The organism is Paenibacillus ginsengarvi (assembly GCF_003626695.1).
Lineage (GTDB): Bacteria > Bacillota > Bacilli > Paenibacillales > NBRC-103111 > Paenibacillus_AB > Paenibacillus_AB ginsengarvi.
The window spans coordinates 57,672-115,342 of sequence record NZ_RBAH01000024.1; the positions used below are offsets into that span (position 1 = coordinate 57,672).

Genomic DNA, 57,671 nt, shown 5'->3' on the forward strand with positions numbered 1-57,671 from the left:
TCGAATATGCAGTTCGCAGCCGATATCAACATCCGCCCATTTGCTCTCGCCTCTGCCATCCCGCCCGGTCAATATGTCCAAAGCCGCCAAAGCCAGTTTCGGAATCGATGGCCCGACCGTCGTAAGCGGCACTTCCATCCTCTCCATTTCCGGGATGTCGTCGTATACGACAAGCGAATAGTCGCCGGGGATACGGAGCTTTCGTTTACGAAACAGCTCAAGCAGCTCGAACGCATACGTCTGGCTGTCGACGATAAAGGCGGTTGGCCGGTCTTCGCCGTCCAGCAGCGACTGCATTTTCGATTCCGTAACCGATTCTCCCGGCTCAATCTGGATGAAATAATGATCGTGGTAATCAAGTCGCAGCTCCAGCAAGCCTTGCGTAAAACCGGTCAGCTTGTCAGAACGGTTGCCGATGAACGTCAGTTTGCGGTGTCCTTGACCGGCCAAGTAACGGACCGCCTCATAGACAGCCGACTTTCGGTCGATCCCTATGCAGTGCGTTCGCTCCATCCTTCCCCCACCCATGAGCAGCATATTACCATGAAACAGCTCCCGCTGTTTGATGAATTCCACGGATGGAAGCCAGTCCGGCGGGCACCAAAACAAAATTTCGTCGACGAAATGTTCGTTAAAAATGCGAAGCGCTTCAGGCGGCTCTGCGAGCGACATAATAACATCTATCCCCCGCGCTGCCGCTTCCTTCTGAATTTGCATTCCCAGATGGTAAAAAAATAGCCCTTCGATTTTCGGCCAAATAAGCCCGATCGAATTCGTCTTGCGGTCCACTAGTCTTTTGGCCGCCAAATTCGGCACATAGTTCATACGGCTTGCGATAGCTACGATTTTTTTACGGATGTCCTCGCTGACTCCTGGCGCTCCGTTTAACGCTTTCGAGACCGTCGGATGACTGACTCCCGCTTCTCTTGCTATATCTTTGATCGTTACTTTCATCGGGACGGGCTCTTCCTTTCCCAGCTTTTGGATAGCAGCTTCCTCCATCCATTATATTACACGTGTTCGTAAATGTTAAGTTAATTTTCCCGCCCACGTCCCGATCAAGTGTTGCAATCAAAGGAACGAACCTAATCCCCGGCCCGCAAATGCGCATCCGGAATTCGTTCTCATGTCGTCAAGCCTACGGATTAAAGTTTGACCAAATCATCGATCATCACGGCATTGTCGGTTTGCATCGAAATATTGCCCGCTAATCGTTCCGTGTTTTCCGGTGCACTCCCTTCACGTATGGTTGTAACGCCTCCATTGTAAAGCAATATTTTCGCTTTTTCTGCCCAGATGCTTGCTCTTTTATATGTTTTATATGCATTTTTTGCTCTTCTCGGTAGCTCGCTTGGAGCCGATCAATGAAATTGCAATCAAACAGGAAGCCCTTGTGGAGTACATGAAAATTGTAAAGCAGTATATTGGATCGGTACGGTCCGAAGGATGCACAACTGAAACCAGAGAAGATCTCTTCGAACGAAATTAAGTTGTACCTGGCTGTAGCCTCTGTTATAACCGAAGAGCATATGGATTCGCAAATTCGCTCAGATGATGATGTGATGATTGCGTAATCGACGACCTTGCTGGTGATTGAGGGAACGCAATCGTACAAGAAGTAAAGTCACTACAGCTGGGTTTAGGTAAGCTCGTTCTACTCCGCTGACAAAGGCTGTAAAGCTGCCTTCGGGCTTGGCAAAGCCCCTCGTCCCGCTTACGAGGGGCCTTGTTTGAAAAGTTACTTGGACGCGGCTTCCGCCTCCTGAATTTGTTTGTTGACTCTTTCCGCCGCTTCGCGCAGAGCGGTATTCACGTCTTTGCCGCCAAACACGATATCCTTCATAACCGTGTTGAACTCCCCGATGCCGTTGCCATTGTATTTGTTTACCGAGCCTGCCGGGGCGTATTGATCCGGTTGGAACGCTTTCACATTTTTCCCGGTGTACACCGGATTGTTTTGACCGAACGATTGCCGCAGCGCTTTGTTGCTCGAGGTGGTAAGGAATCTGCCCTCCTTCAATCGTGCGGACTGGTATTCCTCGGTCGTCAAGTAAGCGATCGCCTCGAATGCCTGATCCTTAGGCTGGCTCATCGAAGTCACGCAGAAGTAGGTCGGGTACGGCTGCGGTCCCACACCGGGCTTATCTTTGAGTACGGGGAACGATGCCAAATTCCAGTTCATATTGCCGAGCTCCTGAGGGGAATGCAGAGCGGTCAAAGCAATGAACATCGCTACCGTCCTGTCTTTGAAAAACCGGTTTCGCTCGTATGGCTCGGAAATTTGATTCGACTTGATGTCTGCAAAGCCTGGAAGTTTGTAGAACCGGAGCAAATTGTCGGCGAAGCTATTCCATCGCGGGTCGGTGTCAAATGTGGATTTCTTCGTGTCGCTTAGGACGAGCGGAATCGAGTACTGGTTCATCATCGCCAAATGGCCGTGCGACGATCCCAGGCCGGAGTAGGTGACTCCTGATTCCGTGCGGGTAAGCGTCTTGCTCAAATCATACAATTCGTCCCAGGTCATGCCGTCCTTCGGATATGAGACGCCGAATTTATCGAATATATCCTTGTTGTAGTAAATCGTCGATTTGTTGTATGTAATTCAACAAAGACGATCGGTTTCGTATTCATCGTTTACGTTAGTTGAAAATCAAAGGAAAAGTAAACGTAACGAAAGCTGCCCAAAGTCCGTAAACCGGCAAATACTTCGTAACGGCATCTTGGATGGTCGAAGGACCGGTTTTGTTTTGCAGAAAACGCATATAAGCGAGCATGATCCAAATGAGATTAGCCAAAATAAGGATGTTTATGCCTAAGACGGCAATTCTGTTTGGCGTAATCCCATAAGAAGAAAGCCTGAACACGATAGCCGATAAAGCTATGCCGTCAATGATGAGAGCAAGAACGAGGAGGGCAAAATTGATATAATCCGAAATGCTCTTTTTCTCGACTAAGCCGCTTTCGGTAATCGAGAATATGATGACAGCCAATACGCTGAGAAGTATTCCGTTGAAGGATAAGAGGAAATCGCGGTCCAAGAACGGATTTTTCCCGACCCCTAATACCGTAATAAGATACGCCAACAATGTGACCAACACGAGAGGACTGAAAATTTTGGCGATATATGGCGCTATACTCTTAGCAAGTTTAAGGTTCTTCGATACCAGGTAGGTTGCCACGATCGCGAGAGCGGCAGCACCGAATGAAACGACATTTTTAAAATAAAACTCAGATATATCCATGCCGATGAATTTAAATAACTGCATCGTTAAAACCGTTAGCAGCATTCCGCTGATGGCCATGCTGGCATAGAGGATGCAAAATTCCCCGTTCAGTTTAAGATAGGCTAATCTTGCGTTGCCCTTGCCATATTCATTTCCTGTAAATGCAAGTCCCGATAATACCCATAAGAAGATGGGGAGGTGTATATACGTCAAAATAATACTGTCGTTTTGCTCCATCGGCAGCAAATTCATGTAAACTCCGGAGATTAGGAATAAGGAAGCAAGGGTGTAAAAAATCTTTTTAGAAGGAGTATTATTGAAAACAAAATAGGCGGTAATAAAGGGAAGTACGCCATAAACAAGGTTGATCGGAGCTATTTCTTCCTGTTCAGTAAAATACAAAAGGATTCTGGTACATAACCCAGCCAAAATGGCTAAAATGCCCATGAACAAGAAATCCTTTTGAAACAAATTAGCTTTCTCTGTATTCGCTTTCTCCTTAAAATGCAATCTTTCATACCAAACGGCAAGAATCTTCGAATCAGGGTGTTGTTCCCAGGCGTAAGAGAACGACTTTTTAAAGGCTTCGGGTTCCTTTCTAAACATTCTCTCCAGCTCGTGGGGATTGGCGATATTTTCAATAATCGAATTGTTCATGGCTGGTTGTACCTCCTCTAACCGATTGACAAGAATGCAGGGATACCTTTAAAAAAAGCGTTGTTCCTTGTTCATAAAAAGCCCCTCACCTCTCGTTTAATTAATTCGACATTAGCATACGAATTATCGTATTGCAATAAATATTTGCCTTTTTCAAATACATTATTGTTGTTTTGTTTGATACATTGCCTTTTACGATTTTATTTGAATAATGCCTCCGAGAATACCCGTCAGAACCATGAGCAGGATGGGGTTCACCTTCCATTTTCTCAAAACAAACAAAGAGCCTGCAAATACAGCTACGGCAATCCAATCCACATAAGCAACCACGCTTATTGTAGATGTCCCAATAAACGTCAATAGCAATAGCGTTGCGGCAGCTGAAATAATAAGCCCTAGCGAAGCCGACCTCAAACCATTCAATGCCTCTAACACGTAGATCGATTTATTGTGTCTTCGGAAAAAGCGATACAGCAAAATAGAAATGCCGACACCTGATATTATGCAGCCGAATGTTGCGATTATGGCACCGGGAATCCCTGCAATCTGTAAGCCAATAAAAGTAGAGGCGTTTACCGCTAACGGGCCGGGCGTCATTTGCGAAATGGTAATGATATCGGTAAAAATCCGTTGCGATACCCAAGCGTATTTTTCAACTGCCAACTCCTGAATGAGCGGGATGATTGCATATCCTCCGCCGATACTGAACAAACCGATCTGAAAAAAGACAATCAGCAGACGCCATAGTTCTCCCATTATTTCTGCCGCCTTTCGTTCCACCACACTCGCACAATGCATAAAAAACAGCACACTGCGAGAATAATTGCCACATTGATTTTAAATACAAAACATGCCAAAAATGCCATCGGAATCATTAAAGTAAGAAGTAAAGAACGTTCCTTGATCATCATACTGCACATATCAACAACGAAATCAACGATAAGGGCTGCCACGCCTGCCTGCATTCCTTTCAATACCGCGGAGATCAACGAATTCGATGCAAATGCAGTATAGAACATGGAGATAAACACCAGTATGACGAGCGATGGAGTGACAGCGGCCATACAACTGATTACAGCCCCCATCCTCCCCGCTACCCGAAACCCTATGAGCGTTGATAAGTTGATTGCAATTGCTCCTGGTGCAGACTGTGCGATTGCAGCCATATCGACCAACTCATCTTCGCCGAATAGTTTTTTTTGGGATACAAAATACTTCCGAATCATCGGAACGACAATATATCCACCGCCGAATGTAAATGTGCTTATAAACAAGTTTATGCTCAGAAGCCAGAGCCATAGTTTGGTTCTTTGGCTAACCATCTGATCGCCTCCTCGTCACACATTATGAAGGTTGTTGATCAATCAGTAAAATGATATTATTTTGTGATAATGATTAGTAATATTCATGGTACGGAGGCTATTTATGACGACACTTCGGCATTATGAAATATTGAGGGCAGTAGCAGAAACGAGGAATTTTACAAGGGCTGCGGAAAAGCTATTTATCACGCAATCGGCAGTTTCTCATGCAATACGAGAACTGGAGGCAAGGGCTGGAACGGCATTATTCGACCGTCTATCCAAAAGCGTACAGCTTACTGAAAGTGGTCGGCTATTGCTGGAGGAAGTTCTGCCGATCTTATCTTCGTGCGAAGCTTTGGATGCTCGTATCAACTGTTTGGAAAAACGAGCCCCCTTGCACATTGTTTCCAGTATTACAATTGCAGCGTTCTGGTTGCCTAACGTATTGCAAGCCTTTCAAAAAGATTGGCCCCATATACCGATCCATGTTGATGTGGTCAGCGCAGCAAATGCGATTGAAATATTGCGGGAAGGCAAAGCCGACATCGCTTTGATTGAAGGTGCGGCAATACAAGGGCCTTTTATATGTACCCCATTTGATTCCTATCCATTATATATTGTGTGCGCTCCCGACTATCCCATCAAGCAGAGGGAATTGACTCTACAAGAATTTTGCTCAGAAAAACTATTGCTGCGCGAAAGGGGCAGCGCGATCCGCGATACGTTAGACAGCGTTCTTTATTTGTCAGGATATACCGCGCAACCTGCGTGGACTAGCGTAAATTCCCTGGCGCTGATAGAAGCTGCCAAGGCCGGGCTCGGCATAACGATTTTGCCGGATGTTCTTGTAAGTGAGCCGCTAACGCAGGGGAAGTTAATTTCGCTGTCTGTTCAAGACCTTATATTGAAAAATGAATTGATTGCAGTCCGCCATCGAGATAAATATCTGACAGCTCCGTTGAAAACCCTTCTTATGCTCATACAAAAATACTGCGTAAAAACGTAAGTCGGATTGGTAAACTTAATTTTCCCAGATCGCCCATCGATGACGTGCTCGTACAACCAACCGTACTCCGTCCACGAAAGCAGCAAGTCCCTGAAGGTATATTCAAAGTTCGTAATCACCGAAACACAACCCATACGTTTGCACTTGGTGACAGCGACGCTGGTACTACCCCAAGTAACATATTTAAGCGAGATGCCCCAACCAATACCAGGGCCATCTCGCTTTTTTCGATTACCTACATTCACTTTACAGAAAGGACATTAACTCCGACCAAGGATTGGAAACGTATATAAGGGGGGCTGCTATGAATCAGTAAATAAATCAAAATCTTGACTTTAGAACTTTGAACTGGATTCATTTATGGCGATGGAAGCGAATGCATTTTTCGGTACTTCGAAGGATTCATTTTGAAATATTTCGTAAACATTCGGCTGAAATACAGACCGTTCTCATAACCGCACAGCCGTGCGATCCTGTCGATTGAATAATTCGTCTGCACAAGCAGCGATTTGGCCTTCTCCATCCGGATCGAGTACAAATATTTGGAAGGCGGCATCGCGTACACCGCCTGGAACCGGCGCGTAAACTGCACCGGGTGTATCCCTATATATTCCACGATATCTTTCATTTGGACATCGCGAAATGCATGCCGCTCGATCATATTTTTCGCTTCTTTCATCAACGGATCATTAACGACGTTGCCGAATCGGGTAAGCGCTTCCGCCTCCATGCAGAAGAGCAGCCACATATCGTAGACATAATGCGCCGCCCATCTACGGCTTTCTTCACGGCTCATCCGGCTCGCCCGGAGCAAATGCCGGAAGTCGTTGAACAGCCGGTCCCGCTCGGACGTAGTGAATTTAAAGGAAAACAGCAAGCGCAATTGCTCCGACAGCTGTTCTTCGCCGCTCTTGTCCTCTCCGGCGTAATAAAACTTGATATAGAAAAAAGAAAGCGGCGTAATCATTTCGCGGTGAAAATCGATATAAGGTGGGCAAAGGACGATGTCTCCCGCCCCGGCCTCGCCCGACAGTTCGCTGATCCCGTACCGGAAACGGCCCGCTTCGACGGCGATCATGGTCCAGCACCGCTCATGCTCGACCTGCTGCATGAATGCGGGTTTTTCTTTCCAATAGCTGTTGCTAATCAAACGAATCGGATGGATGAGCATCGCCGAATTCTCCGTTTCAAATGCTGAGCTTTCATCCATGGTACACCAGTTTCGTCCTCCTATTCAATAGCCGCAATCGGATCACAGCATCTTCCAGTCGCCGGCACCCGTTCCGACCTGAACGGCGATGTAGGAAGCCGATCCGTCGGCGCTTCCTATGATCTCCCCCAAATACTGGGCGTTAAACGCGGGAGTACCGGAGAAAGACCGCCTCGGAATGACTTTCGTCGCCATTGTATCCATGTTCCTGTCCAAACAGTACACGATCGGCGATTCGCCCGGCGTCACTCCCGAATAGGTGACACCGGACCCGCTCCATGTATTTCCGATCGACGTAAACTCGGACAATATTTTACCGCTCGAGCCGGTATTAATATTGACGCATTGCAATGTAATTCCCGAGCAGCTATTGCCGTCGATCATCAGCTTGCCGGCATCTCCTCCCGCCGAAACATCCGCATACAGCAGCCGCGATCCGTTCCGCACCGTATTGCCCCTTATGACGAGCTTGGCAAAAGATTCGGTACGGACCGCGTTCAGCGTATCGAATAATTGATTGTCTCGAATGACGATTCCCCTGCTTCCCGAGCTTCCGCGAAACCGGACGCCCCCGTAGTTTTTGGAGGCATCTCCTGTGTTCAGGCAATAGAAACGGTTATCCGCAATCGTGACGTCTTGCACGTCGAACGCCCCCCAGGCCGGAGAAAAATTAACCATCTGCCTGGCGTCCGAGCCGGCGGTTGCCGATCGCACATCGTACACATTGTTGCCGCTAATATCGAAGTTTTGGGGATTTCTGGCCGTAGAGCCGTAGTTCCTTAGACTAATGATGCTGCTTCCCGTCGTATTGAATATTTCATTGCCGCATATTCCGATATCCCGCAAAGATTCGCTGCTGAAATTATCGTCATTGATCGCCTCGATCGGATTATTGGCGCAGCCTTCTATGACATTACCGCGTACTAAGCACTGGCTCGTTATAATAATGCCTTTGTTGTTCAGCAACCGCTTGCTGGCGTTGTCATCGAATGCGCCGCTCCCGAACGTCTGGCCGCATGTAATCTGGTTATCGGCAACGATTGAATAAAATCGTCCTTGCATCGAGATCCAAGGGCCCCCGATCTGATCGATGCCGTTAGCCGAGAAGCCGCCGACGCGTATTCCGTCAGGAAGCATGCCACCAGGCTGCACAGCTTGCGTCATAATATCGTTGCCGATTATCGCAAACTTCCCGAAATCGCCCCATATGGCGGTCGGGGAATAGCTGCCGCTTCGGCGCTTATTGCCCGTGTTGCGAATGACATTATCCGTAACGAGGCATTGTTCGCAGGCGCGGACGAAGATGCCGATCACCCCGGCTTGTTCGCACGTATTGCCGCGAACGACGATTTGCTTGTTCCGTTCGGACTCGTTAATAGCGATAACGGGTATCTGTTCCGTTGCAGCTGTGTAGTCCCGCGGCCATTCGCGGATCTGCAGCTGCGCCCTGTCCCCTTCGTACCTGTCGGACGTATAGATGTCGCTCCATCCGTCCCGCCAGCTCGTATTCCCCTCGAACAGAAGCGAGGTGAACCCGGCGCCACCGAAACCGTTAATCGTATTATTAGCGGTATAATTGTTTCGTATGGTCACATTTCCGAACTGGATGAACATAGCACCACTAAGGTAAGCGTTCTCGAAAGAGCAATGTTCGACTATTACGGTCCGGGTCCGGTAGGCGCCTCCAGACGGACATACTTCGAGTATGCCGTTGGTTCTTCTCGGAACTGTACCTCTGCCGAAGTTATTTTTTGTCGCCGGATACGTTTGGCCGTCCCGGTTGCCGTCAAAGGCGACGCCACGAATGCTGAACCGTTTTCCTCCCTGCACTCGGAGGATCGCCTTATGAGTGCCGTAGTTCGAATCGGTATTGACGATCGAGCCTGCGGCGAGCCGGAACCGGCAATCTCCCGATATATCCAGCTCACCCTCCTGCCCGAGATCGGCGACGCTTTCACCGCTGAAAACGTATATTCCGTATGCGGTCAGCACGGATAGAGGGTACGTGAGAGCGGCTTGCATGGCGGCCGTATTACCAGTCGCATATGCATCGTGCTGCTCCCGCAATCCGACCGATGCCAGATCGACTGCGCCTCCGCCGCTCAATACGGCCACATTGCCGTTCGCTAGGAGATGATCGATATAGGAATTCCCGTTGAGCGCCCCTTCCGGACCGAGCGTATTCCCCCGCAGTGCATCGTAGTCGGAACGGGTGACGATCCGATACATCGCCCCGCCCCTGGGAGAATCCGTCACCGCGTTAGCGATCGCGTAATAAGACGTGGTCCGCACGCTGATACCGGCTTGCAGGGAAGCCATTTTCATGCTTTCGACCGATTCGAAAAGCATTCCGCTCGCCGAGCGGTTCCAATCGCCCGTATTCCCGTAGGTAGCTGCGGTGACCGTAGCGTTGCTCGGAACGAATGGGACGGCTACAGCCATTCCAGCCGCGAGCACCGCACCCGAACCGCCTAATGCATAGGACAAAAACGTTCGACGCGACAGCGGATCCCGGCTCTCCTTACCAACCTTCTGATCTTCATCGTTCATCGGTTGCTCGCTCATCCGCTCTCGTTCCTCCTCGATTTTTTGTAGATCGTCTGACGATAACCCAACTTTCCTAAGCCTACTTCTTCATTTCCGCTTCAATATATTTATTAATCTGCTCCTCCGCTTCGCGAAGCGCCGTGTTGATATCTTTCTTGCCCTGATATACCGGCACTACCGCGGCATTGGTAAAAATCGTCTTCGCCTGTCCGTCGTACGCCGTCGCAGGTACCGGTTTGGCAATCGCATCTTGAAAAAAGGCCGCCAAGTTTTTGCCTTCCATCCCTTTCAAATCTTTCGCGTACTCTTTCTTGACGCTCTCCTGATTGATGATCGGAATGCGTCCTAGACGCGCCATAATCGTCTGCACCTCGTCGGACATCAGGTAAGCGATTACCTGGAAAGCGGTATCCTTATGCGGGGTGGACGGCGGAATGACATAGAACGGCGCATTCATCTGAGAGCTAGTCGCGCTCATCCCGCTGAATTTAGGCAGCGATACGAAATCGACGTTCAGCCCGGCCGCCATCGCCTCCTGCAGATCGGTAATATAGTTCGGTCCGGTGCGCATGGCCACGGTCTGGTGTTTCAAGAAATTGGCTTTCTCGTCGCCGGCCTGAGCGTTGCCTTCGATTTTGTAGAATGAAGTCATAACGTCTAGCCAACGTTTCCAGGAGTCGGTGTTGATCGCAGCTTTGTTCGTCTTCGGATCGACGAAGCCTTGCGCCAATTGATCCTTGTACACGACGTTAAGCGCATTATATTGAAAGCCCATGTATTGGACCCCGCCGTCTTTTCTCGTAACCTTCTTGGCGACGTCCAGCATCTCTTCCCAAGTCATACCGTCCTTCGGATACGGTACCCCGAATTTATCGAAAATGTTTTTGTTGTAGAAGATCGCGTTGTTATTCAGCTCAAACGGCATCAGCAAAAATTCGCCTTTGTCGGAATAGGATTTGACCGTATCCACGGCACCGGGAACGAGACGCCCCAGGTCGAAACGATGCTTCTGGATGAGCGGCGTCAAATCTCCAAGCAAGCGCAGCGTTTTCATATCCCCTAAACCTCCGAGCGAATAGGAGATCAGATCGGGCGTTTGTCCGCCGTTCAGCACGTCGAATATCGTTGTCCCTTTGCCGTCCTTTATCGTTTTCAGTGTAACGTGCGGGAATTTCTTATGGACGAGCGACTCGATCGTTTCCGCCAAAACGATCGAATTACCCTGGGTAAAATAGGTAAGCGTAACCGGGGCCGGTGGAGCCCCGGAGTCGGCCTCTTTGCTTTTTTCTACGGACTTGCCGGAATCCCCACATGCCGAAGTCATGACAGCTGCGACCGTAAACACAGCGAACAAACCGTAAACCTTGCGACCCCTTTGTTTCATACTTGATCCATCCTCTCTTTTCTCATGTAAGGAAGCTGAAGATTAACGCAGACGCACTCCTTGTTTCGCTAGCGATTGCTGTACATGACCTAACTGAAGTTGACGGGGATTGACATTGTCCTGCACGCACAGCGCCGCTGCGGTGCCCGCCGCCTGTCCGATCGCTATCGCGATCGGCTGTACCCGAATAGCCGAATGCGCTTCATGCGTAGCCGATATCGGACGGCCGCCGATAAGCAAATTCTCGATTTTCAACGGGATTAACGAACGTAGCGGTATATCGTACCACTCGCCGGGCTTCAAGCTTTGGATGACGGTTCCGCTGCCTGTCGGATTGTGGATGTCGACAGGGTATGCACCCCGAGCAATGACATCGTCGAACTTGCATGCCGATAGAAGCTCTTCAGCGGTCAACACATGCTCTCCGATAACCCGGCGGGATTCGCGTATGCCAATCTGCGGGGCGGTCGTTTGCAGGTAAGCGTTCTCAAACCCTGCGACATCTCGTTTCAAAAAGGCTACCAATTGCTGAACTTGCCGTCTTCCTTCGATTTCAGCCTCGGTTAACTGCCACGGATCGGTAGCGTCCTTCAGAATGACCCGGGTCGTATTGAAATGGATGACGTCGGGTTGATTCGCATAAAACCATAACACGTCTTCGCGCGGGCAGTTCACTTCCCCCCGGTCTTTCGCTTCCAGAAATAGACGCGTAATTTCATTTTTGTCCGGCATGCGCTGAATATCGACGTCGGCCATTCGGAAATTGAGCGTCATCGGCTGGCAGTTGCTGTCCACTTCCCGGCCCTTCTCGACGACCGCACCGGCCAACGCCGCCAAGTCCGCATCGCCTGTAGTGTCGACGTACATCCGCGCCTTCATTTCGACGAGTCCCTGCTTGTTGGCCAATTGAATCGATTGGATCGTCATCCCGTCCTCGTCCATCTTCACGCCCGCCAAAAACGTATGGTACAGCAAAGTAACGCCCGCTTCGAGACATAGTTGCTCGGCGACGACTTTAAGCGCCTCCGGATCGAATGCATTTCTCGCTTTCGGATGCCCGTACATGCCAAGCTCGCTCATACCGTCGATCAGCTCCTGCAGCACGCCGAAAATGATTTGCTCCCCTCCGTTCCCCGCCCGATAGGACATCCAAGGGTTGACCATCATCGCCGTTCCTGCTCCTCCGAGGAAACCGTAACGTTCGATCAGCAGCGTTCTGGCCCCTTCACGGGCGGAAGCGACCGCCGCAGCGATCCCGCTTGGCCCGCCCCCTGCAACGATTACATCGAAAGTGGTAAGAGTACTTCCCATTTGTTCCATCTCCGATCTGATGAATATGCATTTATTTAACAATCCCTTTACAGTATAAAGGCAACATTCCGGATAAAACGATACAGGAATTTAATGATTTATGCATTTTATTTCACAGCTCCAATGGTGTCACGCAAACACGCGATACTTGTTTCCGTATTAATAAATGCCGAATGAAAGCTGGAGCCTCTGGAGTTGCCGCTATCTTGAGAAAATAAGTTTTAATGTTCCGTGCAGGGAGGGCTTCCCAGTTCACTGCATCCTCGTTCCTACCATGCTGCTCCCCTTGCTCCTGAACATAAAAAAGCCGTCGAAATAATCGACGACTTGCTGACGATTCAACTATCGTGCTCCGAGAGAGTTCAATGGTTCATCTAAATATCATGTTGCCTGTACCAACAATGTTGAATTAATAATCCCAGTGTGTACGCGCTTTCACCACAATTTTCGTAAAACTCTCCCTTCTTTTACAATACATTCTCAGGAAAATAATTGATAGGAAGGGTCATTAGACCGAGAGGGTCCAGCCAATCTTTGCGCGCGTACATCAAATAATCCGCCGGGTGCTTCGTTCAGGCTTGGTATCGCGTAGATGCGCCCGTCCACCGTTACTTTGAAAACTTCCAATTACACCTCCCTGGAACTTTTAGAATCCGAGTACCCAGAGGCAAATACTTGACTCAATAAACTAATAAATTCTTATGCAACCGGTGCAACCTATCAGTGTGTTGAAATCTGAACATATCTACCGAATCATTCATGAATATCCCGCGTGCCTATCCTGCAAGTTTTTGAAGGGATATTTGATTCTCCAGTGAGGATATGAGGTTAAAGGGAGTTTCGCCGACAGCTTATGAGGCGGAGACTTCTCCAATATTTGGCTCAACATTAAAACAGGCCGCTCCGGACATTTCCGAAGCGGCCTGTTTGAACGCTTATCTCACTTTACAATTCCTCTGTCGGGTGTTTCCTAACGCTGGTTCATGCAAACATTGTACCCCAGTTCAGCAAAGTCCAGATCGCCAGTCACCTTATAATAGTAATCAAACCAATGGTAGCAATCCATCGCGTGCGTTTTTTGCGGAACCGATACGACAGAAATGCCCGTTACGATAACGACAGCCAGAGCCACCTTCATCGCCTTTGTGGTCAAAAACCGTTTCATTATATCCATTCCTTTCATTTTTCGCGTCTAGATTGTCCACAGCCGACAATCGCTTCTATTATAATCAACGCGAAATAGGCCATCAATACAATTACCTCTATTTAATCCCATATAACCATTAAAATGGTACTTTAGAAATAAATTTTAATCTTGGGATGTATCGAACCTCCATTCATTTCCTTGCTACGATGGCGGTAGCAAAATGATAAAGAAATGATAAAGCTAACGTCAAAAAACTACGACCGACCAATTTACCGGCAGCCTCGCTACTATCCTATTACGTTTGAGCCGGATATCAGGTTATCCGGCGGTGACGCGGACCTTTCGGGTCGCCTGCACACCGCCGTATTCGGCGGTAATAACGGTTTCGCCGGTCGTAAGCGGCACGATCGTTCCGTCCTCCAGCACGTTCAGAACGGAACGGTCTTCGACCGTATATAACGGCCGCAGCACCGACTGGGTCAGCCCGTCGGTACGCACCGCAACCGGGTTCAGGCGGCAAGCCGGACCGGCCATGCTTACTTCCTCGCAGCCGCACAGCTTCAACATATCGACAGGGGCCGGCTCGCTGCCGAACAAATGAAGCAAGGGTGAAGCCAGCCGTGCGGCCCAATCATGCTCCACATGCTCCGCCTCGGCATCCAAATAATACGCCAGCTCACTGTCCGGCGCATAACCGATCGCTAGGAGGTGCTCGGCAACGCCGCGGACGTGCTTTTCCATCACCAACGTGCCTTCGCGGCCGCCGAGATCGATCCAGATCCGGGACAGCGACTGCTGCTCCCGGAACAGGTGCACAAGCGGCACCTCGGCCGAGCTGCCGGGGTCCACGCAATAAAAATAAGGAGACACGATGGCGAGCTTGCCGAAAACGTCCGGCCGGCGGAAGCCGATATGGTACGTCACCTGCCCGCCCCGCGACGATCCCATCAGCGCCGTATGCTCCGGGCCCGGCTTGGTGCGAAACACCGCATCGATGTACGGCTTCACTTCATCAATCAGAAACGACTCGTACAACAAGCCCTTCGGCTGCACGGTTACTTTATCCTCGCGATACTCCACGCCCGCCAGATCGTGGGTAAATTCATCCGATCGCTCGGTCCCCCGGTTGGCGACGCCGACCACGATGATCTCTTCCATCAGGCTGAGCGAGACGAGACGGTCGACCGTTTCGTGCACATTCCATGAATAACCGTTGAAGGCCGGATGAAAAACATTTTGACCATCATGCATATACAGCACCGGGTAATGCATGGCCATATGGTGCCGGTAGCTTGGGGGCAAATAAACGAACAGTTCTCTTGAGTTGTCCAAGCTGGCGGAATAAAAGTTTTCGATTCGTAAAAGACTCGATCCGTTTGTCATCTTGTTCACCCCAATAAGCGTTCCGACGCCGTATCTATCCAATCTTCCACTTCATAATGCAGCACCTGGCGGCCGTCCGCCGTGAACGTCCGGTACGGAACTTCCCGGCCCCGGGCATCGACCTCGTGCCGGCCCAATCCGCGGGAAATGCGGAACACGAAGGAAACGTCTCTGGGTACCTCGAACGTGCCACCGTACCAGCCCTCGCGAAGAAGGGGCAGCTCGATGCCCGCGTACAGTTTGTCCGCAGGCGGCGTGCCCTCCGGTACCTTCACGTACATCTCGACCGGAACCGTAGCGGGCACATGCGGGACAACGGCAAGCTCGTGACAAGCTGTCACCGCAGAGCCGTTATACGTAATCTTCGTGCTACCGGTCCGCTTGGGCAGCAGTTTGCCGTCCCCGCTTGCCTCGACGATCCCGGGATCGGCCGCTTCATAATGCGCATTCAGGTCCGTGACCATAAACCCGCTGTCGTAATGGACGACCGGGTTCAGCGCACACCTCGGCCCTTCCAGCCCGATCACGGCGGGGCCGTGCAGCTTCGCGCGGACCGGCGTGCCGATCTTGCCGAAAAAGTACAGCAGCGGAGCATGGACGCGGGCGGCCCAGTCCGTCTGGGAATGCCCCGAGCCGATGGCCACATGGAACATAAGATCGACTCCCGGCTTGAAGCCCGCCCGGATGAGAACATCGGCAACATGCCGCACATGTTTTTCCATTACGGTATAGCCTTCGGAATCGCCCACATCCATCCAGATTTTCAAATCCTGCTTCTCCGTATAGACCCGGCTTATCCAACGTTCCTCCATCGTCGCCGGATCGACGCTTACGAAGAACGGACATAATGCGCCGATCATGCCGAACGTATCCGGATGACGGAACCCGATATTGTACGAGACCAGCCCGCCGGCGGACGATCCCATCAGAGCGGTATGCTCCTTGTCCGGCAAAGTACGGTATTCCCTGTCAATAAAAGGCTTCACTTCGCGCAGAAGAAACATCTCGTACAGCTCGCCCTGGTTCGTCATCCCGAACACGTCGCGCCCGTCCGGGCTTGCGTGCATATATTCGGCGATGCGCGCATCCTCGACATGGGCGACCGCAACCACGATAATTTCGCGCATGCGTCCTTCCGCAACGAGCCGGTCCACCGTAAGATGAACGTCCCACGACTCGCCTTTCCGGTCTTTGTGGAAGACGTGCTGGCCGTCGTGCATATACAAAACCGGATAACGCGCATCCGGATCGCTTTTATAACTCGGGGGCAAATAGACGAACAATTCGCGATTGTTGTTTAAAATGGCGGAATGAAACGATTCGAATGCGATCAACCGCGATGATGAGTTCACTTGATGCCTTCCTCCTATCCTTATCTTACGAAATAACGGGCAAATAAAGGAACTTCTCCGGACTGCTGTGATCCGCATCGTGAATGTTGCGGTCCATCATATCCACAATCCGCTTGTAATCGCTCAGATCGAACGTTACCTTGGCGATCCGCTCCGCCAGCATTTCCGGACAATCGCTTGTACATATAGCGACGATCCGGTCGTGAGTCCGCGCTACCTCGCCTGCCAAAAATTCGTTGACTACGATTCCCGGACTGTCGGGGTACTTGGCCAAAAAAGCGTTCAGCCCTTCGGCCCCCTCATACACATGAATCCGCTCGCCGTCCATTCCCGACAGCCGTTTGATTTGCCCGACAAGCAGCGAATCGTTATACGCATCCAGCACGAGGAAATGCGGCTCTTCGCCAAGCCTCTCCCGCGCGGACCGGAAGCCGGCCGCGAAGTCGGGAAGCACTTTATGGAAGATCGTATCTTCGATATGGCTGTCGATCGCAAAGACGGGAATGCCGAATCCGAAGTAACGGGAGATGGTCGCAAATCGCTCCTGGTCGACGTTCATCAGAAACACCCCGTCCAGATTCCGCTCCCGGATCATGTCATAGGACGAAGTGTCCCCTTCGATCTGCATGAAGATCGTATGGTAGCCGAGCTGGCCGCACAGCCGTTCGATACGGTACAACGTTTTGACGTACTTCAGCTCGGACCAGCAGTGGGGCTGCAAATCTTTGAACAATAATATTCCGATCAGCCCGGTTTTCTGCAGCTTCAGCGAACGGGCGCTCCGGTTCGTCACATACTGAAGCTGCTGGGCGATTTTCAATACTTTAACCCGTGTCTCGTCGGAGATCGATTGGGTTTTGACGTCGTTCAGAATATAGGAGACGGTGGCAATCGACACGTTGGCCGCCTTTGCAATATCTTTGATTGTCGCTTTTTTCATCTCAAATCTGCCGCCTTTGCTTAAACGTTTCAGTCGATTTAATCACACGCCATCCGATTTGTCAATCGCTCCCGGCCACTGCGATCAGTACGTGCCAGCCGAATGGAGGCAAGGTGACGTTCGCTTCCTTCTCCACCATCTGAACTACGCCGTTCCCCCATACCGGAACGGGCGAAACGTGCGGATCGACGTCGAATACGAGATGAGCCGGAGCAGCGTCATGATTGAAGCAAACGTACACGTGCCCGCTGGCATGAGTTCTCCGCACGACCAATTGGCGGGCCCGGGCATACAGCCATTCGAACGAGCCTTCCTGCAGGGCGGAGTGCGACTTGCGCAGCGAGACGAGGCGGCGGTAAAAGTCGAGAAGCTGCGCATGTTGCCGCTGCGGGTCCCACACCATCGGCCTCCGGCAGTCCGGGTCGGCTCCTCCCTGCATTCCCGTCTCGTCGCCGTAATAGATGCACGGCGTTCCCGGCAACACAAACTGAAACAGCGCGGCCTGCATCCCTTTCCGCTCGTCCCCGGCGACCGTAAGCAGCCTCGGCGTATCGTGGCTTCCGACGATATTAAATGCCGCCTCGTTCACTTGCTGCGGGTAACTGGCGAGCAGCCGGTTGATTTGATAGGAAAACGTCTCGGCATCGATCTCGCCTTTGGCAAAAAACTGCAGTACCGCCTCCGTCGCCGGATAATTCATCACCGCATCGAACTGGTCGCCTCTCAGCCACGGCATCGCATCGTGCCAAATTTCCCCCAGGATATACAAATCCGGCTTCAGCGATTTCAACGTCCTGCGGAACTGCCGCCAAAACCCGTGGTCGACCTCGTTCGCCACGTCCAGTCTCCATCCGTCGATATCGCATTCCTTGACCCAATACTGCGCCACGTCCAGCAAATAATCGCGCACTTGCGGATGGGCCGTATTCAGCTTCGGCATATGCGATTCGAAGGCGAAGCAGCGATACGACGGCCGCGGCTCCCTCGTCAGCGGATAGTCGTCGATATGGAACCAGTCCCGGTAAGCCGATGCCTCCCCCTTCTCCAGCACGTCTTGAAAAGGCGCAAACCAAAAGCCGCTATGGTTGAACACCGCATCAAGAATGACGCGAATACCGCGATCGTGAAACGCCTGTACCAGCCGTTTCAGCAGCTTGGCGTCCCCGAAATGAGGGTCTATCCGGAGATAGTCCGACGTATCGTACTTGTGGTTCGTACGCGCCTCGAACAGCGGAGTAAAATAGACCGCATTGACGCCGAGCGACTGGATATAGTCGATCCGGTCTAGCACCCCCTGCAAATCTCCGCCGTAATAATCGTGCGGTCCCGGATCGTCCTGTTCCCAAGGCCGGACGCCTGCCGGATCGTTCGCCGGATCGCCGTTAGCAAACCGTTCGGGGAATATTTGATAAAAAACGGCCCGCTTGACCCACTCCGGCGGCTTCAACACCTCGCTCGGCCACAGAAACGGAAAGTCGAAGCAGGACAGCGGATCTTGCGGCTTCCGCTCCGTGAACCCCTGCTCCGTATACCACAGCTTCCTTGTACCGGACACCAGTTCGAATGCGTAGCGGAGCCTGCCGTGCGGAGGCGTTAGCTCGGCTTGCCAATAATCGAACAGCTCGTCGCTGGCGATCTTGTGCAGATGTTTCTCCTTAGCGGTGCGATCCCAATCGTATTTGTCTCCGTATAAAGCTTTGACAGTCCGCAGATCGCCTTTTTTGGCGCGCAGCCGAATGTGGACCGTCCGGTCGTCGTAGGCGTAACAATAACTGTCCGTCGACCTGTGATAGATCGCTTCGACGTGCATGGCGCACTCCCCCATCCTCCAATATCGGCTTCGTCAGCCTTTGTCGGCGCCGGCCGCGAGCCCGCCGATCAAATATTTCTGAAAATACATGTACAGCAGCGTAATCGGCAATGCGACAAGCACGGCCCCGGCGGCAAATACGGTAAAACTGGAATTCGTCTCGTTGGCGACCATATTGTATAGCCCTTGGGCCAGCGTCATTTTCTCCGACGACCTCAAGACGATTTGCGGCAAAATAAAATCCATGAACGGCGTAATAAAGCTGTTGAGCGCCACAAACGTCACGGACGGCAGCGACAATGGAACAATAATTTTGAAAAAAGTGTCCGTATGGGTAGCGCCATCCAGAAAAGCCGCTTCCTCCAGGCTTCGCGGGATCGTATCGAAATGTCCCTTCATCACCCACGTTCCCATCGAGACGGCCCCTCCGGCGTAAATGAGCACGATGCCCAGATGCGTATCGAGCATTTTCGTTTGCAGCAGCAGCACGAAAATCGCCATGATCGACAAGAAGCCCGGGAACATTTGCAAGACGAGCAAGGTCATGAGTCCTTGCTTCCTGCCCTTGAAGCGGAAACGGGAGAAGGCGTAAGCCGTTATCGCGACCAAGGCCGTCGATAAAACGGCGTTGCACACCGCGATCTTGATCGTATTGCTGTACCACAGCACGAAATCGGTATCGCCGATCAGCTCGGCATAATGGCCGAACGTCGGATTCGCCGGGAACATGCTGCTGACCAGAAGTCCGGTGCCGGGATTCAGCGACGTCCCGATCACCCATACGATCGGATATACGATCGCCGCGAGCAGCAGTACGAACACCGCGTAGATGCCGATTACGATCAGTTTCTCCCGGAACTTCGCCGAATTTGCGCGTATTCCGTCTCGTCCATTCTTTTTCAGCTTCGACATTCAGACCAAATCCTCTTCTCGGGTAGACTTCATCCGTCTGTAATTCCATAACGAGAAAGCCGCGATAAACACAAACATAATAATGGAGACGGCCGAGGCCATATTGAACTGGCTCTGGTTCAGCGTCATCTTGTAAATCCACGAAATCAATAGATCGGTGCTCCCCGCATAATAATAACCGGGATGGTCCGGACCACCGTCCGTCAGCAAGTAAATCAGGTTGAAGTTGTTGAAATTAAACGCGAACTGCATAATGAGAATCGGCGCGGTGGCCGCCAGCACAAGCGGAAGTGTAATGCCGACGAACTTTTGCCGTCCCGACGCCCCGTCCACTTCGGCCGCTTCGTACAAATCGCGGGGCAGCGTCGTGAGGACGCCCGACATCAGAGCCATCAGAAACGGAGTCGAAAACCACAGGTTGACCAGCACGATCGTCACTTTCGCCATCAAAGGGTCGGAAAGCCAAGGAACGGCGGGGATGCCCAGCTTCATCAGCATATCGTTTACCGGACCGAACGATCCGTTGAGTAATATTCGGAACACGAGAATCGAGATAAATTGCGGTACCGCCCAAGGCAAAATGAACATGGTTCTCCAAAACCGCTTGAACCGGATGCCCGGGTGATTCACCATCAGCGCCAGCAGCAGCCCGCCGAAAAAGACCGATACGGTCGAAGCCGCCGCCCATGCGATGTTCCAGACGGATATGCCGAGAAAGGTCGAGCGCCAAGCATCCTGCGTGAACAGATCGGCGAACGTCCGCAGCCCTACCCAGTCCACAAGCGCCCGGTCGGGAATATGAGCGGGAGCGGAATAGTTCGTAAAAGCGATCAGCACGTTAAACGTCAGCGGAATGACGGTGACGAACAGCGCGAAGCCGCAGGCGGGCAGTAAGAGCAAATAAGGCAGATGCCGGAACTTCGCCGTTCGGAACGAATCGATAAGACCGGGAATGCGCCGTCCTTCGTCGCGAAGCTCCCCGTTCTTGCGGGCGTCATAAATATTCAGCGCATAAAAGCCGACGAACAGCAAGACGATGACAAGCGTGATGAGACCGTTGATCAGCAGGAAGATGGAATGGTCGCCTTGAACGATTTTGCCTCCGACGATGCGGGTAGGCGCTTTCCCCAGCGTAATCAGTCCGGCAATTCCTTTGAAAGCGATCGGATAATAAGTCCAGAACAGCAGCTGCGCCGACATCATGAACAGCAGGCCTTTGCCGTATTGCCTGTTGTACAGCTGACCGAGACCGATCAGCAGCGCGGATAATAAGCCAGCCTTCGTCCGGTACCGCCCGGCTTCTTGTGTCAAGTTCATACGTTAAACCGCCTTACTTCGTCGTCTTGATTGCCGTTTTGATTTGCTCGACCGCGTTGTTCAGGGCGGTGCGCGGGTCCTGATTGGAGTTCCAGAGCGAGGAGAGCGCAGCGCCCGCCGGCACCCATACGTTGCCCATTTCCGGAATCGACGGCATCGGGGCGGAGTATTTCGCCTGCTCCAGGAAAGCCGAAGCATTCGCGTCCTGTATAAGGATCGGATCCTCCATCATATCTTTTCTCGGCGGCAATTGCTTGGTCATCTCGAACCGTTTCGTCAAGTTCGGCTTGCTCGTCGCATAGCTCGCAAACAGTTTGGCCGCCTCCGGGTATTTTGTATACGAATTGACATACAATCCGCGAATCCCCGAGAAACTGATCGGGTGCTGGCCGTTCGGCAGCAGCGGCAACGGAGCGACGCCGTATTCGAAGTTGACCTGGGTCAGGCTTGATTGCAGCCACGGTCCATTAATAACCGCCGCCGTTTTCCCTTCCTGGAAAAAGCCCGTAATGATATTGTCGTTGATGTCGTTCGTATTTAACGGCAATATCTGCTTAAGCGATTGGATATAGGATGCGCCTTCGATCGCTTTTGCATGGTTCAGCCCGATATCGCCCGCATCGGTTCCTTTGCTTCCGAACACGTAACCGCCGTAACCGGCCAGGAACGAGTAAGACTGATACAATTGGCCGACATTCCACATAAAGGCGTATTTTTTGTTTTTCGGGTCGTTGTACCCGGCGGCGAACTTTACGATATCCTCGTACGTTTTCGGTGGGGTCGGCAACAGGCTTTTGTTGTAATACAGCGCGTACGTATCGATGGCCGTCGGAAATCCGTACAAAGTCCCTTTGTTGCTCACCCCGTCGATGGCCGACTCCATATACTCGCTCCTCGCCGACTCATCGAATACGTCGTTTTGCAAAACAAGCCCGGCCAGCACGGCATTGCCCAATTGATCGTGCGGAGCGGCGAATACGTCAGCCCCGAGGCCGGCCGGACCGTCCGTCGTCAGCTTTTTCACCGAGTCGATCGCGGGTACGGGCTCCACCTTTACCTTGACCCCGTATGCTTTCTCGAACTGCTCTGCGATCGCTTTCAAATAGTCCAGCTCCGGGCCTTTCGATTCCCATACGAGCAGCTGCGCTCCCGCCTCCGGTTTCAATCTCTCCCGTTTGACGGTTTCGTCCGCAGGTCGGCTTTGTTCTTGCTCCGCCGGCGGGCTGGCCTTGCCGCCACAGGCGGCCAAAAGCGCAAGGCTGGAAATAACGGTTAACGAGGTGAAAAGATGAAATCGTTTGAACAACATACGTTCCCCCTTGTTTATCACACTTAATCGTTTAAGTAATGTTGATACTGAAACGTTTAAGTATTAATTTGCCCTTATCTTATCGCGCCCTATCAAGAAAGTCAATAGAAAATAAAGGGGAGGTGCGTCAGCTAGCTTTGCTTGCGGACAGTACGGTCCCGCTTCGCTGAACCCACCATTTCTCTGCAAAGCGTCGCCGCGTTGTTCCATTTTAATCCCGATTATTTATCCAGGTTGTTCAAAAGAGAAAAAGGGTTGTCCTTTCATCAGTATTTATTGCTGCAACGGGTTCGGGCAAGCAAGCGACTGTTACGAGATCATCCGCTTATGCCGTTGACGGATATTGCATACGCCGTCGGCTTTTCTTCATCCTCGCATTTTTGCCAAACATTCAAAAATATGAACCTGCTGACACCGAGCGAGTACCGGCGGCAAGCAACGGACGAAGTCGACGATTTCATTACACAGTCAACTCGATTCCATATCGTTGATACGCCGCCTACAAGCCACTGTGTTCGCAAGGGTTTACATAAATATTATTATGTAAACAAATATTGGTGATACGGCAAATGAAACAGGTTCTTGTCCTGAACCGAGGACAAGAACCTGCCGCTTCCCCACGCGAAGCTTAAACGGGATCGAAATACGTATTGTCGTTTACGACCGTGCCGGTCCCCGAATCGACAATGCCGGTCGAGCTTTGCAACCTCGTCCCGAAGATCAGTTGGTTCCCATGAATCCGATTGTAGCTGTCAACGGCCGCGTTTACTTTGATCGCATTGTCCGACCCGTAGCGGACTTCATACTTCGAGGTCGCATCCGGAACGGTTGTCCAGGCCGTAGTTACGACAGCAACTTTCGTGGTGCCGTTATACGAGGCAACGTTTCGTTTCTGTCCGATCCCCTTTCCAGCGACGATAAAGATCAGCATTCCGTTATATTCGCCCGATACCGCGGACGCCGTCGACGCCAGCGTAATTGAATTCACACTACCCGACGTTGCGGTACCCGCGTCCTTCAGCCGGTTGCGGACGATGTTGCCCTGTATGCTGTTGAAGCTGGAAGCCGTCGTAAGCGATATATCCGTCGCTCCGGTAGTGCCGCTTTCGTCAATGCAGTTGCCTAAGACCTGACAATGGGTAACCGTCGCCATACGCACGCTGGTTGATTTCACATTCGTGAACAGGTTGTTGACCACCTGCACGCCCGAGGACGTTTTCACATCCATGGCGACTCCGTTCGGGTTGCGTATCAAGTTGCCTTCCACCAAATGATTTTTAATAATCGACATGTAAACGGCCCCCTGATACGTGTACTGCACGTCAACAACATTGTTCTTGAAGGTAACGTTATTGACGTTCCAAACCGAGTTAAACGCGCCCATTTCCGTGCCGACAAACCGGTTCGAATCGACGACGATATTTTCGATCGTCCCGACTCTCCCGTTCAAGCTCAGGCCGTAATTGGCGTTGTTTTGGAACAGGCAGTTCACGATCGTCACTTTTCGGCAAATTCCGCCTGTGTCGGGCTCGATGTCCATTCCGCATTGGGGCAGCGTGCCTCTCGTATTCTCGAACGTGCAGCTGTCGAAGAGCACGTCCTCGCCGTAGGTCACGCTAACGCCCTGCCGGCGGTTGTTGTCGCAGCGTACGTTGACGAAAGCGACGTCCCTGCTGCCCGTTTTTGCGCGGTCCTGCCCGACCACCGCCCCGTCGCCCCAGCAATTTGCCAGGTATAGATTGCGAATCCGCACGTGCGTGGAGCCGCCGATACCGATGGCGTACCCGTGTTCGCCGGTCGTCCCTGTATGCTCGTCCCGCTCACCGATAATTTTCCCGCCGCCCTCGACGGTTATATTTTGCTTGCCGAAAATGTTGATGACATAATACCGTCCGGCGGACGTCGGTTTTGCTTTCAACACCGCTTGCGGGCTTATAACGATCGTCGTATTATCCTTCGCCTCGATGCCGGCGGACAAATCCCCGAGGCCCGATGCGTCCGCTTTGATCAGGTAGACGCCTTGCGGAATGTAGGCCGTGACGTTCCCGCCGCCGATCGCATTGTTGATCGCTTGCGTATCGTCGGTCACCCCGTCGCCCTTCGCCCCGAACCATTTTACGTTGACCGTTCCGGCGTCGTGCACCCGTTTGAACCGTTTGCCGCCGGTAGTCACGACTATCGTACCGGTATTGTCCGAACTGGTGACGTCTGTCTCGTCGTATAGGAACATACCTTCTTGGCCCGCATCCACCACAAAGTAAGCGTCCTCCGGACGGGAATCGGCGCCGCTCCTAAGCTCTGCAAGCGTAACCTTGACGCAAAAATCGATGGAATCCAGGTCCTTCCAATGAAACTTGTCGTCACCCTTGCCATCTTTGACTTTACCGTATACGCTTTCCGTCACGTCCGATTTCCCTAAAGCAACCGGCGCACCCGCGTTTACTACTCCACTTGCCGCCAATACCGCTCCGGCTGCTCCAATCGAAGCCAACAGTTTTCTTCTGCTGATCGTTAAATCGTTCATTCCTTTCCCTCCCCATAGTTTCGTAATCGCTTACAAATCGGTAAAGGATTAATTTCTTGTTTGTCCCCTTGTATTCACGGCTTCGGAGAGCTATCTATTGGTTTTTGGCCGCGATATCCCGATTGGCCGCTTCTCCCGCATCGCGAAGCGCGCTGTTGATATCGGTCTCGTCGTTGATCACCTTGGTCATCGCGGTATTCAAATAAGGCTGAACCAGCGAATCGTATTTCGAAGGCGCATACGGCGGAGCGAATTTGCTTTTGAATACGCCTTTCGTGTTTTTCCCCTGAAGCGATTTGATATTGTTGCCATACAGCTCTTTCAGCGCCTGGTCGTTAAGCGAGGTAAACCTGCCGTTGTTCGTAATTAATTTTTGCGTTTCCGCCCCGGTCAGCAGCTCGATCGCCTGAAACGCTTCTTCCTTATGCTTGCTCAAAGCCGAAAGCATCAGGAAGTGGCCGGATGAGGCACCCGCCACATTCGGTAAATCCGGGTAGCTCGGAAACTGGACGAGGTCCCAATTGAACTGCTGCGGCGTATTGTTTAACGCCTCCAGCGAGGCGATCCGCACATCGTAGCCGGGAGACATCGCAACCGTTTGGTCCTTGAGGAAATGGTTGACCGTGCCGCCCTTGCTGCCGGGAATGTCGTTGAACTTTTTGACCATCGCGAACAGTCTTTTCCAGCCGTCCGTTTCCACGTTCGCTTTGCCGGTCGTCTGGCTCACGTAAGGAAGCGTAAGCTGCGTGCTCATGTCCAGCAGCCCCGGAAGATGCAGACCCCTGTACTGGACGCCGTCCACTACGCGCGAAAATTTTCGGGCTACTTCGTACACATCGTCCCAGGTCATCCCATCCGTCGGGTAAGGGACGCCGAACGTATCGAACAAATCTTTGTTGTAGAACAGAGCAAAGAAATTAAGCGAGAACGGAATCCCGTACAGCTTGCCCTTACCGCTGTACACCCTCGACGTTTCCATCGCCGCCGGATCGAATTTGCCGAGATCCATGTTGTGCATCTTAACCCGCTCTGTCAAATCATCGGGCGTTCCCAAATCCCGGTGAAGCGTAATTCTCGGGTAGGTCGTAAAAATGAAATCCGGAAAATCCCCCGCCGCGATCAAGTCCTGAATTCCTTTATCACCCCCCGAGTTTCTGCGCATCTCGACCGTAATGTTCGGATATTTGGCGTGAATCGGCGCGGCGATCATGTTTTTGAACTCGTCGTCCGTAATCGTTGCGCCATCCTGAAGCATGATCAGCTTGACCGGCTCCGCTTGCTTTGGAGGCGTCGTCGCCTCGTTATTCGGAGTGGATGACGCCTCTTTCCCGGCAGTGCCGCCGCAAGCTGCCAAAGACAAACCTATCATTGAGGCCGCAACCAAACTCCCCGTCGTTTTTTTGAACATGAGTACATCCCCCTGTTGGATTTTAATAATCATACCGTTTCGCCAAGTCCGGTCGCGACCGGGCTAAGCGGCGTGTCCCAGGACGGTGGGCCGCCGATTCCGGCGGACAGCAGCTCTCGCATATGCAGGCGACGCGCTTCCAACCGCTCCATAAACACCACCGCATCGCGAGGCTTGGTCTGCAGATTCGAAAATTGTTCCATTCCTACAGCAATGCTTGCTTTCTCCCCCTTTCTTCCTTCTTTGAGGTTCTACCTGGTAATCGATGTCTTTGTTCCCCGGTACGCCAAGTATAGAAGATGCGGATAGGTCTCGTATATGGCGTATCATGACGGGCTCATGTGAATTGATAATTGATTTGGGAGCGCTTTTTCGTGTGATTTAATAACATGTTTGAGGTATAAGTGTTATAATGGTAGATATGGTAACCACAGGGCGGTGGCGTGAAGATGGATATAATGACAGATACCAGGATTTCGCTCAAGAACGGGGGATGGATCGTGGCGGAGGCGATAGCTGACTCCACCTTCCGGATTCGGATGAATGAAACGGGGCATTTCCCAGAATCTCCTTTGATTCGATACCAAATTGTAAACGCTAACACCAAAATGGAAGACGAACGCCGTTTTATGGAGGACGGCAACGTCACGGTCGTTCGGGCCGGAAGAGCCACGCTTCAAATCGACGGGAATGATGGGCAGCTTCGTCTGTACGGTCCTGACGGGAAAGAGCGATTGTGCACCTGCTGTTCGCCTTGGTCCGGCTCGGCATCGGGTTTCGGAGCGCGCTTTTCGCTGCAAGCCGACGAATCGTTGTACGGGCTCGGCAACGTCGTTCCCGAACGGCTGGATCGACGAGGCCTGAGCGTAACGATGTGGGCGCAGCAGGATCTGTGGGCGAGCGCGCCAATTCCTTATCTGATGAGCTCTAGAGGATGGGCCGTCATGGTGAATACGACGTGGCGGCACACGTTCGACATCGGTGCAGCGACCGATGACATTCTAAGCATAGAAGGGCCGTCGGGCGAACTGGATCTGTTTCTTTTCGTCGGAGCCGGATACGCCGAACTGCTCGAAGCGTATACAGACGTTGCGGGAAAGCCGCAACTGCTCCCGATCTGGATGTATGGTCTGAATTTCTGTCCGCGAGTACAGTCGAACGCTCGGGATGTGCTCGATGACGCCATCAAGTTTCGCCGCTCCGGTACGCCCTGCGACCTGATCGGATTGAGTGTGGATTGGATGGAGACGGAGAGCGATTATTCAACCGCCAAGGATTGGCATCCGGAGCGGTTCCCGATTAGTACGAACGACCTTCTCCGTCAAGTCTCGTTTATCGGCATCCTACAAAAGCAGGGTTTCAAGCTTAGTCTGACTCTGGGCTGCGATTACGATCTAACCCTGTTTGAAGAACGGATGAGCGAGGGAAAGGTGGACGGGGAGCGCATCGATTCGGATGAGGGTTGGTACGATCATTTGCGCAAGTTTGTCGATGACGGCATCTCCGGCTTCGTACTTTTCACGAATAACCCGATGTTTAGCCATCCCGACCGGATATGGGGCAATGGTATGACGAGCGCGGAGCTTCACCATTTGTATCCGGTTCTGCTCGGCAAACAGATGCATATCGGCTTCCGCCAGCAGACGAATACCCGGCCGGCCATTCATATGGAGAAAGGCTATTTGGGCATGCAGCAGTTTGTCGCAAGTACCACGGGTACGTTTTATAACGCCAGACATGCGATCACGGCCGTATTGAATTACGGGCTATCCGGACACGTTAACACGTCGACGAATATGCACCTGATTACCCGCGAAGGCATTCATGCCGATTTTTTGCTTGCCTGGTCGCGGATCCACAGCCAAGATCATTTTCATCATCCGGATTTTCTGGAGCAGCCGCTGCACGAGCTATTCCAGAGGTATGCCCGGCTGCGCTATCGTCTCCTTCCCTACTTGTATGCCACTGCGCATGTCGCCGCCAAAACCGGCATGCCGATTACCCGTGCCATGCCTCTGCTGTTCCCCGATGACCGGAATTGCCGGGAGTTGAGCACGCAATACATGCTGGGGGATTTCCTGCTCGTTGCCGTGTATACCGATCAAGTATACTTGCCTGGAGGGAACTGGATCGATTACTGGACAGGAAAGCGTTACAACGGTTCGCAATGGATCAACTATACCGTTCCTGCAGGGGCAGGTGGCCCTCTATTCGTTAGATCCGGGGCGATCGTTCCGATGTGGCCGCCATTAGACTATATCGGCCAATTGCGTATAGAGACGTTAACACTCGATATTTATCCCGACCATCTCGGCGAGTTTATATTATACGAGGATGACGGAATCACCTTCGACTATTTGGAGGGACGTTTCGCCCGAACCAAAATGTCCTGTAAATCCGATCGTGAAATGACGACCGTGTACATAACGCGTCGCGAGGGAGATTATTCCGGTATAGTTCGCAACCGCAGCTACGAGCTGATCGTCCATACGGACGTCAAGCCGGCGGCTGTCCGGGTGAGCGGTCTGCGTCGACCGGATCGGACGAGGAGAATCAAGACGGATCCGTTCCTCAGCTGGCGATACGACCGAGTGACGGGTACGGTGAGACTGCATGTGGAAGAGCCGGGGCCAGGAGAGCCGGATCTATACGTTGAAATCGTGCATACGGCGAAACGCACTCCCACCGCCGGAAATCGCTCCTCCTCTGAGGCGGTCGATGTCCGCCTCGGAGGAGGAGGGAAAGATGGAACGGATGAAGCGTTCGTCTACGCCTTAGATATGGGCGAAATGCACACGGCGGAATCAGCTCTCTCGGCATGGTGGCAGGAGAAAATGAAGACCGGATCGTCTGATGCGATCTGGCCGCTGCATGTCATGAGTGCCTGCCTCCTGATCGTACAGCATACTGAGCGGCGGGGATGGACCGTCGAGGATGTATTCGGCGGAACGGCGGATATGACAACTATACTATCGCGGCTCCAAACGACCGAGCAAGGTTATGAATTGTTGCAGCAGCTCGTTGGACGGCTCGTTCGGCTCACCAAGGAGCGCCGTGCTGTGGCAAAGCATTCGGTCGTCCGCGAAATGATCGCCATCGTTGAGCGCGAGCCGGACAAAGATTTGTCCTTGAATACGATGGCCGAGCGTTTCGCCCTGCACCCGTTTCACTTGAGCCGCCTATTCAAGAAAGAAACAGGAGCCTCCTATTCCGATTACGTCATGACGATTCGAATGAGGCGGGCCAAGAAACTGCTGGGCGTTGGTCATAAAGTATACGAGACCGCTTCCCGCTGCGGCTTCAAAGATGCCGGAAATTTCTCCAAAGCGTTCAGCAAATACTGGGGCCTCCCTCCGGCATGTTACAAAGCGAAGCGCGAGTAACGCACGGAGAATAAACAGCATCATGAAGAACAGCCTTTGGAGTCATTCCGAAGGCTCTTTTGCATGCACGAAAGGTGCACAGGGTTAACTTTCCGCCTTGTTTGTCCCATTGTGCACTTTCGTAAGGCGGACTACTATCGTCCTGAAACGATCACAAGTGAAGGAGCGTTCGACAGGACGACAAAAGCTACAGTTCACGTTCCGGCACCCATCCAGTTGGAAGGCATAGTGCTTTATAACAACAAATCGTTGTCGGACAAATCCGGCGTCCCCTACCCTTCCGACGTGAAGACGCAGCCGATGAATAGGACAAGAAAGAGTAGTTGTCCGACATTACAGGCTCAACGATTCAACGAGCACTCAGTCTTTCCCGGTTCATACACGCCAAGTTCATTGGACAGTACCCTAAACCGTCCAAAAATCAAGCAGGCCCGTGAATACCTTCACGGACCCTTTCAAATTTATTAAGTGATTCCCATTCATTCATAAAGTTGCACAATGAATTCATCTTCATTATTTTTTTTCGTAAATTCCAAAGTAAAATGACCTGCTTTATATGTGATGTACACCGTATCTTCTTCAATCGTTTCATCTGTGGGTTTTCCGAGCATGTTCATAATTTCTTGATGACTTAATTTTGTAGAGGTCATGATGGAAGCTACAGTTTTTTTGTTTTCCATTTTTTCCATTCCATCGTAAAAATACAAACATCCATTGTATAAAACATATTTGCCGCCGTTATAGTATTGCTCTTCTTCGGGCGGTCCCAATACGTCTTTAATGTCTTTAATTGGAGTCCCCAGGCCATATTTAATGCCTGTTAGTTTTCCTGAAGCCGCACTAGTAATAGTATCTTTATTCAACACTAAACTTCCATTAATCTTCTTTCTTGCAAGGTTGTAGTCCCAATCTTCGCCACTTTCTATATCATACAAACTTTCCAGAAAAGATTGTTTCAATGGGCCTTCTGAGATTTGAATGCTTTCTATTATAGGTTCCCGGTTCCTATAAGTCATATAAAAAGCAAGTGAATACTTATTATCGATAATATATACCTCTCTTACAAGAAATCCCAAAGACGAATTCTCGGGATATCCTTTAATCTTGAACCCTTTGTAATTATTAATAATATCTTCAAAAGAGTTGCCCACTCCAATACCCTTTTTAGTCTTAAATTCTACATCTTTAGATTGGATTACATTAATTTTTTCATCTGAAAACATAAAAAATACTTTAGGATATTCGTAAACAGTTACGCCATTTTTAACAGTTTTATTTTGGGGGACGCCTAACTTGTTCACTAAGGTTTCCTTTGAATCCCCTGTCTTAATACCGTACACTATAAAATCATCGCTTGATATATCTGTATTTTTTACAGGATTTGTCGCAGCTTGAATACCTTCCGATGTTAGATCGTTAATACTTTCTTTATTGCTAGTACAACCCATAATGGTTAAAAAGCTAAAAAACATAATTGCCAGACACAGCATTTTCCAATAATTCACTCTCACAAAGCCCCTTTTCTTTTTCTATGTTGTGGAAATTATCGCTAAAGATTATATCATAATAATTCGCATTGGAGCATGATGCATATCAATGGTTATATTCATCATCGGACTGGTGAATTAATCCAAGTCAGCCGATGTTGTCTCCGTTAACTCAATAGGCTGCCGATATTACTGGCGGCCTGTGAATGAAGCTATCGTTTCCGTTGGCGTAATGCCCGTTGATCCGTGCTTTCCAAAAAACTGTCTGTGCCGTCAAGTTTTGTAGAAAGTCGATGCACTTGAAAAGGAGCCGCAGCTCCTCCTTACTCTACATGCTCATCTATCCGTAGCGCGCGAGCACAGATCCTGAAGATGGCGGGTAACGATCTGCTCAACGGTCTCCGGTGTGTAGTGCTCCGGGCGAAGCAAGGCGAGGATCGTCAAGCCTTCGACAACCGCGGCCAATCTTAAGGTTTCGAACGGAATGTCCACCGAAGATGGGAGAAGCTCAGCATTAGATAGAATTTCGATGGCTGCTTTCGTCAGGTAATGGAGTCCGTCCGTGAGCTCGTCTTTTTTAGCTTGTACAGCCGAACTCGTGAGGGAACGGATGGCGAAGATCCACCAGACGCCGGCGGCAGTTCGTTTTTCCGCATCCATAGGGAGCAGCTGTAACAGAATTTCCTTCGCGGCCTTCATCGGAATACGGCTTATCTCCAACCCCTCTGCCCGGGTAGCTCCTCTTGTCAAATAATAATCCACAATAAATAGCAGCAGTTCGTCCTGCGTTGAAAAATAATGCCGCAAGGCGCCGGGCGACAACCCTGCCGCAGCGGCGACGGCGCGGATTGATGCATGCTCGACCCCTTTTTCTTCAATAATATGCCATGCCGATTCGGCGATCAGCTTTCTTTTTTGTTCGTGGTCCACGATTTTCGGCAACGGTAACCGCTCCCTTGTCTTATTTAATACACTGTGTTAAATTAAATAATACAGTGTGTTATTTAGATTTGTTTCAGTTATATCGCATCGCGATAATCACGTCAATAGTACCAAACTTTGTCGTGATTGACGGGAGGGGATTTTGTGCAGGGCCAATTCAATGGATTTCGTTTTCATTCCACCTGTTATATTTGCAAAAGAACTTTTGAAGTCTTTGAGGGAACTCAAGCTTATGACCAAGTGAAACGAAATTTCAAAGGAATGCATTGTTGCGAAGATTGCAAACACAGGATCGAGCTTGAAGCCCGATTGCAATTCGGGAGACGACTGTTGACCGGCAAAGATTAGTTTCAAGACAGAGCGGGCCTTCCGCTTTGTTTGTGCTTTTCAAACTTCTTAGTGTGTTTAGTCTAAAAGAGTTTTTGATGCAATACTCGAGTAAACGTCTACGAGTAGCAGACGACGTTTCTTTAGGAAGATCAACGGAAAGAACCCTCCGCGTCTTGGTCTGGCGCGAGGGTTGTTTGTGTAAAGCCTCCTCGTCGATTCTTCTTATTCAAGCGAAGGAGGCGGCGCTGTCGATTGGCGGACGGTCGAGTCCTTTTAGCAAGTTCAGCACGCTCTGCAATTTCAGAAACACCCTTTTCAAAAAAATGACATACGAAAAAACGAAGGCGGAATAACCGTCAGGGAGATCCCCTGCCGGTTGGTGTTTTAAATCATTGCTTGCATTAATCTAAGAAAAAGGTAATATTTGGGTTAAAGGAACTATGCTTTAATTAACCTATATTAGGAGCTGATACTGTATCGAATAATTGAAAGTTATAGTACGTCGGGCTGACAAAACCGTTGGTAACAATAAACTTGGATAATATACATGTCAGAGGTGAATCGGATTGAAGCTGCGAGTAGTATGGCTATTCATTATGATGAGTGTTGTAGCTACAGCGAGTGTACAGGCAGAGGGCAAGGAATGGCCGGATTTGAAAGGACACTGGTCCGAGCAACTGATTAAAGAATGGATTAACAAGGGCTGGATAGACGGTTACGATGACGGCACGTTCAAACCGGACGTCGGTGTTACCCGGGCGGAGATGGTCACCCTGATCAACCATGTCCTTGAATTTACGAGCATGGCGCAGATTTCCTTTACGGACGTATCGGAAAAGGATTGGTACGCCAAAGAAATCGCCAAAGCAGTGAGAGCGAATTATGTATCCGGGTTTAGTGACAATAGCTTTCATCCTTACCAGTTTGTCACCCGGGAAGAATTTGCGGTTATGATCAGCCGCATTGCCGGACCTCCAATGGCAGAGCACAAGAATCATTTCCTCACAGACATGAGCGAAGTTTCGGTGGGGGCCGTCAGCGCGATACAAACCGTGATGGACATGAATGTAATGAGCGGATATGAGGACAATGCGTTTCGGCCGCACCAGTTGATTACCCGGGCGGAGGCCGTGAATGTCCTGAATCGTTTTTTGTCGATGCAGGTGACCGGAACTTATAAAGAAATAAACGGCAAGGATATTGTAAGCGGAAATTTTTCGATTCGCACAGTCTCACCTGGCACTTACATTAATGTACAGATTTCAAACGGGCGCTTTAAAACCTATCTGCCTGAGGGTGAGTACGAAGTGAACTATATGTACAACTACACCAGCAAAATAGCTGCATTCCCGCGAACCCGATTTCACATCGTTTCCGGAAGGCCAAACCATTTGGCATTTCAGGGGAAAGCCCCCAATGTGAGAGGAACACTGCTGGATGCGAATGGGAAGCCAATGGCCAATGTAATCCTTACAGGCAGTTTTTATGATGGGAACAGCAGCGGTGGCAATGTTGATTTTGAGACAGATGACAAAGGTTATTTCAATAAACACCTGGGACCGGGGCAATACTCGTTTCATGGCATCCGTTCCAAACTGGACAATCGTTATATATTTGTGCCTTATTTTGTTTCCTACAAAATTGATGAGAACGAAAAGGTAAGCCTGCCTACCTTGAATAACGGCGATTTAGAACTTCGGGTTCAAACGAGCAACGTCAAAGGAACTGTGAAACGAAAAGAAGCGGATGGTAGCGTGATTCCCATAACCGGTATTATTACAATCGTGTCTGTGTCCAGAAATGCCTGGTACACCGTCAGCATAGAAAACGGCTCTTTTGACTGCTACCTTCCGGCCGGCGAGTATACGGTTTACGGAATTAAGCGTAACGGTTCAATCAAAGATCTTCCATTATGGTCAAAATTCACGATTGACGGTGAGGCCGATTCCGATCACCCTTATAGGCTCGAGCTGGTCTCGGAAGGCGCTATAAAATAGCGGTTTGCCCGCAGTTTGACCGCCGTGATAAAATCGACTCGAACGTTAATAAACGAGTGGTGGGGTTGTATGACGGAAACGGCGGAAGAACGTGTGATCAAAGGGCGAAGCCGGTACAAGCTGCAGCGGGAATTTTCGATCGACCGGCTGTACACATTCCATTATTACGAGCTGTCCAAAAGCTTCTACAGCACCGGGGAAAAGCACGACTTCTGGGAAATGCTGTATGTCGACAAAGGGGCGATGGAGCTGTTTTTGGACGGCTGCCGCGTTGAGCTGACCCAAGGGGACATGATCTTCTACGAGCCGAACGCCTTTCACTCCGGAGGAGCCAGGACGGCGACCAATGTGATGATCGTAACGTTCGATGCATTCGCTCCGTGCATGACCCAGTTGGCCAATCGGCTGTTTCGTCTGGAGAAAGACGAATTGTACATCCTGACGGAGCTGCTGAAAGAGGGATTCGAAGCGTTCGATCCACCGATCGACACGTTGTTTTACCCGCAGCTGGGCAAAAACAAGCAAGCTCCTTTCGGCAGCGAACACATGATTATCGCATACCTGGAGCTGTTCGTGATCAAGATGCTGCGCCGCGTCAATGCCGTCACTCAAGTGGGGACGCTCAAGACGTTGATGGCGGCAGGCGAAAATCAGAAAGGCAAGCTGATCGAAGACATCGTCGGCTACATGAAACGGAACATGGCTGCGAATTTGACGCTCGACGAGGTCAGCGAGCAGTTCTTCATCAGCAAAACCAAATTGAAGGTGATCTTCAAGCAGGCGATGGGAATCGGCATCATGCACTACTTCAATTTGTTGAAAATCGAGGAAGCGAAGGAGGCCATTCGCGAGGAAACGTACAATTATACGGAAATCGCGGAAAAGCTCGGCTACAGCAGCGTCCATTATTTCTCGAAATGCTTTAAGCGGGCGACCGGCATGACGCCGACGGAGTATGCGAAAACCGTCCATTCCAATATTCGCCGCAAGCAGTCTTCGGGTTCGCGGCAGTTTTCGGAGGCGCGATGACCGAATGGAAGAGGACCGTCAGGGCTACTTCCCCTGACGGTCCTTTCTCTTTTCCGCGGCCGGACAACTTTCCTTCGGGCGTTTCCTAATTACCGATCAACGTATCGGCTTGTTGTTCAAACTTCAATTTCAGATTCGTCGGAATGCTTTGCGAGTTAGCCTGACCCAGATGCTGCAAGAAATTGTTCATCTGGTGCTTGGATTGCTCCAAGCTATTGTGCAGCTGCATATACAACGATTGTTCGATCGTTCCAGCTCCATGGGCTTGCTCCAACAGCTTCTGCAGCGAAGTAAACGAAACGAGCGCGCTGAAGCTGATGCGCTTCTCGGCCACATTGCCGGCAACATCCGTCACCGTCGCCACAGCGGAATGGCTCCCGGGGGTGGCTTCCCAAGCGACGCTGCCTCCTTCATGGGAAGTACCGTCGATGGTTAGTGTAACCTGGGCAACGCCGGACAGTTCGTCGGCCGTTAAGGACTCGCTCAAGTATGGCTGGCCTGCTTCCAGGTTTAGTCCTTCCTCAAGCGCACTGCCGTTTAGCAGCAGATTCAGGCTCGGCGCAGTCTGATCGACATGGAGCATGGCCGTTTGTTCCTCCTCCGTGTTCCCCAGCACGTCTACCGAACGATAAGTCAGACCATACACGCCGTCCGTCACAACGATTGGCGAAGTGTATACGACGAATCCGTTCGTTAACGGCCGGGTGCCGCCATACACTTGATCGACTACAGACAGCTTGTACTGGGTGGCGGCAACAGGGAAATCGCCGCTATTGGCTGCGAGCGTGACGGTGACGGTCTCGACATGCCAACCGTTGTCTCCCTGCCGTCCCGCGGTATCCATCGTCGTAATCGGCCCCGCGGTAGGCACATTGACTCCATTTCTGTAGATGCCCATATCCCACACATTTCCTCTAAGAACCCCGTCATAATCTGCGGAAATGTCAATCGTCCGCCCGTCCAGCAAGGTGAATCCCGTGATCGTATGACCGGTGCCGATGGCCGGGCTGCCTTCCTTCAAATGCCAGTTTCTTTCAACCGGGTTGGCCAAGTACGGGTTGTCATATACGCCGTTGGGCTCAGATTGCGCAGGCAATTTTGCATTGTTATAGTACAGGTTGTAATCATGCACAAGATTGATCGGCTGCTTCGTACCGGCAGAAATTACCGCATTATCCGTTGTATTCATGATGATATTATTCATAAACACCGGATTGATGTTATCCGGGTCCCAATCCCAGCCGACATTGGGCGCGGTGTTGCGAGGGTTGTATAAATAGATGCCGTTTCTTGTGCCCATCACGATATTGTTGTACACGGCGCTGTCCTTGCTGCCCGCGAATGCGATACCGTTGTTGATCGTAGGAATTCCGTTCAGGCTTTCGGCCACAACGATATTGTTGTACGCAACCATGTTCCAAGCCTCGAATCCGTTCACGCTAGAGTCGCGGGTCGAGATGTGGTCGGTTGCGCCCCCCAAATAGATCGCGCCCGTCGACATATTCACGAAGCGGTTATGGAGGTAGTTGTTATAGACCTGAATGTCCGACGAGCCGCCCTTTGCCAGCAACCCGACACGTCCGACCTCATAAATCTCGTTGTTACGGATTGTGCTGGACGAGACATTGACGAAATCGATGCCTTCGTGATCCATATCGTAGATGATGTTTCCTTCAACCAAATAATCGGAAACGAGATAGCCTTTGACCCCTTCCTCAAAAGCATTATGAATTTTGTTGCCGATGATCTGCACGTGATGCGAACCTTCCCGCACCTGGATGAAAATATCGGACGTATCGGTCCCGCGCTGATTTTGCGTCATTTCAAAATCTTGAATCGTAATATAAGGGGTACCGATCAGGGCGACCTTCTTTGACGGCAAATCGTGGAAACGGATCACCGCTTTATGTTTGTTACGTGCTTTGAACACGATTCGTTCGTTCTCTCTGCCGCCTTGCATAAAAATGGCCGGGCTCGTCTCGATATAGACGCCATCCTCAAAAATAACGGTATTCCCGCGCTGCGCCAGTTGCGCCGCTCTCGCCATCGTCCGCCACGGCTTATCTTCCGTCCCGGGATTCATATCGGACCCGGTCGGGGAGACATAGTAGGTGGCGCCGGTTTCGGTGCTCGTGCCCAGATCGCCCGACCCTGCGGGAGCGTCGATCTTGGCTACGCTGATATCGTCAATCTGGATGTCCGCCCGGTAAACTGCCGCCGCAATTGCCCCATTTTTCAGTTGCTCGTCCGAACCGCTCAATTCCAGCTTGCCGTTGACGTACACTTGAATCTCCGTGCCGTTTACGACGAAACGAATATCGATCCATTCGCCGACCGGTGGATACCAGTTCGTTTTCTCCTGCAGCGGAGTGACGGTGCCGGCAACCTTTTTCTTCAGTCCGATATACCCTCTGTCCGGGCTCCCCTGAATCTCCAGCAAATAGTAATTGTTAATATTCGTATACCGGGTGTACAACGTTAACCAGCCTGTCGAATAATGGAACTGGTCAAACTTCACTCTTGTATCCATCTGATAGCTTACCCAGTCCATGGAACCGGCATAAGAACGGGAGATTCCGCTTCCGGAAGAAGCGTTCGGGTCGGTAAACACTTTGTTGCCGCCCGGGGTTTCCTCGACAATCCGCATCGTTCCGCTCTGCTGCGTCCAGGCTCCGTCGCCGTTTTCATAGTTTTCCGTGAACATAACCTCTTGCACCTTAGGCAAAGCGTATGCGTATATCCCCATATTCACCTTCTCCGTTCGGATCATTCCGTCGTAATCCAAATAGACGTCCATCAACTCACCGTAATACCCGGTTACGTTCAAATTCGTTCCCTTGCCTATGGCCGGGCTGTCCGACTGTAGATGCCAGTCGCTTAACCGGTCTGCAAATAGCGGGTCGCCGGAAGCGGCATTCGGCTCGGCCGGTACATTTGCGCAGTTGTGATACAGGTTATAGTCGTGCGAGTAGCCGACCGGCGTTGTGACCAAGTTGACGGCACCGGCCGTGCAACCCGAGAAAATATTATTGTAAACCTTCGACGAAGTCGGGACCGGCGCCCAACCGGCCGTCGATCCGCCGCCTTTCGCGAAACGAACCCCGTATGTGGCGTCGACGACTACGTTATGGTAGAAACCGCTGTCCGTGCTTCCGGTGAACGATACGGCCGCATTGATCAATCCCGGCTGCTTAGCAACAATGATGTTGTTCCAGGCAGCCGCGTTGTACGTTTCGTACCCGTTCGGATCATACGCCACCGAAGCGGGGTAACTTCCGCCCAGCGTGATGGCGGTTTGCATCGATTTCTCGACGGCGACAATACGATTGTTGTAGATTTGCGCGCTGCGCGTGCCTGCCGGCACCAGTATGGCCGTGCTAACCTCGCGAATTTCATTGCCTGCGATGATCGGCCGGTCGATGTTGGCCAACACAACCGCAAAGTTGGCAAAATCGTACATTTCGTTGCCGACAACCTCGATATGACTGCCTCTTAACGCTTGAACGGCTTTGCCGCCGGCGCCGTGGATCGAGTTCCCGCTGATGACGCAGCCTAAGCAGTTGTTGATGCTGATGAAAATGTCCCCGCTTGATGTCCCGCTCACGGCTTGCGTGATCTCAAAATCGGCGATCGAGATATATTGCTTATTGGTCAAATCAAACTTGGATGTCGTATTCAGATTGGAAAACAGCAGCTTCGCGTTCTGTTTGTTTCTCGCCTTGATCATGATAGGCGCACCGTCTGCACCGTTGTTGCCGAACCTGATGGTCTGGCTGATGTTGTACACGCCGTCTTCGAAGATGGCTGTATCACCGGCCTGAAGCGATGTCGCCGCCTTTACGATCGTTTTCCAAGGCGCTGCCTCCGTGCCCGGATTGGAGTCATTTCCCGCAGGAGAGACGTAATACGTATTGCCTGCGGCATAGGCAGTATGTGTACGGCTGATCGGAACGTTCGAAAACAAGCTTGAAACCCATACAAGCAAGGATAAGATGCTAATCGTCTTGGTCCGAAATGTCTTCATGAACAGAGCCTCCTTGATTATGAATTGGCATTTCGTTTCCATCATGCGGATCGGCAATCAGCGGCCGCGTTTTACTTCTGTGATCGTCTTCTCCGCCGCTTCCGCCGCTTCGCGCAGCGCCGTGTTCAGATCTTTTCTGCCGAGCATCACATCCAGCGGGACTGTATTCAAAATGTTCTCCACCTTCAGGTGATATCTGGAAAATTTGGCCATCGGCGCGTATTGGTTGTAGAAGACCGCGCTCCAGTTTTTATCCTTGAAATCGGACTCTTTGCCGTATGCCTTCTTCACTTCCTCGTCGTTGATAACCGGCATTATACCCCGCCTGGAATAATCGAGCTGATTGTCCCGGGACACCAAATAATCGATGGCCTTTATCGCCGCTTCTTTGTTTTTGGAGATGGAGGTCACCGCCATCGCGAACGGCGTCGCCGCCGAGCCGACCTTCGGCTTCTCCTTTAAGACCGGCAGCGAGACGAGGTCCCACTGCACCTTCCCGATATCGTTCGGCACCGTAAACGGGAACTGCGAATTGTACACGAACATCCCAATTTCTTGCGTGTCGGTAAATTCTCTCCAGGTCGGAAGCCGGTTCAGTCCGCTCACCCGGCTCTTGTAGCCTTCGTCCGAGCCGGGATCGGCGAAAAACAGTTGAATGAGCGACCGCCATACGTCGTTCTGAAAGGTCGGCTTGTCGGTTGCCGGATCGAGATAAGGCTGTGAGAGCTGGTTGCCGCGCAAAATATGGGCAGGTGAAGAAGCGAAACCGAGCATTTGCTTCCCTTCGTCTTTCCGTGTCAGCTTGCGTGAGATATCCATCGCCTCGTCCCACGTCATGCCGTTTTTCGGGTAAGCGACTCCAAATTTGTCGAAGAGCGATTGATTGTAATACATCACCTGGACCATATTCGTTACTGGAAGCGCATACATTTTTCCGTCGCCCGACGCCCGGATGCCGTCAATAAGCGTCGGCTCGAACTTGTTCAGGTCGACTCCCTGCTTCTTGATCAGATCGGTCATGTCATACTGCAGCTCCGAGTCCATCAGCAAGCCGAAAATGTAAGGGGCGGAGGCGAACAAAATGTCGATCGTCTGGTTTTGCGCCAGCAGTTCGGGCAGCGTCTGTCCCGCTTTCTGCTGAATATATTTGATCGTGTATTTCGGAAACTTCTTGCGCAGCGCATTGCCGAACAAGCTGTTGAACGCGTCCTCCGGATCGCCGTTGTTCGAATGAAAGACGAGTTCGGCCGGCTCGTCCGTACGGACTTCGGGAACGTTCGGTTTGCCTCCCTGATCTGCTTGCTGTCCGTTATTCGCGCTGCAGGCCGTAAGCCCTACGGCAACGACCAGCGGCAGTGCGGCCAGGCGGATTCGCCGGCACGCAGCGGAATGCTGTCCTCCTGTACTTCGAGCCACTCTTGATAAATGACATTTCAATGCAGCCACCCCTTTTGATTCATACGAGTCGCGACCTCAGCTATAGCATAAAGGAGAACCGCTTCGTTTTCTTTGTCAGATACGTCAGTATCTGTGCAAGATCGGTCGAAGCTCGTCCGGCTGCATCGGCTGGCGCGGTCCAGTTTTATGATTTTCAGGGTAGAGTAATGAAGAAAATGGAACATACATACAGCAAAAACAAAAACGGCTTCCCCGCAGCCGGAAAAGCCGATCATTGGAATGCAAATTTCGCCTGTATCTTCAGAATAAGGAGTAGGGGTTCGAAGCTATGGCGGAAAACTCCATGAGGGACGACGTCTCATCGCTTTGAGTGAGCATCTCCATGGCAAGCCCATGATAGATCGTGGCATCAGCTTCTCTGTTCATAAGCAGCAGAACCGCGACCATCTTGGCATGAAGCCGCTCGTTAAGCGGCATGAGCTGCGACCATTTTTTCATCGGGTTCAGGGCGATATCATAGCGATGCTGCCGGACATAGGTATTCACTACAGCTTCCAGCAGCTCCACGTAGCTCAGTTCGAGTTCAGCCTGACGCGAAGCCGCCCATACATAGCCGCTGCCTGTCAAATACCCGTCCCCGTATAGCCGGATTGCTCGCAAAGCGTGAGCAAGCGATAACGTTTGCTTGTAAAGGAGATATTCTTCCTCATAAGCGGCAACATCATTAAAAGCAACGGTCCATTCAAGACGGTAACTTCCGCCCCCCGTTTTCGTCTGATTGATGATATCCTGCAGACCGCAAATTTCGAGATCTTTCCGAAGCTGGTAGATCGTCGAATAAAGTGTAGCTTGCGCCTGCTCCACATCGCGGCCGTTCCAGATCTCATCCAGAATTTGTGCTTTGCTGACCGGCTTCCCATCATGATGATGCAAATACGCCAGCAGCTCGCTCCCCTTTGAATTGCGGAACCGGACTTGCTCGCCCTTCTCCGTCGTCACAACAAAAATGCCGAAGCTTTGGACAGATATCCCCGGCTCTATATCTCCTCCATCGGCTTTATAGGGTACGATCCGCTTCACGCAGCGTTCCAGCGTCCTGGCCAGATCCTCCTTAGTAATCGGTTTGAGCAAGTAATCCATCGCTTCTACATCAAAGGCTTCGCGGGCGAATTCCTCATAGGCCGTCAGAAAAGCAATCTGGATATCCGGTCGGAAGGTTCTCAGTCGTCGCGCCAACTCCAACCCATGAATGCCCGGAATTTCCATATCGAGCAGCACCAGATCAATTCGCTCTTCCGCCACCAGCACATATTCCAAAAAACTTTTGGCACTGTCAAACAGTCCGTGAACCTGGACTTCGTTCACCTCTTGCAGCAGCTTGCCAATTCGATTGAGAGCAGGCTGCTCATCGTCAACGGCAACGACTCCGATCATGCTAACTTTTCACCACCTTCGGATTTAATGGCACGGGGAACGGACAGGGTGACCTTGGTGCCGTATCCGGCCCAGCTTTCGATTGCGAGTCCTTGGCCATACAGCCGGAGCAAGCGCTGATGAATATTTTTCAGTCCGACCCCACCGCTTTCTTCTCCTTCTTTCGTGAGGATGGACTGCGCCGCAGCCGGCATTCCTTCGCCGTCGTCTTCGACGGAAATGACGATTTCTTCCCCCTGCATGCGAACCGTTACCGTCACGGTCCCGCCATTTTCCTTTTTGGTGACACCGTGTCTTACGGCATTCTCCACTAGCGGCTGCAGTGTTAATGGAGGCAGCCGACAACAGGCCTCTTCATCTACCTCATAGCGAACGCACAGCCGCTTTCCGAATCGGGCACGCTCAATATACAAGTAAGCTTCCGCCAGCTCCAGCTCTTTCCGAAGAGAAACCTCTCTATCTTTGTTTTTGAAATCAAAGCTGCCTCGCAAATACCGGCTCAAGTGCAGCAGCAAATCATGCGCGCTTTGCGGTTCGTCCAATGACAAAGAGAGAATTGTATTCAGTGTGTTATACAGAAAATGAGGCTTGATCTGCGCCTGAAGGAATGCCGTCTCCGAACGGACGACCTCTTCCGCCGAGCGCTTCGTCTCCAGCAAAGAACGTGTTCTCGCTCTAAGCTCATGAGGATGAAAAGGCTTCCTCAGGAAATCGTTCGCCCCTGCCTCGAAGCCGCAAATCAAATCCTCCATCTCGCTTCGCACCGTCGTGAGCAGAACCGGAAGCTCGGTGAGTGCATACTTTTGACGGATATGGCGGCACGTTTCGTAGCCCGAAAGCCCGGGCATCATCACATCCAAGATGACCAATCCGATCCGCCAGCCGTCGCTGTCCAGGAGACGTAAGGCTTCCTGACCGCCGGGGGCCGTCAAGATCGGGTAAGGCTCGCCCGCCAATGCCGCCGCCAACACCTTCAAATTAACGGGATCATCATCGACGGCTAAAATGGCTTGTCCGTGCTTGTCTTGGCCGTCTATGTCAGAGACTTCATCGGCTACCGGCCGAGCGGAAGCGAGATGAGACACCGACCATCTGTCTGCAACCAGCTGGAATTCGGAAGTCTTGATGTCCCTCCCCTCGCAGACGGGAAGGGTAAAGGAAAACACGGAGCCTTTGCCGGCCTCGGAAATGACCGAGATTCGACCTCCATGCAGCTCGACTAATTGTTTCGCGATGCCGAGTCCGAGCCCTACTCCCCCGTATGGCTGGGCAACGGAAGTTTTGGCTTGCTCATACGCTTGAAAGATCGTCTCCAACCGGTCGGCCGGAATCCCGATGCCCGTATCGGCAACGCTGATCTGCAGCATGCCGCCGACCGTATTGGCGCGGACCGTGACTTCCCCCTCAGACGTAAATTTGATGGCATTGCCGATCAGATTGTACATGATCTGGAGCAGCCGGCTTTCATCGGCAAACGCTAAAGGTAACTCACCCGGCCACTCCAAACGAAGTGTGACATCCTTTCCCCCAATATAGTGTCGGAACACTTCCTGCTGTGCCGACACGATGGCACGGATATCGATCGGACTCTGCTGCAATCGAATGCCGCCATTCTTCAATAAGGATAAGTCTAGGATATCGTTGATCAAATTAGACAGCCTGCGGCTCACCGAAATGATGAGCGCAAGTTTCTCCCGCTCAGATTCGCCCAGAGAACCGGCCTTTCCGTCGAACAAAGCCATAGATAAATTCATGATTCCGTGGACCGGCGTCTTCAGTTCATGTGAGGTGTTGGCCAGAAATTCGTCCTTCATACGGTCCATCGCCATCAATTCATCCGTCATGCTTTCAATCGTACGATAGGCGTTTGTGAACCGCCTGGCCAGTTCCAGCGCTTCAATAATAACCAGAAGAAGAAAACCGTAGGTTCCTAGCTGTACATCGGTTCCAATCAACATGTCATTGCTGTATAAAATATCATGAACGGCCGTGGCGACGAAAAGGAGCCACCCGAACAGCTGTAGCAACGCTCCTTTGCGGCCGCGCCACAAAGCGAGCGTGAAGCCATAGAGGATGTAAGCAAAGCCGAATAGCGAGACCAACTGAAAATAACCGATCGTACGCGTGAACCATTCGGTAGGAAGCAGCACGACCGTCCCGACAAAACCGCACCCGACCCATGCGAGCACTTTGATCACAATTCCACCATATTCCTTCGGGTACAATTCGCGAACGAACAGCATGGCGATTGCGACTCCGCCGTAAAAAGTCAAATACTCGGTAGCGATAACAAAGCGGATGTCCACAAGCGGAATGATATGGACCAAATAAATGTCGCCTACCACCAATTGACGGACAGCTCCAAGTAAACAACAAATGGCGAAGAATAAAGACGATCTTTCTGCCCGGCGCAGCAAAAATATAGCAATTTGATACAAACCGAGCATCGCGCACCCGCCGAATACCGCCATGTCGACAATCGTGCTGCGCTCCTTCATAGCCATCATCTCACGTTCATCGCCCAGCGTCAGGCTAAACCAGATGCCTCCCTGCGGGTAGAGATGATTAGCCACTTGAATGAGCAGGTCAAACTCACCAGCCGGCGGATCAAAAGCGACTGTTTGCGGCAAATAGGCAAACTGCATGTCAGAGGGATCCGCTGCAACCGTTCCAGATACTGCAAGAACCCGATCGTTGATCAGCACCTTATACGCAGGAGCAATTGCCGGAATTTGGAGCCCGAGCGAGCCTGTATGTCCGTTCGTCAACACCTTCAAGCGGTACGTCGCAAAACCGTGTCCCGGTAATCCGTTTTTCGTCCAAACACCTGGGACTTTCGCAAACCTATCGGGAGTAACGGCTTGTTCGTTCCTTTCGAAACGGTCTGCATTCGTGAGCAGCTGCTCCCACTGGAATGACCAACTTCCGTTCAGTCGTATGGGTCCATCTTGTTCCAAACTCCACTGCCGCAAGTCCAGCACACCGTCCTGAGCACGAGGCTGGACCTTAGAGGAAGTCGGCCCGTTCGCCGGCCATCCCAAGACGGTCAGCAAAACGAGCACAATCATCCCAAGCACAGCAAATCTGCCCCTCTTGCTATGAACCATTTTCACCCTATCACCTTAGTCCCGGATTCGACACTGTCTTTTGACAAAACAATCCCTTTGCACTCGATTCGACAACGCACGGCAATTTCCTCCCTCCGGAACAGCCGATTAACAACCTCTCTCTTCAGTTGCTGAACCTTACTGATCTTTTGATCGATTACTCCATTTCCAGTACGCTTTATTCGACAAAATACTTAATAGACGTTCAAAACCTTACATGAAACGCTTTCTTTTCAGTTTACACAGTAGTTCTTTGCGCTAGAATGATGTAACGGTAATGCAGAATCCCTTGCAGGAATCGCTACAATGGCTAAGGAGACGGATTGGGATGTTATGGAAGAGCATATTCACTATGGTTAGGTCGTCCCCGTTTTTCATATTTCTTATTATGTTAGGTGCCGTCATCGACCTTATGTTCCGTTACCTCTCCTCCCTCAGCTATAAATACTTGATTGATCTTGCCATTCTCCCACGTGACGGTAAGGCTTTGGCAATCATTATCGTCGCTTTGCTGATCCTTGGATTTACTAACGTTCTGACCGGTATATCCACCGATTATGCCAAAGCCCGGTTAGGATCAAACTTTCTATTCGAATATCGGATACGGCTATACCGGCATATGCAAATGCAATCGCAGCGTTTCTACGAGAAATTCGGGGTAGGAGACCTGCTTGCCCGATATACCGACGACATTCCTGCCATTCAATCAGCCTTACTCTATATCATGACCGGAGGGCTCCTTTCCATCACCAGCGTTATTGTTGGGCTTGCGATTCTCTTTTCGATGGAATGGAAGCTAACGCTGGTAACCCTAGCCGGTTCCGCTCTCTTGTTTGCACCCTATCGCATGCTCAAGTCGCGTTCTCTGGCTATGGGGGAAGCTTATTACAAGCAACTGGATCATTTTAATGGTTCGGTTGACGAACATATTAAGGCATATCGCGTCATTCGGGCGTTCGATTTGCGCAGCGCCATGTTGAACAAGGTCGAAACAAATCTTCGTACCATGCTCTCGATCGGCGTTCAGCGGAATTTCGTCAACTCAAATCTAAACCGGCTGCCAATGCTCGTCATCTCGCTTCTAACCGCAGTGATACTCGCTTACGGCGGTTACTTGACCTTCAACGGAAGTCTTACCATCGGCGAGTTCATCGCCTATAACTCTATCTTTTTCACAGTTGGCACGTCCTTGTTCGGTGTTACTTCTATTCTGCCTTTTATTTTATCGGCTCGTACGAGCCTAGATCGCTTGCAGCAAGTGTTGGACTGGGAACCTAACGTAATCGAGCAAGGCGGGCAGGAACTCTCTCACCTCCGTTCGGACATAGTGTTCCGTGACGTCAACTTCGCCTATAGTTCTGGTGAACCGGTGCTACGGAACCTGAATCTGACCATTCCGGTCAGGGGCTTTACTTCTATCGTCGGTCCCAGCGGGGCCGGGAAAAGCACAGTGCTGCAACTGATGCTAAGGTTCTCCGATCCTCAAACCGGAATCGTGCTCTACGACGGTCAAGATATTAAGAATGTTCAATATGCCTCCCTGCTAAGGCAGGTAGGGGTTGTTTTCCAAGATTCTGTCTTGTTCCATGCTTCTATTCGGGATAACATTCGCATCGGTAACCCCGAAGCGACCCAAGAACAAATCGAGGAGGCGGCGCGAGCGGCCGAAATTCATGATACGATCATTGGATTTAGAGAGGGATATGACACCCTCGTCAGTCATTACGGGGACAGTCTGTCCGGTGGACAACGGCAGCGGATCGCCCTGGCTCGGGCACTCGTGCGAAAACCGCGCATTCTATTCCTGGACGAGGCCACTTCAGCCCTGGATCCCGATACCGAGCGATCCGTAAATGAGACGATCCGTACATTAGGGCTGCGCATGTCAATCGTATCGGTCACACACCGATTGGCTTATGCCGCCTTATCCGACCGAATCGTCGTGCTTAGCCAAGGGAGCGTGGCCGAAACCGGGACCCATGAGGAGCTGCTGGAACTGGGTGGCGAATACCGTCAAATGTGGGATAAGCAGCAAGGGTTCATGCTTGCCCACGGCAGCGGTAACGCCTGTGTCCGGTCAGATCGTTTACGCAAGCTTCCTTTCTTTAGCAGTATCGATTCCGAAGCCTTGGATGAGATCTCCCGACTATTCGTCATGGAGAAGTTTGAAGCCGGCGCAATGGTCGTCGAGCAAGGGGAACAGGGGGACAAGTTTTACTTGATTGCAAGAGGCAAAGTCGATGTTCTTTTCTCAGCAGGCTTAGGCGAACGCCGAAAAGTAGCATCGTTGGAAGACGGGGATCATTTCGGTGAAATCGCACTCATGCAGCATATTCCAAGGACGGCTACCATCGTTACCGTTACGGCTTGTTGGCTCTTATCTTTGTCCTACGACCACTTTCATCCGCTTGTGATGCGTTATCCCGCCATCCGGGAAGAACTGGAAGCAACGTTAAGATCGCGAATGCAAAGGAGAGAAGATTGATGCTGCAATGGATGTCCGCTAGCACGGAGCAAATGAAGGAAGAGGGGATCCTATTCATTTGCCGGCATGCAGAGTCCCTGGGGCTCCCGTATCAGTGGAGTACGACTGTGAACTTGCTGTATACCTCCCTCTACGACTCCGGTTTCATGCTTGCTCTGGATGAGCAAAGGCAGGTCAGAGGGGTAATAGCGTATACGTATGGGACCGCAAAAGACAAAAGTGCGGATCAGACCCGGATTGAAGTCGTCCTTCTCTACCTTGAGGCTCCATATGGTACAGGAATAAGATTTGTAGAAGCAATGAAAGCCCTAATTGAACGGGAGCAAGAATTACCCGAGCCGATTTGCGAGATCGATTTTTTTTGCACGCCGACGGATATACGTCGAAGGCTTTTCGGCAAAATCGCTTCACTCCGTAATACGAAGTTGCATTCCTGTGGAATGCTCGATTCTTACTTCACGACTATCGAGCGAATTCGGCTATATATCGATCGGGTCAATAGACCCAAACCTTTGAAGCTGTGAGCGTGCGTCTACGCATATTATTTCTTATCAGCGCATAAAGAAGGACCAGCATTGCTGCTGGCCTCCCTTCTATCCGCTTTCTGGCAACCAATTTTACGACCGGTCGATGGATCCGTCGTCGCGTCTAGGAAGTACTTCCCACAGAGCTGGCACATTGCACCCGGATTGGCCCATTTCCGATCACCTCCTTCGATTGAAATTGTTTTTAATATATAATCTTTTTAAGGAAAAAACAAGTATTATATGAAAATATTTCTATAAATAATATAAAGAGGTGTTCTGGGTTGATTCGATTCGAAGTTTGCACGACTACTTTTCACTGGAGCCAATTCACGGAATTTTATATCCGGCATCGAACAAACATTATCCCCTACTACCGGGTTAGCCTAACGTTGAAGGATGTAAGGGACTACATGCAACAGGGCCGGGCCGCCCTTATACGGAATGAAGCCGATTTGGTTGTCGGGATTGGCTGCTTCGTTCTTGGTCTGCAGGAGGACGATTTCAAGGACAAAGCCATTGCGGTACTGGGCAATAGCTGCTTCATCGAGGAATATCGGAATAACAGAACGTTCCTTCGCGGCTTGCAGAAATTAGCGGTGGAAATCGAAGATGCCAATCCTCATGTGAGGGAAGTCAGAATTCCGACATCCGCGGATAACGACTATACGAACCGCCTCTACCGAAAGCTCACGAATAAAATGCATACGTATGATTCCAACTATGGAAAGGTGAATGTATACTCGATGCCCTTCGAGGAGTATAAAGACTTCTGCTCTCGGTTTCGCTGAGTATTCATAAAATAAGAAATAAAGAAAAGATGCAGATCAAATCAAAATAAACTAAACAAAAAAAGCACAGAACCAAAATTCTGCACCGCTTATAATAAGGTTATGTTCTCGTCACCCGACAATTTCAAGGCTGTCAAGCTCCTATATGCCTAAAAGTCTACCGATCGTCCGCGGCAGCCCTTTGGTGTAGAAGTTATGGAGCTATGGTGCCCCGATACAATTTATTTTGTCTTTCTTTACCTTAAATTAAAAAGCCCTTTCCAGTCTCCAAATTTATTGGTAAAGATGAATGTTCGTGAGTTATAAGCCAGGAGTCATTTACTTTTCTTAAACCAAATGTGAAACGATTTGTCATTTGACGAAGTTTTTCTCCTAATTCTATATCGTGTGCAGCAAAGGTAACGGCACTATGAACAAATGCAAGATTCAAGTTTTCTTCTACTACTAAGTCATTGAAATCAACATGAAGTGAAACACCATCCGCCCTTAATCCGTTAAACCACTTTTCAACATTTGCCTTCCAGGGAGAGATCCCCACACTCTCCCAGTTACCCCAGCAATCATAAATATGTATTTCGGGTGCATAGGCCGATAAGAATCTTTCAACATTTTTTTCGTAAACGGAAGACTTGTAATTTTCAAGCACGTCTTGAACTTTTAAAAAATTGTCCATCATCAAGCTCCTTTCGATATAAGTATTTATATATTTTCTGCAGCCAAACATTTTTCCCTTCTTCAACTAAACCGATGGCTTAATGGAACCACCTGATTATCATCCGCAGCGGCCCCATGACTTGTTTTAGGCGCTATTGTCCCCCGTTACTTGCCGGCGTGATCAGCCTTCTTCTGTAGATGGCCAGCGCCAGACCGAGAATCGCCATTTCCGCCACGAAATGGCTGAAGCCATAGCTGACGAAAGGAAGCGGGATGCCGATCAGCGGTACGATTCCAAACGACATAAGAAGGTTATAGGCGATCTGGAAGCCGATAGTGGCAGCAATACCGAGCATGAGCGTTTTCCCGTATTCGTCCCGTATTTGCAGCGCGGATCGGACGAGCCATCCGGCAAAGGCGGCAAAGCTGATCGCGAGGCCGATGCCCGCCAGCCAGCCGAAGCTGTAGATCAGGTAGACGTAGATGATGTCGTTTTGGATACCGGGGAGATATCGTGCGGGAGCGGCGAACCCGTTCCCGTACCAGCCGGCGCTTTGGATCGCTTTTTCGATTTGAATGTTTATGTAGCTGGTCCCGAGTGGATCTTGATGCGGATTCCAAAAAGCGGCCAATCGATCCTTTACCGACTGACTCTGTTGAAACCGCAAGGCAGCTATACCGGCAAAGGGCAGCAAAATCAGCAGTGCCGCTTTCGCCCAATTACGGATCATTGTACCGGTCATGGCGAACAAGGCGATCGCATACAAAACGATGCAAGGAAACCGTGACAAGCTGGCCAAAAACAGGATGGGAACGAGTACGACAACCGTTATCGTAAAAATTCGAAAAAACGGTTTTTGCTTCCTCTCCGTCAATATTCCCGCTGCTGCTGCAATCCATAAATATGTACCGATCCAAGGCCAATCGATGGCGAAAGGGCCGATTCGGAAATACGAGGGAGAACCGTTTACGGTATTGCCTGCCAAATGGCATAACAGGATGCCGCCCAATGCCGCTAAATAAAACGGCCACGCATAATGTCGCAATCGGTTAGGTTTGCAAAAGAAATCCCTTTAGGAGACGGCTTTTCCAAGTCATTTCATCTCCATGCAGTCGAATATTTGTGAGCGCATTCAAAAGAATCAACTTAATACCTTCCAGTTCATGCCGCATTACTGCCTGTTAGGTGAACGTAGGCTGCCGTTCATGCCGGCAGCCTAGTTCTGGTTGCTTATTGTGAACGAATTCAACGTGATTATCCACCCTGTCCAAACTGAAAAAGTGTCGGACTTGTGACTATTTAACGGGTCGATTCGCCCACTTGCGGTAGCGAGTTGTCCTAGCCACAAACGTGCTTCCTTTCATCACGATGTCGTCACTCAATGTCCACGTGTGGCTCTTTTTATTTGCCCTCCGAATACCGACAAAATTATAAGGAGAGGTGGCGTACAGCCTATATCCCCTAGCCCGGCTTCTTTGTAAAAAGTTTGTATCCTCACCGAGCGTCCGATCGGCAAAACGAACGCGGTTGTGTAGCCGCCTTTTGAACAGAAGCGTCCCTCCCGCCACATCCTTCACGTATTTATTTCTCTGAGAGGGAGTTGTGATGGCAAGCAGGCGCTTCCCTTCAAAATATTTCAAATGAGCTCCTTTCCCGACAATATCGGCACCTGTTCGGCGCAGAGCCCCTACCTGTTCCACAAGGTAATTAGGTGCGTAGTAATCATCGTCGTCAAACTTAGCGATGATCGAATATTTCGCCTTGCCGATTCCATAATTCAGGCAGCGACCCAAAGTAAACTTTTCCGGAGCTTTGTAGACCGATATATTGGGATAAGATGAAACCCTCCGGCGATATTCCGACAAATCCATGCTATCCTTGTTCAAGACGACGATAAGCTCCTTGAGTTTATATCGCTGCCTTCTGTAATTGTTAAGTAGCATGGCGAAGAACGACGGGCGGTTTGTACAAGTGATGACCGAGACCCCAAGAGTCCGGTTGCCATTCAGCCTCATTACTAGCTCCCTCCTACGATCGAACGACGTATTTCATATAATGATCGCCATGCGCTATGATTCTCGTTTGCGGGTGTGCAAGAAACTGTGTATCGCTCTTTTTCCAAGTGTGGCTGTCCGGCCGCTTTCGCCGCAAGGCGCAAAAATTGTATCGGTCCCCTGCGTACAGCTTAAACCCTTTTCTTCGGCAGGCTCTACAGAACCGAACGTCCTCCCCAAGCGAGCGGTTGGAGAACTTCACTCGCTTCCATACCTTCTTCTTGTAGACCAAGGTGCCCCCGGCAAGGATAGAGACGAATCGGTTCTGTGCGTCGAACCGTTGAATGAGCAGACGCTTGCTGCTTAAGTGAATGAAATAAGCCCGTTTCCCTACGACATCAGCCCCCGATTTTTGGAAGGCTTGCATCATATCGAGCAGGTAATTAGGTGCGTAGTACTCGTCGTCATCAAGCTTGGCGATATAGGAATGTTTAGCATGAGCCGAGGCAAAGTTCAGACAAGCTCCCAATGTAAAGCGGGCAGAAAGCCGATAAACGCGGACCTGCTTGAGCTTCGCCGCCATTTGCTTGTAACGGCTAAGATCAGCCCGATCACTGTTCACGACAATGATCCATTCCTTATTACCCCATCTTTGCCTCTTGTAATTCTCGAACATAGTCCGCAAGAAGCTCGGTTTGTTCGTACAGGTCACTACGCTAATCCCCGGTATACGGGCTTGGGTCCGTTTCAGACCGATGGGCATGCGAGGCCCTCCTTTTTATTCGCAACATAAGGGAGCATTACCCGCGTAGCCGGATCACTTGAAAAGCTTCGGCGAATTCCTCGTAAATCTGATTACCGCGGAATTTCGCTTTATGCAGGAGGCTGTCGGGATGAACCGGGTGACGCAATGACCCGATCTGGGTTTTATAGGCCTCCAACGTTTTCATTTTTAGATTCATTGCTTCTTCCGTAAGAGGAATATAGAGATTCGGCTGAAACGCAAGCTCTCCATCGGTTTCATAAACCAAGACGGTGCCGTTCCAGAAATATGGTCGCGATACTGCCATTGCGGCCTGATGAAGAGCTTCGTGGTCTTGATGTTTCGTGATGGACGGAATATACAGGATAGTTGGACGAAATTCCTCTACATGGTGTTCGAGTTTTGCGACCAGTTCCACCCGGGGGATACGGTCTAGTCTGCTGTCGTAAAGCTGTTTGCCAGTATGATCCGGGTAGAGGATATGATAATCCGTAACTCCGAGTAGGCACATGGCTTCCTTTAACTCATTAATTCGTTTCATTCCGCTATAGGTCCCGTAGCCGTTTTCTTCCTTCCGATACCGCTTGGAGTCGCTTAAGGCGAAGGAAGCTATGACGATTCGAACCGGGCTGCCATGGCGGATATATTTCTGAATGACGCCGGCGCAACCGAGCGTCTCATCGTCCGCGTGGGGGGCCAAGAACATTGCACGTTGCTCCGAATAGTGTAGAGCACCCAATTGAATCACACCTTCGTCATATTGTATGGATTTACCTGCCTTAACCTATGAGAAGATCGAATGCACCTCCTGTGCTTCGACCCATTCCTAGCGAAAATTGGTCGCATGTCAGGCGCTTAAACGACGCATAGAGAGTATATTGGGAAGAAAATTGAAGTTGGTGATGAAATCACAGTGAAACCTATCGTTCGTATTCTACTAACCGGGGCAGGGTCTCCGGCCGCTTCCGGCGTAATTCGATCTCTCCGATCAGACCCGGTTATGGACGTTGTTATTGTAGGCATGGATTGTAACACGGAAGCCGTTGGATTTCATATGACGAACAAGCACGTCATCGGTCCCCGGGCGACGGAGGAATCATTCATACCGTTCGTCCTGAGTCTATGCGCCAAGGAGAAAATAGGGCTGATTCTTTCTCTAGTCACGGATGAATTAATCAAGCTGTCGGAGTCAGAAGATGACCTGCTGCGAATTGGGACTCGATTGTTGATTTCCTCTGCGGATTCGCTTCGAAAAGTCATTAACAAAGGGCGTTTGTATCAGGCGCTACAAAACATGGGGATAGCCGTACCTGAATTCAGGATGGTCAACACTCCTGAAGGTCTGATCCATGCCTTGCATGAACTCGGCTACCCGGCACAGCCGGTATGTTTCAAGCCGGTCGTATCTGACGGCAGCAGAGGATTTCATATCGTAGACAACGGAGCAGACAGGTTCCGCATGCTGTTCCAGGAGAAGCCTAGCTCCGCTCACATCAGCGAAGAAGAACTGATGCGAATTCTCCAAGGACATTCCGAAATCCCGGACACCTTAGCGATGGAATACTTGCCGCATGAGGAGTATAGCGTCGATCTTATGGTCAAGGACGGTAAGGTCGTCGTGGCGGTTCCAAGGCTGCGGGAGGCCACGGTAGGGGGGATTACGACTAAGAGCTTGATTGCGAAGGAGCAGGATATTATCGATTACGCAGTTGCTGTCGTCGAGCTTATGCAACTGAACGGCAACATCGGCGTGCAAGTTCGCCGAGACCGGCAGCGAAAGCCGAAAATCGTAGAAATTAACCCAAGAATACAAGGGACGATCGTACATTGCACAGCGGCCGGGATCAACCTTCCAGCGCTTGCGGTAAAACAAGCGCTTGGTATCCCGGCAAGCAAAGATGAGCTGGAGATCAAGTGGGGAACTCGGATGACGCGTTATTGGGAGGAGGTTTTCTACGATGTACATGGATCTTCATATGCATTCTAACTACTCGGACGGCAAGAATACACCTGAAGAAATGATAGAAGCCGCAATCGGCATCGGCTATGAAACGATGGCCATCACAGATCATGTTTGGAGATCTAGCTCCTGGGTACCGGCATACACCGCGCATCTTCATTCGCTGAAGATGAAGTATCGAAATCAAATCCAGCTTTATTCGGGTATCGAAGCGAAAGTTGTCTCGCTGGATGGCGATATTGATGCCGATCCCTCCTTTGACGCACTGGTAGATCTCGTTCTCGGGTCCATTCATCGCATTCCGAAGCCGGACGGCTATTACTCCAGCGCGGACGTGGACCGAATGCCGCAAAGAGTGATTGTCGAGAACTGGCTCGAGGCCTTCTACCGGATGCTCGAAAATCCGCGTGTGGATATTATCGCCCATCCGCTGTCAGAGCTAAAGAAGTTCGGGGTACGGGAAGAAGAACTTCCTATGACGGAAATAACGGATCGGATTGCAGACTCTGGCAAAATTCTGGAATTGAACGTTCGTTACAATACCCCTGACCAATCCGTCATTCGGTTATCAGCGCATAAGGGAACCGCATTCCTGATCTCTTCCGACAGCCATACCGTTCAGGATTTGATCGTAAACAGTAGGCTGGTCAAGGAATTCACGGGAAAAGGGTTTCGGTTAATCGATATCCACCGGTATGTAAGGGAGAAGAAAACCATTTCTTGAACATATCTCATTAAGAAGCTCTCCTGCCATCCAATCCTGTAGATCACAAATGCTGCTTCCCGGAGTAGACAAAGCACTGATGGTGATAGATTTGATATACAGGAGGATCAAACAGTTTTCTTAAAACATAGTAAGGCAGCCTTACCGAACCGGTGGACTGCCTTCTAGTCTCAAAATGCAGATAAATGGCGCTCAGTTAGTATGGATGATTTACTCGGCAGCCATTGCAATTGGTTTTGTTTCTTGAACTATGCCATGCGGATGATTCGGAGGGGCATAAATAGGTCCTTGACCTTCTTCAATACGCAGGAATTGATCGAGTGTTGGATGAATTTCTAATCCGATATCTTCACCAACATTAATACTCATTAAAGTAACTTGTTTCATCTCTAACCATTTCCTGCGTTTGCCGATTCAAGGTTAGCCCGTTGAGCGAGTACGTTGCGAATGATCCCCCACTCGGTCACGCTACTTAAGCCTATGCTGCTTGATTTTGGTACGGCTTAAGGGACTTGGTCATTTCAAAAAAATTCCGTCCCAATGGCCTGTCCCATAGAACCGGTTTGATCCCCACCATTGTGTAGATTTTAGGTATTTGTTTAAAGCTGTGAAATTCAACGCCCTACTCCCGGTCAGCATCTTCCCTTCCCTTCCCTTCCCTTCCCGTCGTGACTTAGCTTAAAAGATAGTGTGATCAACATCGTGTACTTATCGAATCATCAAAGATCAACGACTCTTCAAAGAACGGAACAGGTGCCCATTTCCTCTGGATATTCACCCGCATACCTTACAACATGGAGGGGATGACATGAAGTTTCGGGTAAAATCGTATGTCTCCAGTAAATGGGATAAAACAGCGGCCCTAATTAAGGACAAAGATGTACGTTCCTACGTTCCAGAAACACATCGAATGAATAGTGAATCACTACGCAAAATGTTAAATCGATTTTCTATGGTGTATATCAAGCCCGTGTCGGGAAGCTTCGGAAAAGGTGTAATGAGAGTGGAACATATGGGGGGACAAAGTCCTCGATTTAGCTATCAGCTTGAGTTTAAGAAAAGAACATTCAACTCGTTCGATTCGCTGTACCATTCCATTTTGGAACATAAAAGAAAAGGCCCTTACCTTGTGCAACGAGGGATCAAATTGTTAACTCATAACAAGCGCCGATTCGATGTTCGTGTCATGGTTCAGCGAAATGAGGAGGGGAAATGGGAAACGACGGGGATAATCGGACGAGTCGCACATCCTGAGAAAATTGTCACGAACTATCATAGCGGGGGAACACCCATGAAACTTCGTCCTTTGCTAAAGACTCATCTCGGTTCGCCAAAATCGGGAGAGTACGAACGGGTCTTGGCCAAGTTAGGAGTACGGGCGGCATCAGTACTCAGTAAGGAGTATCCGAGCATCCAGATGATCGGCGCTGATATTGGTATTGATTCAGACTTTAACCCCTGGATTATCGAAATAAACACGAAGCCGGATCCATACATTTTTAAACATTTGAAAGACCGGAGCGTATATCGCAAGGTGCTTCGGTACTATCGGGCGGTTCGAAAACCGCATCGGGTCTAGTTTTAACAAGCAACAGGAGAAAACGTATCGTTGTCAAAAAGATCGTATAAATTGGAAGGTGGCTTCATTGAAAATTGTCATAGTCGCCCCCGAAGAAATTCCCGTTCCGCCGATTCGAGGCGGTTCTGTTGAAATAACGATTATGGGGATTGCCAGAAAGCTGGTTCATCAGCATTCAGTTACCATCGTAAGTCGTTCACATCGGCGTTACCCCAAACATTCCATTCATGATGGGATTCATATTTATCGAGTTCCTTCGGGCGATTCGCTGACTTATTTGAGCCATGTTAAACGGTTTTTACAAGGGCGAAAGTTCGATA

The 57,671-nt window shown here is 50.7% G+C and carries 43 protein-coding genes and 1 pseudogene (2 of these 44 cut by a window edge); 12 read left to right on the plus strand and 32 right to left on the minus strand.

Annotation, left to right across the window (positions count from 1 at the left end; translation table 11 throughout):
* From D7M11_RS26740 to D7M11_RS26760, 5 genes are all read right to left on the minus strand, one after another.
* Positions 1-954, minus strand: the 5' portion of a protein-coding gene (locus D7M11_RS26740; protein ID WP_158606845.1) for a LacI family DNA-binding transcriptional regulator. Its footprint begins 39 nt before the window's first position; the window shows 954 of its 993 coding nt (coding positions 1-954); it begins with the start codon at positions 952-954; its stop codon lies beyond the left edge, outside the window.
* A 784-nt stretch (positions 955-1,738) separates the two neighbouring features.
* Positions 1,739-2,602 (minus strand): ABC transporter substrate-binding protein, encoded by an 864-nt coding sequence (locus D7M11_RS26745; RefSeq protein ID WP_120750326.1) that lies wholly within the window; start codon positions 2,600-2,602, stop codon positions 1,739-1,741.
* 37 nt (positions 2,603-2,639) lie between these two features.
* A complete protein-coding gene (locus D7M11_RS26750) occupies positions 2,640-3,881 on the minus strand; it encodes a DUF4153 domain-containing protein (protein ID WP_120750327.1) in 1,242 nt (413 codons plus the stop codon).
* Between the two features lie 192 nt (positions 3,882-4,073).
* Complete coding sequence (locus D7M11_RS26755) at positions 4,074-4,637, minus strand: chromate transporter (protein WP_120750328.1); 564 nt, start codon at positions 4,635-4,637, stop codon at positions 4,074-4,076.
* On the minus strand, positions 4,637-5,203 hold the full coding sequence (locus tag D7M11_RS26760; RefSeq protein ID WP_120750329.1) for a chromate transporter: 567 nt from the start codon (positions 5,201-5,203) through the stop codon (positions 4,637-4,639). Before D7M11_RS26760 ends, D7M11_RS26755 begins: the two co-directional genes overlap by 1 nt.
* 103 nt (positions 5,204-5,306) lie before the next feature.
* Here D7M11_RS26760 and D7M11_RS26765 point away from each other — a divergent pair, with 103 nt between their 5' ends.
* On the plus strand, positions 5,307-6,191 hold the full coding sequence (locus tag D7M11_RS26765; protein ID WP_120750330.1) for a LysR family transcriptional regulator: 885 nt from the start codon (positions 5,307-5,309) through the stop codon (positions 6,189-6,191).
* Positions 6,192-6,549: 358 nt separating this feature from the next.
* Here D7M11_RS26765 and D7M11_RS26770 read toward each other — a convergent pair whose 3' ends face one another.
* From D7M11_RS26770 to D7M11_RS26825, 12 genes are all read right to left on the minus strand, one after another.
* Positions 6,550-7,401, minus strand: coding sequence for an AraC family transcriptional regulator (locus D7M11_RS26770; protein WP_120750331.1), 852 nt, complete (start codon positions 7,399-7,401; stop codon positions 6,550-6,552).
* A 42-nt stretch (positions 7,402-7,443) separates the two neighbouring features.
* A complete protein-coding gene (locus tag D7M11_RS26775; protein ID WP_120750332.1) occupies positions 7,444-9,966 on the minus strand; it encodes a right-handed parallel beta-helix repeat-containing protein in 2,523 nt (840 codons plus the stop codon).
* Between the two features lie 61 nt (positions 9,967-10,027).
* A complete protein-coding gene (locus D7M11_RS26780; protein WP_120750333.1) occupies positions 10,028-11,332 on the minus strand; it encodes an ABC transporter substrate-binding protein in 1,305 nt (434 codons plus the stop codon).
* Positions 11,333-11,374: 42 nt separating this feature from the next.
* The gene (locus tag D7M11_RS26785) at positions 11,375-12,643 is read right to left on the minus strand and encodes an FAD-dependent oxidoreductase (protein ID WP_120750334.1); all 1,269 of its coding nucleotides are present in this window, start codon (positions 12,641-12,643) and stop codon (positions 11,375-11,377) included.
* Positions 12,644-13,613: 970 nt separating this feature from the next.
* The gene (locus D7M11_RS26790) at positions 13,614-13,826 is read right to left on the minus strand and encodes a hypothetical protein (protein WP_193556290.1); all 213 of its coding nucleotides are present in this window, start codon (positions 13,824-13,826) and stop codon (positions 13,614-13,616) included.
* 282 nt (positions 13,827-14,108) lie between these two features.
* The gene (locus D7M11_RS26795) at positions 14,109-15,173 is read right to left on the minus strand and encodes an alpha/beta hydrolase (protein WP_120750336.1); all 1,065 of its coding nucleotides are present in this window, start codon (positions 15,171-15,173) and stop codon (positions 14,109-14,111) included.
* A 5-nt stretch (positions 15,174-15,178) separates the two neighbouring features.
* Entirely contained in the window at positions 15,179-16,525 is a 1,347-nt protein-coding gene (locus D7M11_RS26800) for an alpha/beta hydrolase (protein ID WP_240041315.1), read from the minus strand.
* Positions 16,526-16,550: 25 nt separating this feature from the next.
* Complete coding sequence (locus D7M11_RS26805; RefSeq protein WP_120750338.1) at positions 16,551-17,465, minus strand: LacI family DNA-binding transcriptional regulator; 915 nt, start codon at positions 17,463-17,465, stop codon at positions 16,551-16,553.
* Between the two features lie 61 nt (positions 17,466-17,526).
* Positions 17,527-19,275, minus strand: a complete 1,749-nt coding sequence (locus tag D7M11_RS26810) for a glycoside hydrolase family 13 protein (protein WP_120750339.1) — start codon at positions 19,273-19,275, stop codon at positions 17,527-17,529.
* A gap of 33 nt (positions 19,276-19,308) precedes the next feature.
* Complete coding sequence (locus D7M11_RS26815; RefSeq protein WP_120750340.1) at positions 19,309-20,187, minus strand: sugar ABC transporter permease; 879 nt, start codon at positions 20,185-20,187, stop codon at positions 19,309-19,311.
* On the minus strand, positions 20,188-21,504 hold the full coding sequence (locus D7M11_RS26820; protein ID WP_120750341.1) for a sugar ABC transporter permease: 1,317 nt from the start codon (positions 21,502-21,504) through the stop codon (positions 20,188-20,190).
* Between the two features lie 13 nt (positions 21,505-21,517).
* On the minus strand, positions 21,518-22,813 hold the full coding sequence (locus D7M11_RS26825; RefSeq protein WP_193556291.1) for a sugar ABC transporter substrate-binding protein: 1,296 nt from the start codon (positions 22,811-22,813) through the stop codon (positions 21,518-21,520).
* A gap of 141 nt (positions 22,814-22,954) precedes the next feature.
* On the opposite strand from D7M11_RS26825, the gene D7M11_RS38170 reads away from it, so the two are divergent.
* Positions 22,955-23,374, plus strand: coding sequence for a helix-turn-helix transcriptional regulator (locus D7M11_RS38170; RefSeq protein ID WP_120750342.1), 420 nt, complete (start codon positions 22,955-22,957; stop codon positions 23,372-23,374).
* 67 nt (positions 23,375-23,441) lie between these two features.
* On the opposite strand, the gene D7M11_RS26835 is transcribed toward D7M11_RS38170, so the two are convergent.
* From D7M11_RS26835 to D7M11_RS36545, 3 genes are all read right to left on the minus strand, one after another.
* A complete protein-coding gene (locus D7M11_RS26835; protein WP_120750343.1) occupies positions 23,442-25,337 on the minus strand; it encodes a right-handed parallel beta-helix repeat-containing protein in 1,896 nt (631 codons plus the stop codon).
* 94 nt (positions 25,338-25,431) lie between these two features.
* On the minus strand, positions 25,432-26,745 hold the full coding sequence (locus tag D7M11_RS26840; protein WP_158606848.1) for an ABC transporter substrate-binding protein: 1,314 nt from the start codon (positions 26,743-26,745) through the stop codon (positions 25,432-25,434).
* Positions 26,746-26,774: 29 nt separating this feature from the next.
* Entirely contained in the window at positions 26,775-26,948 is a 174-nt protein-coding gene (locus D7M11_RS36545; protein WP_158606849.1) for a hypothetical protein, read from the minus strand.
* Between the two features lie 255 nt (positions 26,949-27,203).
* On the opposite strand from D7M11_RS36545, the gene D7M11_RS26845 reads away from it, so the two are divergent.
* Positions 27,204-30,128 carry a TIM-barrel domain-containing protein gene (locus D7M11_RS26845; RefSeq protein ID WP_158606850.1) on the plus strand — a complete coding sequence of 975 codons (2,925 nt, stop codon included), beginning with the start codon at positions 27,204-27,206 and terminating at the stop codon, positions 30,126-30,128.
* 479 nt (positions 30,129-30,607) lie between these two features.
* Here D7M11_RS26845 and D7M11_RS26850 read toward each other — a convergent pair whose 3' ends face one another.
* Entirely contained in the window at positions 30,608-31,633 is a 1,026-nt protein-coding gene (locus D7M11_RS26850; RefSeq protein WP_120750346.1) for a hypothetical protein, read from the minus strand.
* A gap of 318 nt (positions 31,634-31,951) precedes the next feature.
* Positions 31,952-32,557 carry a TetR/AcrR family transcriptional regulator gene (locus tag D7M11_RS26855; protein ID WP_120750347.1) on the minus strand — a complete coding sequence of 202 codons (606 nt, stop codon included), beginning with the start codon at positions 32,555-32,557 and terminating at the stop codon, positions 31,952-31,954.
* Between the two features lie 896 nt (positions 32,558-33,453).
* Here D7M11_RS26855 and D7M11_RS26865 point away from each other — a divergent pair.
* Both D7M11_RS26865 and D7M11_RS26870 read left to right on the plus strand, forming a co-directional pair.
* A complete protein-coding gene (locus D7M11_RS26865; protein WP_120750349.1) occupies positions 33,454-34,884 on the plus strand; it encodes an S-layer homology domain-containing protein in 1,431 nt (476 codons plus the stop codon).
* Between the two features lie 69 nt (positions 34,885-34,953).
* Positions 34,954-35,913: an AraC family transcriptional regulator gene (locus D7M11_RS26870; protein WP_120750350.1), complete on the plus strand. Its 960-nt coding sequence runs from the start codon at positions 34,954-34,956 to the stop codon at positions 35,911-35,913.
* Positions 35,914-35,998: 85 nt separating this feature from the next.
* On the opposite strand, the gene D7M11_RS26875 is transcribed toward D7M11_RS26870, so the two are convergent.
* From D7M11_RS26875 to D7M11_RS26895, 4 genes are all read right to left on the minus strand, one after another.
* Positions 35,999-39,937, minus strand: a complete 3,939-nt coding sequence (locus tag D7M11_RS26875; RefSeq protein ID WP_158606851.1) for a right-handed parallel beta-helix repeat-containing protein — start codon at positions 39,935-39,937, stop codon at positions 35,999-36,001.
* A 57-nt stretch (positions 39,938-39,994) separates the two neighbouring features.
* Positions 39,995-41,353 carry an ABC transporter substrate-binding protein gene (locus D7M11_RS26880; RefSeq protein WP_193556293.1) on the minus strand — a complete coding sequence of 453 codons (1,359 nt, stop codon included), beginning with the start codon at positions 41,351-41,353 and terminating at the stop codon, positions 39,995-39,997.
* 282 nt (positions 41,354-41,635) lie between these two features.
* Positions 41,636-42,769 (minus strand): response regulator, encoded by a 1,134-nt coding sequence (locus tag D7M11_RS26890; protein WP_120750354.1) that lies wholly within the window; start codon positions 42,767-42,769, stop codon positions 41,636-41,638.
* On the minus strand, positions 42,766-45,837 hold the full coding sequence (locus D7M11_RS26895) for a hybrid sensor histidine kinase/response regulator (RefSeq protein ID WP_240041318.1): 3,072 nt from the start codon (positions 45,835-45,837) through the stop codon (positions 42,766-42,768). Before D7M11_RS26895 ends, D7M11_RS26890 begins: the two co-directional genes overlap by 4 nt.
* Positions 45,838-46,204: 367 nt before the next feature.
* Between D7M11_RS26895 and D7M11_RS26900 the strand changes: the two genes are divergently transcribed.
* From D7M11_RS26900 to D7M11_RS26910, 3 genes are all read left to right on the plus strand, one after another.
* Complete coding sequence (locus D7M11_RS26900) at positions 46,205-48,361, plus strand: ABC transporter transmembrane domain-containing protein (RefSeq protein ID WP_158606854.1); 2,157 nt, start codon at positions 46,205-46,207, stop codon at positions 48,359-48,361.
* Positions 48,361-48,885: a hypothetical protein gene (locus D7M11_RS26905; RefSeq protein WP_120750357.1), complete on the plus strand. Its 525-nt coding sequence runs from the start codon at positions 48,361-48,363 to the stop codon at positions 48,883-48,885. The genes D7M11_RS26900 and D7M11_RS26905 overlap by 1 nt, the downstream gene beginning before the upstream one ends.
* Before the next feature lie 413 nt (positions 48,886-49,298).
* The gene (locus tag D7M11_RS26910; protein WP_120750358.1) at positions 49,299-49,676 is read left to right on the plus strand and encodes a hypothetical protein; all 378 of its coding nucleotides are present in this window, start codon (positions 49,299-49,301) and stop codon (positions 49,674-49,676) included.
* 241 nt (positions 49,677-49,917) lie between these two features.
* On the opposite strand, the gene D7M11_RS26915 is transcribed toward D7M11_RS26910, so the two are convergent.
* From D7M11_RS26915 to D7M11_RS26935, 5 genes are all read right to left on the minus strand, one after another.
* Positions 49,918-50,352 (minus strand): YybH family protein, encoded by a 435-nt coding sequence (locus D7M11_RS26915; RefSeq protein ID WP_193556294.1) that lies wholly within the window; start codon positions 50,350-50,352, stop codon positions 49,918-49,920.
* 130 nt (positions 50,353-50,482) lie between these two features.
* Positions 50,483-51,376 carry an FtsW/RodA/SpoVE family cell cycle protein gene (locus tag D7M11_RS26920; protein WP_120750360.1) on the minus strand — a complete coding sequence of 298 codons (894 nt, stop codon included), beginning with the start codon at positions 51,374-51,376 and terminating at the stop codon, positions 50,483-50,485.
* A gap of 250 nt (positions 51,377-51,626) precedes the next feature.
* Positions 51,627-52,346 (minus strand): glycosyltransferase family 2 protein, encoded by a 720-nt coding sequence (locus D7M11_RS26925; RefSeq protein WP_120750361.1) that lies wholly within the window; start codon positions 52,344-52,346, stop codon positions 51,627-51,629.
* 13 nt (positions 52,347-52,359) lie between these two features.
* Positions 52,360-53,088, minus strand: coding sequence for a glycosyltransferase family 2 protein (locus D7M11_RS26930; protein ID WP_120750362.1), 729 nt, complete (start codon positions 53,086-53,088; stop codon positions 52,360-52,362).
* A 37-nt stretch (positions 53,089-53,125) separates the two neighbouring features.
* The gene (locus tag D7M11_RS26935) at positions 53,126-53,836 is read right to left on the minus strand and encodes a PIG-L deacetylase family protein (protein WP_193556295.1); all 711 of its coding nucleotides are present in this window, start codon (positions 53,834-53,836) and stop codon (positions 53,126-53,128) included.
* A gap of 252 nt (positions 53,837-54,088) precedes the next feature.
* On the opposite strand from D7M11_RS26935, the gene D7M11_RS26940 reads away from it, so the two are divergent.
* Together D7M11_RS26940 and D7M11_RS26945 are read left to right on the plus strand one after the other, a co-directional pair.
* On the plus strand, positions 54,089-55,075 hold the full coding sequence (locus D7M11_RS26940) for an ATP-grasp domain-containing protein (protein ID WP_338042516.1): 987 nt from the start codon (positions 54,089-54,091) through the stop codon (positions 55,073-55,075).
* On the plus strand, positions 55,047-55,772 hold the full coding sequence (locus tag D7M11_RS26945) for a PHP domain-containing protein (RefSeq protein ID WP_120750365.1): 726 nt from the start codon (positions 55,047-55,049) through the stop codon (positions 55,770-55,772). The genes D7M11_RS26940 and D7M11_RS26945 overlap by 29 nt, the downstream gene beginning before the upstream one ends.
* A gap of 210 nt (positions 55,773-55,982) precedes the next feature.
* On the opposite strand, the pseudogene D7M11_RS26950 reads toward D7M11_RS26945, so the two are convergent.
* Positions 55,983-56,153, minus strand: a pseudogene (locus tag D7M11_RS26950) (cupin domain-containing protein); the annotation flags it as partial.
* Between the two features lie 427 nt (positions 56,154-56,580).
* Between D7M11_RS26950 and D7M11_RS26955 the strand changes: the two are divergent.
* On the plus strand, positions 56,581-57,351 hold the full coding sequence (locus D7M11_RS26955; RefSeq protein WP_120750366.1) for a YheC/YheD family protein: 771 nt from the start codon (positions 56,581-56,583) through the stop codon (positions 57,349-57,351).
* Between the two features lie 67 nt (positions 57,352-57,418).
* Positions 57,419-57,671, plus strand: the 5' end (the start) of a protein-coding gene (locus D7M11_RS26960) for a glycosyltransferase family 4 protein (RefSeq protein ID WP_120750367.1). Its footprint extends 845 nt past the window's final position; only the first 253 of its 1,098 coding nucleotides appear in the window; the start codon lies at positions 57,419-57,421; its stop codon lies off the right edge, out of view.

What these genes read in the sequence shown, in the direction of transcription:
- D7M11_RS26750 (WP_120750327.1), bottom strand. Translation starts at nt 3,881, where the DNA reads ATGAACAATTCGATTATTGAAAATATCGCCAATCCCCACGAGCTGGAG.
- D7M11_RS26755 (WP_120750328.1), bottom strand. Translation starts at nt 4,637, where the DNA reads ATGGGAGAACTATGGCGTCTGCTGATTGTCTTTTTTCAGATCGGTTTG.
- D7M11_RS26760 (WP_120750329.1), bottom strand. Translation starts at nt 5,203, where the DNA reads ATGGTTAGCCAAAGAACCAAACTATGGCTCTGGCTTCTGAGCATAAAC.
- D7M11_RS26765 (WP_120750330.1), top strand. Translation starts at nt 5,307, where the DNA reads ATGACGACACTTCGGCATTATGAAATATTGAGGGCAGTAGCAGAAACG.
- D7M11_RS26770 (WP_120750331.1), bottom strand. Translation starts at nt 7,401, where the DNA reads ATGGATGAAAGCTCAGCATTTGAAACGGAGAATTCGGCGATGCTCATC.
- D7M11_RS26775 (WP_120750332.1), bottom strand. Translation starts at nt 9,966, where the DNA reads ATGAGCGAGCAACCGATGAACGATGAAGATCAGAAGGTTGGTAAGGAG.
- D7M11_RS26780 (WP_120750333.1), bottom strand. Translation starts at nt 11,332, where the DNA reads ATGAAACAAAGGGGTCGCAAGGTTTACGGTTTGTTCGCTGTGTTTACG.
- D7M11_RS26785 (WP_120750334.1), bottom strand. Translation starts at nt 12,643, where the DNA reads ATGGGAAGTACTCTTACCACTTTCGATGTAATCGTTGCAGGGGGCGGG.
- D7M11_RS26790 (WP_193556290.1), bottom strand. Translation starts at nt 13,826, where the DNA reads ATGAAAGGAATGGATATAATGAAACGGTTTTTGACCACAAAGGCGATG.
- D7M11_RS26795 (WP_120750336.1), bottom strand. Translation starts at nt 15,173, where the DNA reads ATGACAAACGGATCGAGTCTTTTACGAATCGAAAACTTTTATTCCGCC.
- D7M11_RS26805 (WP_120750338.1), bottom strand. Translation starts at nt 17,465, where the DNA reads ATGAAAAAAGCGACAATCAAAGATATTGCAAAGGCGGCCAACGTGTCG.
- D7M11_RS26810 (WP_120750339.1), bottom strand. Translation starts at nt 19,275, where the DNA reads ATGCACGTCGAAGCGATCTATCACAGGTCGACGGACAGTTATTGTTAC.
- D7M11_RS26815 (WP_120750340.1), bottom strand. Translation starts at nt 20,187, where the DNA reads ATGTCGAAGCTGAAAAAGAATGGACGAGACGGAATACGCGCAAATTCG.
- D7M11_RS26820 (WP_120750341.1), bottom strand. Translation starts at nt 21,504, where the DNA reads ATGAACTTGACACAAGAAGCCGGGCGGTACCGGACGAAGGCTGGCTTA.
- D7M11_RS26825 (WP_193556291.1), bottom strand. Translation starts at nt 22,813, where the DNA reads ATGTTGTTCAAACGATTTCATCTTTTCACCTCGTTAACCGTTATTTCC.
- D7M11_RS26835 (WP_120750343.1), bottom strand. Translation starts at nt 25,337, where the DNA reads ATGAACGATTTAACGATCAGCAGAAGAAAACTGTTGGCTTCGATTGGA.
- D7M11_RS26840 (WP_158606848.1), bottom strand. Translation starts at nt 26,745, where the DNA reads ATGTTCAAAAAAACGACGGGGAGTTTGGTTGCGGCCTCAATGATAGGT.
- D7M11_RS36545 (WP_158606849.1), bottom strand. Translation starts at nt 26,948, where the DNA reads ATGGAACAATTTTCGAATCTGCAGACCAAGCCTCGCGATGCGGTGGTG.
- D7M11_RS26845 (WP_158606850.1), top strand. Translation starts at nt 27,204, where the DNA reads ATGACAGATACCAGGATTTCGCTCAAGAACGGGGGATGGATCGTGGCG.
- D7M11_RS26870 (WP_120750350.1), top strand. Translation starts at nt 34,954, where the DNA reads ATGACGGAAACGGCGGAAGAACGTGTGATCAAAGGGCGAAGCCGGTAC.
- D7M11_RS26875 (WP_158606851.1), bottom strand. Translation starts at nt 39,937, where the DNA reads ATGAAGACATTTCGGACCAAGACGATTAGCATCTTATCCTTGCTTGTA.
- D7M11_RS26890 (WP_120750354.1), bottom strand. Translation starts at nt 42,769, where the DNA reads ATGATCGGAGTCGTTGCCGTTGACGATGAGCAGCCTGCTCTCAATCGA.
- D7M11_RS26895 (WP_240041318.1), bottom strand. Translation starts at nt 45,837, where the DNA reads ATGATTGTGCTCGTTTTGCTGACCGTCTTGGGATGGCCGGCGAACGGG.
- D7M11_RS26900 (WP_158606854.1), top strand. Translation starts at nt 46,205, where the DNA reads ATGTTATGGAAGAGCATATTCACTATGGTTAGGTCGTCCCCGTTTTTC.
- D7M11_RS26905 (WP_120750357.1), top strand. Translation starts at nt 48,361, where the DNA reads ATGCTGCAATGGATGTCCGCTAGCACGGAGCAAATGAAGGAAGAGGGG.
- D7M11_RS26910 (WP_120750358.1), top strand. Translation starts at nt 49,299, where the DNA reads ATGCAACAGGGCCGGGCCGCCCTTATACGGAATGAAGCCGATTTGGTT.
- D7M11_RS26915 (WP_193556294.1), bottom strand. Translation starts at nt 50,352, where the DNA reads ATGATGGACAATTTTTTAAAAGTTCAAGACGTGCTTGAAAATTACAAG.
- D7M11_RS26925 (WP_120750361.1), bottom strand. Translation starts at nt 52,346, where the DNA reads ATGAGGCTGAATGGCAACCGGACTCTTGGGGTCTCGGTCATCACTTGT.
- D7M11_RS26930 (WP_120750362.1), bottom strand. Translation starts at nt 53,088, where the DNA reads ATGCCCATCGGTCTGAAACGGACCCAAGCCCGTATACCGGGGATTAGC.
- D7M11_RS26940 (WP_338042516.1), top strand. Translation starts at nt 54,089, where the DNA reads ATGGACGTTGTTATTGTAGGCATGGATTGTAACACGGAAGCCGTTGGA.
- D7M11_RS26945 (WP_120750365.1), top strand. Translation starts at nt 55,047, where the DNA reads ATGTACATGGATCTTCATATGCATTCTAACTACTCGGACGGCAAGAAT.
- D7M11_RS26955 (WP_120750366.1), top strand. Translation starts at nt 56,581, where the DNA reads ATGAAGTTTCGGGTAAAATCGTATGTCTCCAGTAAATGGGATAAAACA.